Below are 50722 nucleotides of genomic sequence, written 5' to 3' on the forward strand. Positions count from 1 at the left end.
ACAACCATGCTGAATACACTAAAGCCTTTAATGAAACTGAGCCTTCTGGGGATCAGTTTTATCGTATTGCCGCTAGCAGCCGGTCTGCCCGACCGATTGCAGCAACCATCACCCCAGACCAATGCCGCTTTTTCAGTGATGTTGACCGACATAGCCCGTGCGGATGATCGTTTGGTTGCGGTCGGAGATCTGGGTGTGGTGATCTATTCTGATGATCAGGGTCAACAATGGCAGCAATCCAGTGTCCCCGTGACCACGCTGCTGACCTCGGTACATTTTACCTCCGCACAACGTGGCTGGGCTACGGGTCATGATGGCGTACTACTGCGAAGTGATGATGCGGGAGCAAGCTGGACCTTGCAGCTTGATGGTGATCAGATCAATCAGTTAAAAGTGGCCAGTTTGCATGCGCAGCTGGATGCTCTGGCAGAAACACCCTCGGAAGACCCATATGTCGAAGAGGATTTGCAGTTCGCGCTTGACGATGCAGAGTTTGCTTTGGAAGAGGGGCCTGCAAATCCCTTGCTGAATGTCTGGTTTGAGAATGCTGAAACCGGATTTCTTCTGGGAGCCTACGGGACTGCACTGAAAACCACAGATGCGGGCGAGAGCTGGCAGCTTATCAGCGAACGACTGCCTAATCCTGATCAGATGCACTTAAATGCGATCACACAGCTTAATGGGGCACTGGTTATTGCCGGAGAAGCCGGTTTGCTGATGCGTTCGGACGATCAGGGGGATAGTTGGTATGCACTCCCTTCCCCTTATCAGGGATCTTTTTTTGATCTGGTTTCACATCGTGATGAGTTGTTTGCGCTCGGCCTTCGCGGTCACTTGTTTGTCAGTGCAGATGGGGGCTTTGACTGGGAGGCTGTACCGGTAGACACCACGGTTAGCTTTATGGGCGGGTTTAGTGATAGTCAGCAACTGGCGATTGTCGGACTAGGCGGCACGTTGTTAAGTGGTGAACAATATGCCGATCTGGCAGAGTTAAATACGCGGGTCAGGCGCCATTTCAATGCTGTTGTCGCCATACCTGCTGGGTGGGTTCTTGCCGGTGAGCAAGGTATTTACACGTATCTGCCACAGGGAGACGGCCAATGAAGCGTTTGGCACAGACTTTGTTATTGCCTATTCGTCGTTCTGAACAGTGGGTGGAAGCGCTGTTGTTTCATCACCGGCTTTGGGTATTGTCGTTATTTGTACTGGTGACACTGGTGCTGGGCTGGCAGGCGGTGCAGATCCGTCCGGATGCCAGTTTTGTGAAAATGATTCCTACCAGTCATCCCTATGTTGAGAATTACCTGACTTATCAAAATGACCTGTCCGGATTAGGGAACAGTGTCCGCGTCGCCGTGGCAACCCAGAGTGAGGATATCTTTAATGCCGAGTATCAGGATGTGCTGCGTCGCGTGACCGATGAGTTGTTCTTTATTCCTGGGGTGGATCGTTCAGCCCTGCAGTCTATCTGGACGCCGAATGTGCGTTGGACTGAAGTGACGGAGCGGGGCTTTGTTGGGGGGCCGGTTATACCGCCGGATTACGATGGCAGTGCCGAGAGTTTGGATCAGTTGCGCATTAATACATTGCGCTCCGGTCAGGTTGGCCGGTTGGTAGCGAATGATTTCCGCTCGGCCATCATTGAAGTACCGCTGCTGGATTTTGATCCGGAGACAGGCGAAAGTCTGGATTACAATGCCTTTTCTCAACGTCTGGAAACGCTGGTCAGGGATGCCTATCAGACAGATGATATCAGTATACATATTACCGGCTTCGCTAAAATCATTGGGGATCTGATCGAAGGTGCCAAGCAGGTGGCGCTGTTCTTTGCACTGGCGATTGTGATTACCCTGGTGTTGCTGTATCTCTATTCGCGCAGCATAAACGGTACCTTGATTCCGTTGGCCTGCTCGTTGATTGCTGTTATCTGGCAGTTGGGTCTGTTGAATGCACTGGGTTATGGCATAGATCCCTATTCCATGCTGGTGCCTTTCCTGGTGTTTGCTATCGCCGTGAGCCACGGGGTGCAAATTGTTAACAGTATCCGCCTTGAAAGCCTTAGTAACCCGGATAAATGGCATGCCGCACGAGGTGCGTTTCGCTTACTTTACATTCCTGGACTCACAGCATTAGTGTCGGACGGCATAGGCTTCTTTACCCTGATGGTCATCGATATTCAGGTTATACAGGAGCTGGCTGTGGCCGCTTCTCTGGGGGTGGCGGTAATCATTCTGACCAATCTGTTGTTGCTACCCTTGCTGATGTCCTATCTTGGGGTGGGAGAACGGGCCATACGCCATGCGCAGATGCAGTCAGATCAGGGGGGTGAGCATTGGCGCCTGCTGACCTGGTTTGCCACCCGTAAGGGAGCCTCCACCGCATTGATTGTTGCGCTGATGTTGGTGGTTGTTGGTGCCTACACCGCGCGGAATTTGCAGATAGGCGACCTGGATAAGGGTGCGCCGGAGTTACGGGCTGATTCACGTTACAATGTTGATAATGACTTTGTCACCACCAACTACTCCACATCCAGCGATGTGTTTGTGGTGATGGCGGTGACACAACCTGAGCAGTGCAGTCATTTCAATACGCTGTCATCAGTGGAGCGTTTTCAGCATCATATGCAATCGGTGCCGGGCGTGCAGTCGAGTATTTCTCTGGCTGATCTGTCCAAGCGCATCACCGCCGGTTTGAATGAGGGTAATCCTAAATGGCGTGCTGTGAGTCGCAATCAGTTTGTTATTAATGCCTCACTGGCTTATGTACCAGGTGGCTTGATGAATGCTAACTGCTCCTTACTGCCGGTGATTTTGTTTCTGGATGACCATAAGGCTGATACCTTGAGTCGTGTTAGCCAAGAGGTAGAGTTGTTTGCTGCAGATTACAATTCAGACAGGCTGCGTTTTGAACTGGCGGCTGGTAACAGTGGTTTTGAAGCGGCCACCAATCAGGTGATTGCCCGTGCGCAGTACGAAATGTTGGCCTGGGTTTATGGTGTTGTCAGTTTGCTGTGTCTGCTGACTTTCCGCTCATTCAAGACGGTGCTGTGTATTATTCTGCCGCTGGCGCTCACCTCTTTGTTGTGTCAGGCGCTGATGGCCGTTATGGGTATCGGCGTGAAGGTGGCCACCTTGCCAGTGATTGCACTGGGTGTCGGCATAGGTGTGGATTATGGCATTTATATCTATTCGCGCCTGAGTAACTACCTTGAGCAGGGCATGAAGCTTACCGATGCCTATTTTGAAACCCTAAGAACAACTGGAAAGCCGGTGGCCTTTACCGGGTTAACCCTGGCTATCGGGGTGGTGCTTTGGGTCTTCTCACCGATCAAGTTTCAGGCCGATATGGGCATTCTGCTGACCTTTATGTTCCTGTGGAACATGCTGGGGGCACTGATCCTGCTACCTGCGCTAACGGCTTTCCTGAAACCGCATCCGGAGCTGACCTCTTCACCGGATTTGTTTGATGAAAATGCAAAATAGACAGCTTAACCAGTTGGTGGCCTTTGTCGTTAAAAATGCGGCTGACATTCGTTGTTAGCCGCATTTTTTGTGGGTTAAAGCATCTAATCGTAATAGCGCTGTAATCTGTCAGAGCGCTTTTGTCAGTAATATTGGTAACTTTTGTTATTGGTAGATTGACCCACTTCGTCCATTCTGTACATAACTTAAGTACAATAACGATAAAACGAGGTTTGCGTTATGGCCGAATATAAAGCTCCCCTGCGCGATATGCAGTTCATGCTCAACGACGTGCTGGAGTTGGAACAGCATTACCAGAGTTTGCCTGGCTGTGAAGACGCGACGCCGGATATGGTTTCAGCGATTCTTGAAGAAGGCGCCAAATTTGCTGAGCGCGTGTTGTCACCGATTAACCAGGTGGGTGATCAGCAGGGTTGTCAGTTTAACGAGGGTGAGGTTAAAACACCGGATGGCTTCGCTGAAGCCTACAACGCCTTTGTGGAGGGCGGTTGGCCTTCACTGGCCCATGACCCAGAATGGGGTGGTCAGGGATTGCCGGAATCTCTGGGTATTTTTATCAATGAAATGGTCGGCAGTGCCAATTGGTCCTGGAGTATGTATCCAGGATTAAGCATGGTGCTATGAATACCTCGAAGCCCATGGCACTCAGGAACAGAAGCAGATCTATCTGACCAAGCTGGTGTCAGGTGAGTGGACTGGCACCATGTGTTTGACTGAAGCACACTGTGGTACTGATCTGGGTATGCTGCGTACCAAAGCTGAACCCGCTGATGATGGTAGCTACCGGATTAGTGGCACCAAAATCTTCATCTCGGCAGGTGAGCATGACCTGACCGGTAATATTGTTCATATCGTACTGGCGCGTCTGCCGGATGCGCCTGCGGGTACCAAGGGTATCTCGCTGTTCATTGTGCCAAAATTTATTCCTGATGCTGAGGCGGTATCGGTGAGCGTAATGCAGTTAGCTGTGGCTCTATAGAACATAAGATGGGTATTCACGCAACGCCACCTGTGTGATGAATTTTGATAGTGCTACAGGTTATCTTATCGGTCCGCCGAACAAGGGCCTGAATTGCATGTTCACCTTTATGAATACAGCACGCATCGGTACAGCCTTGCAGGGCTTGTCACATACAGAGTGGGGCTTTCAAAACTCGCTCGCCTATGCGCGTGACCGTTTGCAGATGCGTGCCTTGAGTGGACCGAAAAATCCGGATAAAGCCGCTGATCCAATTATTGTTCACCCGGCAGTACGCAGCATGCTGCTGACCCAGAAAGCCTTTGCAGAGGGTGGTCGTGCACTGATCTATTTTGCTGCTCAGCAGGTGGATCGTTCCAAATTGGCAAAAACAGCAGAAGAAAAACAGGAAGCTGAAGATCTGTTGTCACTGCTGACACCTATCGCCAAAGCGTTTCTGACTGAAACTGGTCTGGAATCAGCCAGCCACGGGGTGCAAGTGTTCGGTGGGCATGGTTACATTGCCGAGTGGGGCATGGAACAGAACCTGCGTGATGCCCGTATCGCAACCATCTACGAAGGGACTACACAGGTTCAAGCGCTGGACTTGCTGGGCCGTAAGGTATTGATGTCACAAGGTGAATTGCTTAAGCGCTTCACTAAAATCATCCACAAATTCTGTCAGTCTCAAGCCGATAGTGAGCCGATGCAGCCTTATGTCAGTGCTTTGACCCGTCTGAATAAGGAGTGGGGTGATGTAACCCTGCAAATTGGCATGAAAGCAATGAAAAACCGCGAAGAGGTAGGGGCTGCATCAGTAGAATATCTGATGTACTCCGGTTATATCACTCTGGCTTGGCTGTGGGCGCGCCAAGCGGAAGTAGCACTGCGCAAATTGGCAGAAAATCCAAGCGATGCCGATTTCTATCATGCGAAGCTAAAAACGGCGCGGTTCTACTTCGAACGCCTGTTACCACGTACGCGCACACTGGTCGAAGTGATGCTTTCAGGTGCTGACAATCTGATGGAACTTGACTCAGAGCATTTTGCCTTCTGAGGTAGCGGGTGAAAAATGAAAGCCCTATTGCGAACTAAGGCCGGACAGCGCGTGCTGTCCACGGCACTACGCTTAAATGCTAAGCGTTATAAATCCAAGCCCCTAACAGGAGAGGCCACGACTATGGCAGATTTACATGCAGTTTTCTCGTCAATGCAGCAACGTTTTAGCAGCAGTGCAGCGGGTGATTTAAGTGCTGTGTTTCAGTATCAGATTAGTGATGGTGAAGCCTGGAACGTTACCGTGGATAATGGCACCTGCAAAGTGGAACAGGGTGAACACAGTGATCCCACTGTAACACTGACCATGGATAGCCAGACATTGGAAGAGGTCATGTCTGGCGAGACAGATGGCATGCAGGCCTTCATGACCGGCCGTATCCAGGCTGACGGGGATATTATGCTGGCTACGCGCCTGACTTCGATTTTTCCGCCAGGTTAATCTGTGCTGGACCTGCCTGCAGAGTTTGCGTACAGGTCCAACTGCTATAATGCAGCAATGTATTTTTGAATTTATAAAAATAAAATCAGGTCCTATTATGGATAACCACCGTGGAAGTTATATTCCTGAATCCCTCAATCACTATGGTTACAGCAATATAGTTGATGTCTTTGAGCGCACCTGCAAAGACTATGCAGCCAAGCCAGCATTTACAAGTTTTGGCCGAACATTAAACTATGCCGAGCTGCATCAGTTGGCAGATGCCTTTGCTGTTTACCTGCAGCGTGAAACTGATCTGAAACCGGGTGACAGAATCGCAATTCAGCTACCTAACCTGATTCAATATCCGGTGGTGTTATTTGGGGCTTTGAAGGCCGGACTGGTGATTGTGAACACTAACCCACTGTATACCCCACGTGAAATGGCGCATCAATTTAACGATTCAGGTGCCCGTGCGTTAGTGATTCACAAAAGTATGGCGCACAATGCTGAAAAAATTCTGGCTGATACCGGTATTGAGCAAGTATTTCTAACGCAAGTAGGTGATCTACATGGATTTGTTAAGCGCCACCTTCTCAATGCGGCGGTCAAATATCTTAAAAAGATGGAGCCCGAGTTTTATCTTCCCGGAGCGCTGCATCTGCGCGAAGTGTTGCTGAAATATGTCGGGCAGCAGCCTGAACCTGTCAGCCTTAAACCATCAGACACGGCCGTATTGCAGTATACCGGTGGAACGACAGGGCTTTCCAAAGGTGCCGTGCTTAGTCACGCTAACCTGATCTCGAATATGCTGCAGGGAGTAGATGTGCTTGATGAGGCACCCGCAGGCTGTGTTGAGACCACCATAGCACCTTTGCCCTTGTATCATATCTATGCCTTTACCATTTCGTTGGTGGTGATGGGCTATGGTGGGCATAGTGTGCTGATTGCCAACCCACGTGATATTGATGGTTTTGTCAAAGAGTTGAAAAAATGGCGGATGACGGCCTTTATGGGACTGAACACGCTGTTTATTGGTATGTGTAATCATCCGGACTTTCGAAATATCGACTTCAGCCAGTTTACCCTGACTATTTCAGGTGGCTGTGCTTTAACGCATAAAGCGGCAGATCTGTGGAAAGAGGTGACCGGCTGCGAAATCATGGAAGGTTATGGTTTAACAGAAACCTCGCCTGTGGTGTCAATCAATCGACCAGGTGCGATTCGAATAGGCACCATTGGTGTACCTGTAGCCGCTACTGATGTTGCTATTCTTGACCCAGAGGGCGAACCCGTTCCGGAAGGCATGCCAGGCGAACTTTGCGTTAAAGGTCCGCAGGTGATGGTGGGCTATTGGCAGCGTGAACGCGAAACTCAGGCCTGTTTCACCGATGATGGCTACTTCATGACTGGTGATGTGGCCGTGCGTGAACCAGGCGGCTATCTGCGCATAGTGGATCGGGCCAAGGATATGATTCTGGTATCGGGCTTTAATGTCTACCCCAATGAGATTGAAGATGTATTCTGCTCACACCCGGCCATTCTGGAGTGTGCGGCTATAGGTGTTGCGGATGAACACAGTGGCGAAGCCGTTAAGCTGATTGCCGTAGCCAGAGATGAAATACCGGATATTAAAGAACTGAAAGACTGGAGCAAAGAGCGTCTGACTCGGTATAAAATACCCAAATATATCGAATTCGTTGCCGACCTGCCCAAAACCAATGTGGGCAAGGTACTCAGGCGTAAGCTTAAAGAGCAGCAGGTCACTGACAAAGTGGCTTGATTTCTGCTCTAAGATTTCAGGAGAAATACCGCATGCCGTTACCCAAACCCGCTCGCCGTAAGCTTCATCATCGTCGTCAGATAGTGTGTGAAGGCTATGAGCGGGAAGATGGTCTCTGGGATATTGAAGCCCGGATGACCGATAAAAAGTCTCAGACACTGGACAATCCTGAGCGTGGTGGTTTTGTTGCCGCTGGTGAATATTTTCATGATATCCGTATGCGTCTGACCATGGACCGCAATCTGAAAATTCACCAGGTAGAGGCGAGTATGGATGCGACCCCCTTTCAGATGTGCCCTGGTATTGTTGCAGTATATAAACGACTGGAAGGAACACGGATAGGTTCAGGTTGGCATCGCAAAGCACTGGAGCTGACAGGGGGCGCGCAAGGCTGTACTCACCTGAATGAGTTGCTCAAACCTCTGACTACCACAGCAATTCAGACGCTTTGGCCCAGTGGTGATGAGGACATGGTTAAACTGGGTGCCAATGGATTATTAAATACCTGCCATACCTGGGCACAAAATTCACCGGCAGTAGAGCAATACCTGCCGGAACTCTACTTAGCTGAGCCGCCAAACGGCTAGTGCTCAGCGTTTAACACGGAGAATAACAATATGAGTATCCCCGAATCGTTTCAGGCAGATTACGCTTGCCTTTAATTTCTGCACCGATGTTTCTTGTATCGGGTCCAGAGCTGGTTATTGAGGCCTGTAAAGCTGGCATCGTTGGTACCTTTCCCGCATTGAATGAGCGCAGCAGTGAAGGCTTCGAGTCCTGGCTGGTGCAGATACGTGAAGCGCTGGACAGTTTTGAAACTGAAACGGGCAAAAAAGCCGCTCCTTTTGGCGTTAACCTGATCGTACATCACACCAATCCACGGGTACAGGCCGATCTGGAACTCTGTATCAAGCATAAAGTCCCCTTGATTATAACCTCCCTGGGGGCTGTGAAGGATCTCGTGGACGCGGTACACGCTTATGGAGGCTGGTGTTTCATGATGTGATTAATATACGTCATGCCAAAAAAGCCGCCGCTGCGGGCGTCGATGGCTTAATCGCTGTGTGTAATGGTGCCGGTGGCCATGCAGGCACGTTAAACCCCTTTGCGTTGTTGGCTGAAATTCGACAGTTCTATCAGGGTACCCTGATTCTGTCTGGCTCCATGTCGACGGGGCAGGATGTTGCCAGTGCGCAGATGATGGGTGCTGATTTAGCCTATATGGGCACGCGCTTTATCAATACCCAGGAGAGTCGCGCGAACCCTGAATACAAGCAGATGATTGTTGAATCCAGTGCAGCCGATATCACTTATACACCCAAGGTGTCCGGTATCTGGGCTAACTTCCTGAAACCGAGTCTGGAAAAAGCCGGGCTGGATCCAGACAGTGGTGAAAAGAAAAAAGTGGATCTAGGCGAGGAATTACAGGCACCGGAAGGTGGAGCCAGTGCCTGGAAAAGTATCTGGTCAGCCGGGCAGGGGGTGGGTTCGATTGCCGATGCGCCGCCAGTAGCCCAACTGGTTGAGCGGCTGCAGGATGAGTATCGGGGAGCCACTGATCACTTTGCGCAGCTCTCTGGTGCTTATCTGGAGAAGCAATAATGACCGACTCAGTGCTACTGACAGTGCAGCAGGGTGTTTTGCATCTGACGCTAAACCGTCCGGATAAGAAAAATGCTCTGACTGGGGCCATGTATCAAGCCTTAACCGATGCACTCAATGAGGCCGCCAAGGATGATAGTGTGCGTGTGGTGGTGTTGAGTGGCAGTGGTAGCGATTTCTCGGCCGGTAACGATATTCACGACTTTGTCGCCGCCATCAATGATCCACAGAAAGTTCGTATTCCCCTGGGTTTTCTGCAATGCATTTCGACTTTCCCAAAACCGATAGTAGCGGCCGTTTCCGGTGTAGCTATCGGTATTGGAACCTCCATGCTGTTACATTGTGATCTGGTCTATGCCGATGCCAGCGCACGTTTTCAGCTACCCTTTACCCGCATGGGGCTGGTACCGGAAGGTGGCACCAGTTTGTTGTTACCATCCAGCCTGGGGCATCGCAAAGCCTTTGAGTTATTGGTGCTGGGTGAGGTATTTGGTGCTGAACAAGCGGTTGAAACAGGGCTGGTGAATCAGTGTGTAGAACAGGGTTCGGTGATCGATTTTGCCATGGATAAAGCGCTTGCGCTTGCTGCTATGGGAGCCGAGGCCGTGCAGCAGAGTAAAGCCATGCTGAAGCAGCATGACGATAATCGCTTACAGTCGGTGCTGGTCTCTGAAGTAGATGCTTTTGCCGCGCGACTAAACTCGAATGAGGCACGTGCGGCATTTATGGCATTTATGCAGAAGCCGAAAAAATAATAGAGCTTTTCTCGGAGTGATCGCTTTTGTCATTTAACAGGGTGGATTTTGTTATTGTTAAAAGCGGCACTCTGACGCATATTGTTACCCTTGAAAAAAATAACAATCAGAGGCGTAATAATGAAAATACTCGTCGCCGTAAAGCGCGTGATCGATTACAACGTCAAGGTTCGCGTTAAAGCTGACCGCAGCGATGTTGATCTCGCCAATGTCAAAATGGCGTTAAACCCCTTCTGTGAAATAGCGGTTGAGCAAGCGGTTCGTCTGAAAGAACAAGGTATCGCCACAGAAATTCTGGTGGTATCTATCGGTAGCAAGCCCTGTGAAGAGCAACTCAGAACCGCGCTGGCACTGGGGCTGATCGTGCCCTACGTATTGATACCGAAGCAACTCCTGATGCCCTGTCAGTTGCACGTTTGCTGGCCAAGGTGGCTGAAGCTGAACAGCCTGACCTGATTTTACTGGGTAAACAGTCCATCGATTCAGATAACAATCAGACTGGTCAGATGTTGGCCGCTTTGCTGGATCGGCCTCAGGCCACTTTCGCTTCGGAAGTGAAAGTAGACGGTAATAGTCTGCTGGTTACGCGTGAAGTGGATGGCGGATTGCAAACCCTTGAGGTCACTTTACCTGCGGTGGTAACCACCGATTTACGCCTGAATGAACCGCGTTATGCTCCCTGCCAAACATTATGAAAGCCAAGAAAAAACCGCTGGAGGTCAAAACAGCTGAAGAACTGGGTGTAACTGTCGCCTCTAACATCACCCTGGTATCAGTGGAACCACCGGCACAGCGTAGCGCCGGTATAAAAGTGGCTTCTGTTGCTGAATTGGTAGAAAAGTTACGTAATGAAGCCAAGGTGATCGCATGAGTATTTTAATTCTGGCCGAACATGATAATCAGGCACTCAAGCCGGTCACCCTGAATGTGTTGGCCGCTGCCCAGGCAATCGGTACTGACATTACCCTGTTAGTAGCGGGTCACAACTGCGCTGGTGTTGCTGAGCAGGCAGCCAAAATCTCAGCTGTTACTAAAGTACTCTGTGCTGATGCACCAGCGTATGAACATCAATTGGCTGAAAATGTCAGTCAACTGCTATTGGATCAGGCAGAGGGTTACAGCCATATTCTGGCCGCCTCGACCACGACAGGGAAAAATGTTCTGCCGCGGGTTGCTGCACGCTTGGGTGTCAACCAACTGACCGATGTGATGGCTGTTGAGTCACCACAACGCTTTAAGCGTGCTATTTATGCCGGTAATGCCATAGCCACCGTTGAAACAACTGATGCCGTTGTGGTGATGACAGTGCGTGGCACGGCTTTTGATCCGGTCGCGGCTGAAGGCGGTAGTGCCTCGGTTCAGACGCTGGACAAGGTATTTGAAAGCGCCGATGTCAGCTTCAGTCATGAAGCGCTGGCAGAATCTGACCGTCCCGAGTTAACTGCCGCCAGTATCGTGGTATCGGGTGGTCGTGGTTTGGGTAATGGCGAAAATTTTAACCTGTTGTACCAGGTGGCTGACAAACTGGGTGCAGCCGTGGGTGCTTCGCGTGCTGCCGTCGATGCGGGCTATGTGCCGAATGATATGCAGGTGGGGCAGACCGGCAAGATGGTAGCACCTGATCTGTATATCGCCGTGGGTATTTCCGGTGCGATTCAGCATCTGGCGGGTATGAAAGATTCCAAAGTGATCGTTGCGATCAACAAAGACGAAGAGGCACCGATTTTTCAGGTGGCTGATTATGGACTGGTCGCCGATCTGTTCGACGCGGTTCCCGAACTGGAAGCAAGTCTCTAATACAGGAGAGCAGGAATGATTTATCAAGGTAAAGCGATTACAGCACGCCAGATTGATGGCGGCTTCGTTGAGGTAGTGTTTGATTTGCAGGGCGACAGCGTCAATAAATTCAATCAATTGACACTGAATGAACTGCGTGAAGCTGTCGCTGCTATTGGCACGTTAGCAGACGTTAAGGGTGTTCTATTCAGTAGTGCCAAAGACTGCTTTATTGTCGGCGCTGATATCACTGAGTTCAGCCAGATGTTTGATCAGTCGGAAGAGAGCATTGTGAATCATTTGCTGTCACTGCATGAAATTTTCAACGCTATTGAAGATCTGCCCTGTCCGACAGTAACGGCCATTAATGGCATTGCACTGGGTGGTGGTTTTGAACTGTGTCTGTCAACCGACTTCCGGGTCATGGGTGACAAGGCCAAAGTGGGTTTGCCTGAAGTGAAACTGGGCATCTATCCGGGTTGGGGTGGCACGGTACGCCTGCCACGTCTGATCGGTGTGGATAATGCCAATGAGTGGATCTGTGGCGGCGCGGAAAAACGTGCTGCGGACGCACTGAAAGACGGTGCGGTTGATGCGGTTGTAGCTACCGATATGGTGCGTGATGCGGCACTGGATCTGTTAACCCAGGCTGCAGACGGTGTGTTTGATTATCAGGCACGGCGTAGCGAAAAAACCACGGCGATCAAGCTGAATCAGGTTGAACAGATGATGGCGTTCGAGTCGGCCAAGGGCTTTATCGGCGCCAAAGCTGGTCCACATTATCCAGCACCTATGGCGGCACTGAATTCAATTCAGAAAAGCGCCAATATGACCCGTGATAAAGCTATTCAGGTGGAGGCGAAAGGCTTTGCCAAGCTGGCAACTAACAGCGTTACCAAGGCGTTGGTGGGTCTGTTCCTGAAAGATCAGTATGTTAAAAAAGTCAGCAAAGCCTTTGAGAAAGATACCACGCCGGTGAAGCTGGCAGCGGTGCTGGGTGCCGGTATTATGGGCGGTGGTGTAGCCTATCAGTCGGCCTCCAAAGGTGTGCCGATTCTGATGAAGGATATCAACGACAAAGCCCTGCAACTGGGTCTGGATGAAGCCACTAAGCTGCTGAATGGCCAGGTTAAACGTGGCCGTATGGATGTGCAGAAGATGGCCAAAGTGCTGACACAGATTACCCCGACCCTGAGTTATGGTGATTTTGGTCGTGTCGATCTGGTGGTTGAAGCTGTGGTTGAGAATGCCAAAATCAAAGGTGCGGTGTTGGCTGAAGTTGAGCAGCAGGTCAGTGATGACACTATCATCACCTCCAACACCTCGACCATTTCGATTACGGCATTGGCCAAATCGCTTAAGCGCCCGGAAAACTTCTGTGGGATGCATTTCTTCAACCCGGTACACCGTATGCCGCTGGTAGAAGTCATTCGTGGTGAACAAAGCTCTGAAGCAGCGATTGCGCGTACTGTGGCCTATGCCAAAGCCATGGGTAAAACTCCCATCGTGGTGAATGACTGCCCAGGGTTCCTGGTTAACCGGGTACTCTTCCCTTACTTTGCCGGTTTTAGTCTGCTGCTGCGTGATGGCGCCGATTTTGCTCGCGTAGATAAAGTTATGGAAAAATTCGGCTGGCCTATGGGACCGGCTTATTTGCTGGATGTGGTCGGTATAGATACCGGACATCATGCCGATGCCGTCATGGCCGAAGGCTTCCCGGATCGCATGGGGCATGAGGGCGAAAACGCCATAGATCGCATGTATAAACTGGAGCGCTACGGTCAGAAAAATGACAAGGGCTTTTACCGTTATGAGCTGGATCGCCGTGGCAAGCAGGTCAAGCTGGTTGACGAAGAAGCTCCGGCTTTGCTGGATGGCATTGTCGGCACAGCACATGATTTCAGCGATGAAGAGATCATTGCCCGGATGATGATACCTCTGTGTATAGAAACTGTGCGCTGTCTGGAAGATGGCATAGTGGCTACGCCTGCTGAAGCCGATATGGGGCTGATTTATGGCATCGGCTTCCCGCCGTTCCGTGGCGGTGCCTTGCACTACCTGGATCAGATGGGATTGCAGGCCTTCCTTGATATGGCCGCACCTTATGCGGACTTGGGTCCGCTGTACCAGCCAACCGCACGTATGCAGCAGATGGCTGCCAACGGCGAAACCTATTTCGGCGAATAACGGAGGAATTCTGATGACTTTACAACCTAATGACGCGGTAATCGTGGATGCCATACGTACCCCGATGGGCCGTTCCAAAGGTGGCTCCTTCCGTAATGTACGTGCTGAAGCGCTGTCCGCTGCGGTGATGCAGGGTATTCTTAAACGCAATCCGGCGCTGAACCCCGCTGATATTGATGACATTATCTGGGGCTGCGTGAACCAGACTCTGGAGCAGGGCTTTAATATTGGTCGTAACGCCGCGGTGATTGCTGGTCTGCCGCATACTATAGCGGCACAAACCGTCAATCGCTTGTGCGGCTCTTCGATGTCGGCGATGCATACCGCTGCCGCGTCGATCCTGTCAGGACAGGGTGATATTTACCTGGTCGGCGGTGTGGAACACATGGGGCATGTCGATATGGCTCATGGTGTGGATATCAATCCGCAGGCATCCAAATACGCGGCCAAGGCGGCCATGCTGATGGGTGTAACCGCAGAAATGCTGGGCAAAATGAACGGTATCACCCGTGAAATGCAGGATGAAATGGGGGCGCGCTCACACCGTCTGGCCTATGAAGCCCGCTTGCAGGGCCGTTTTGATAACGAGATCTTGCCTGTTGAAGGGCATGATGAAAAGGGCTTTAAATCCCTGCTGACCTATGATGAGGTCATCCGTCCGGAAACAACAGTGGAAACCTTGGGGCAGCTCAAGCCAGTCTTTGTACCGAAAGTGGGTACAGTCACGGCAGGGACTTCATCGGCCTATTCAGACGGTGCATCTGCTATGTTGATCATGTCAGCGGCAAAAGCCCAGGAATTAGGTCTGAAGCCACGAGCGCGTATTGTCAGCATGGGTGTGGCTGGCTGTGATCCGTCTATTATGGGCTTTGGTCCGGTACCTGCCACCCAGAAAGCGCTGAAAAAAGCAGGCTTGAAAATCGAAGATATCGATTATGTCGAGCTGAATGAAGCCTTTGCTGCGCAAGGTTTGTCGGTACTGAAAAACCTGAAGCTACTGGACAAGATGGAGGACAAGGTGAACCTGAATGGTGGTGCGATTGCTCTGGGTCACCCGCTGGGCTGCTCAGGTACCCGTATCAGCACTACTTTGCTAAACATACTGGAAGACAAGGGCGGCAGACTCGGTCTGGCAACCATGTGTATCGGTATGGGGCAGGGTATTTCAACCATTATCGAACGCCTGGATTAAACCTGTCACCTTGTAGGAGCCCGCTCTGCGGGCGAAAAGCATCGCTCACAGAGTGAGCTCCTACAATGACTCTTCCCACCTATGTAGGAGCCCGCTCTGCGGGCGAAAGAAATCGCTCGGAGACCGAGCTCCTACAGCCCATCTATCAATAATCCGCATCTTCCGACCAGAGCGCTTTATGGAAGCGTACTACCTGGTTACGGCCACCCTCTTTGGCTGCATAGAGTGACACATCCGCAAACTTGAGTACCTGCCAGAAAGCCTGGGCATCATTAGGAAAGTCGGCCAGACCTGCCGAGATGGTTTTGCTAAGGCTGGTGCCGCCCACTTTGAATTTATGGCTTTCCACGGCAGTTCGGATTTTTTCAGCGACAGGCAGTGCCTGTTCAGCATTGGTCTCAAGCAGCACGATCAGGAACTCCTCTCCACCATAGCGTATGACCAGATCAGACTCTCTGACATTGGCCTGCAGAATGACGGCCAGTTCCCGCAATACCTGATCACCGGCATCATGACCATAGGTGTCATTGACCGGTTTGAAGTAGTCCAGATCCATCATCAGCAGGGTCATGGGGACAGCGCGGCGTTTGCACTGGCTGATCAGCGTTTCGGCATACTCTTCCAGGAAGCGGCGGTTGTGCAGCCCGGTCATGGCATCTTTCAGACTGGATTCACGCAGGCTGGCCATAAGGCGCTTTGCCTGAAGAACCGGTGCCGCTTCCCGCAGGTAAGCCTCTAGCAAAGGCCGCTGATTACGCACCTTGTGCGCATCTTCGGAGCCGAATACCAGCTGTACCACGCTACCAACGCTACCACTTTCAATAACGGGCAGGCAGATATAACGCTTGTCTGCAACGGCGGCATCACTGCTGAAGGAACGACAGAGTTGCACATTTTCAGAGCCATCAATCAGATGGCCGGTACGTACTGCGCGGCAGCCGACACAGTGATCATGAATAGCCGCATCACACCAGTGAATCGGTGCTTCGGGCACACTGTCGATCATCACCGGATGAATCATTTTTTTATTCTGATCCACTTCATAAATCGAGAAGGTATGGATGTTGAATTCCTGCTCCAGCACTTCGCTGATACGCAGGAATACTTCACCATCGGTTTCGTCTTCTTCGATGGCCTGCTTGAAGCGTGAAACACGCACCAGGCCGGAAACGGTATCGGCCGTTTCTGATAGCAGGTTGCCACCTTTAGAGTCTGGCTGTGACTGCACAAGCTGAACTACATTTTCACGAATTAGGCTGAGTTTGTTGGTAATTCCTTCCGACAGGGCATTAAATTGTGTGGCGATTTTGCCGATTTCGTCATTGGTACGGCTCTCGATACGGTGGCTGAAGTCGCCGTCAATGGCGCTGTCTACTGCTGTTTCAATTTCGTTTGCTGTGGTCACCAGAGGTTGTAGCATGCGCCGCAGAAAAAGGATGGATATAACCGCAAACAGGGCCACGGCCATTACCAGAAAAGCGACAGTCATGATTGCGGCTGATTTCATATGCTCAATCGAAGCGGTTAGTGTTACCGCACCCAGAACTGTGTTTTCTTGCACGTTATGGCAGAGCAAACAGTTTACGTCACCATCAGAGGTGGCTATATAGGGGATAGTGGCTCGAAATTCGGGCTGAAAATGCCACCAATGAGGGTAAAAACCGGCTGGCCACTGCTGAGTACGCTGATATCGGTAGCATCAGTGGCCAACTCTCCCAGATGACCATCGCCATACTGTTGTTTAACCTGTGGACCACGTATGACACGAGCTTCATCCAGTCCGTTTACATCAGCAATGCGGTGCAGTAATGAGTCACGCTTGTCGATAGTCCCGTTCAGCATCGCTTCAGTAAGCGCAACCCGGATTACCTCGGCGGCCGTTCGTGTATGCTCTGTAGCGGCACGAATGGAAAAGTCCCGGAAAGAGGCCAGGCTTGCAATAGTGATTACCAGAGTCAGTAGCAGCATGACACTGGAAAGAGCAAAGATGATTTTGGTCTGAAGCTTATGCATGTGGAAGTAGCCAGCATCTTAGGTTAAAAATAAGTAATCTGGAAAAAGCTGACACAAATATTTTCCACATTACCCGCTTATTCCCTGACTATGAACCAAGTTGTCAGGATATATCAATAGTAAATATAGGTATTTGTTTTGAAACTACTACTAAAGTTGATTTTTATCAGCAATTTAGTCATTACATGTATTTTGAATGTCATGTTTTTTGCAGTTTTATTTCTCCCTGTGCAGGCCTTGGCAGAAGTCTGTCCACCTACAGCGCCGACAACAAGTCATCGGGTAGCACGAGTGATTGATGCCGATACAGTTGAACTCAGTCAGGGTGAGCGTGTTCGGTTGTTGGGTATTGATGCACCGGAATTGGGCTACTCGGGCCAGACGGATGAGCCTTTTGCGCGAGAGGGCAAGCAGGCGCTGGAGGCTATATTGAGACGCTCTGACTACCGTATACGACTGATGCCTGGTCAGGAATCACGCGACCGTTATGGCCGACAGCTGGCTTATCTGTTTTTGCCTGACCAAACCAATATCCAGAGACTGTTGATACAAGACGGATGGGTTATGCAGGTTTTCGTCGCCCCCAATCTGGAGTTTGCAGACTGCCTTAGACCGGTAGAAGTGGTAGCAAAGACACAGCGAAAAGGTATCTGGAGCTTGGCTGAGTACCAGTCAGGAATAGCGTCTGTAGCTGTCCCTGATTCTACTCGGGGTGCGACCCTAGTGCATGGCAGGGTGGTCAGGGTGGGGCAAGGCAAAGAGAATCTTTGGCTTAACCTGCAAGGTGGGGTGGCAATACAGGTGCCGCGTCGCTATCTGGAGAACTTTTCTCCGCGCCTGGATGAGCTGACCGGTCAGGTTGTTCGTGCGCGTGGTTGGTTGGTTCGTGAAGACAGTCGCTATCACCAATGGCGTATGCGTATTGACGATGGTCGGGCATTGGATCTACTCAATTGATAAGAAAAAGGCCCTGATTAGGGCCTTTAACAACAACTGCTAAATGCTGCTTTTAAACATTATGCTTTGCGGTTACGCAGATAGCAGATCGGATGGAATACCAGCCAGGCATAGATGCCCAGGCCGATTGAGGCGCCAATCAGATTCATCCAGTCAACCCAGGTATTGATATAGCTGATGGTTGATTGCGTATGGATAGGCAAGAAATACAGTGAGGCGATGGCAATAATCGGGGGTAATACTTTCGAGCCAATACCACCTGTGGCACTAAAATGGTAACCCTTCATGCGCGCAATGATCTGCGGAACCAGAAACATTACAAGCATCAGTGCGATCAGCCACAGCCAAGGCAGGGCGGAGTACCACAAAACAGTTAAAATGCCGGTCAGTGTCATGTTGTTCTCCTTAAATTTTGCCTTCAAGCATGGCGTAGTAAGCTGGGCGCAGCATGCGCTCTTTCATTACCCAAACAGTCCAGGACTCTTCTTTGGGGTCAATGAATGAGAAAGACGGCAGCAGTTCACTGTCCCAGCCAAACTCAACCAGCATGGCTTTACCAATGCTGGTGATCAGTGGGCAGGATGTATAGCCGTTATGGCGTGCAGGTAAGGGCTGATCCTGTATATAGGCCAGGAAGTTTTGTTCCAGCACATTCGCATGCATCTTCACGCTGGCCGCTGTTTTGTTGCTGGGCATACCCATGACATCGCCTATACCCCAGACATTAGGGTAGTTGGGGTTCTGCAGGGTTTCGCGATCCACTTCCATCCAGTCACGAAACGGCGAATCATCAGCAAATTTCAATGGGCTGTTGAGTAGTGAGTCAGGTGCCGTCATAGGGGGAACAACATGGATAAACTCATAATCTTTGGTTTGGTCTTCAGCATCACGCACGGAGTAAGTCGCTTTCTTGGCATCGGCATCGATACCGGTCAGCGTCCAGAAATCATTGCGTGTCACGCCCTGTTCAGTAAAGCGCTGTTTAACAAAATCATTGTAAAAAGGCACACTAAACAATCCACCGGATGGTGTCATAAACTCAACGTTAAAGTTATCACGCTTACCTGAGTCTTCCAGACGCGACAGGGTGGTAAAGGTCATTTTCAGCGGTGCACCGGCACATTTTAGGGCAGTAGGTGGCAGGTTAAATAACCCGGTTCCACTTCCCTTGGCAATCCATTTGCTGATTTCTTCCCGGGTGGCATCTGCCTCCTCAACGCCTGCATATACGCTACCGATACCTTTGCCCTGACCTATCAAACCGGTATCCATGCCCTCAATGCGCTCGTAGCGCAATTGCAGGCCACAAGCAACGATCAAGTAATCATAGCTGATGGTTTCACCATTGCTGACACTCACCTGATTGCTGTCTGGATTATACTCAGTCACCATGCCGCGCACCCAGTTAACACTGGAGGGTAGCCACTCTCCGGTTTTTGTCAGGGCTTTGCTTTTATTCCATACACCCGAAGCAACCAGTGTCCATCCTGGCTGGTAATGATGCTCTTCGCGTGAATCTATAATAGTAATGCGTGCGCCCTGCAGACTTCTTGCAAGACGGTTCGCAATCGAAATACCACCAGCGCCCGCGCCACTGATAACGATATGGGCGTTGCTTTGAACTGAGTTAGCACTGGCATTACCAGCGACACTCAGGGCGGGGCCTGCAATAGCAGCACCAAGACCCAGTTTTAACAGGTCGCGGCGGCGTTCATTAGCCGTAGAGGGTTTATTTTGGGACATACTGAGCTCCGGATTAATTCTTGTAGTCATCGGTGTAGGCGCGTGTAGCTGGTCAGCCATTTTCTGATCAATATGAATTATAGTTAATGATCAGCTAAAGTAAATATAACTAATGTATAATGTGCTTATTCTTAATATGAATAAGTGGATTGGTAGCTATTCAAACCGGTGTTTTCACTCATTACTGGTCATGGCTTGAAAACTATCGTTATACTAGGGGTACCATCAGGCTGGCGGCGAACTGGACTCAAGCACGCGTGAACCCAAGAAGAATTACCTACTCAGACAAGCATGTTCTACTGATAGAAAGTAGTGGCAATATGCGCGCTACGATCGTGCAGATGTTGCGGCAGTTGGGTGTCGTCAACATTAAGCCAGTGACTGTTAGTGAAAGAGTGCTGGAGTTGATACAGCAAGAAAACTTCGACATTATTTTGCTCGGACATAATGCCAGCGATAAAATCACCGGTATTCAATTGCTGGAAGAAGCCCGCTATCGCAATTTCATGCGTCCAACCAGTGGTTGGATTTTCATGACCAGTGACTCGTCTCAACAGGTTATTTTGCATGCCATCGATAGTAATCCTGATTACTTGCTGACGAAGCCTTTTACGGTAGAAGAGCTTAAAAACCGTATAGATGCATTAATCGTGCGCAAGCAAGTATTACTGCATGTCGATCAAGCTGTTGAGCAAGGCGATCTGGAGGCCGCTGTACAAGCTTGTGATGCTATTTCTGTGATCGATCCCAGTTACGATTTTACCCAGCGCTATAAAGGCCGCTTATTGTTGTCTTTGAATAAAGCATCTGAAGCCTTGGCCATATTGCAGGAGCGTTTTTGGCAGACGGCTGATAAAGATACCGGGTTGCTGATAGCGCAAGCTTTGCTGGCATTGAAGCAACCAGAAGAGGCAATTCAGCAGTTGCAGGAGTTAATTGAGAGTCATCCTTTGTTGGTTCCCGCGCTGGACTTGTTGGCACAAGCCTACGAGATGCATGGCGATATGGAGTTGGCCAGAGATGCTCTGCAAGAAGCCAGTCGCAAGTCTCCATTAGGTATCCCCCGGCAGATGGAGCTCGGTCGTATTGCCACTCAGACAAAAGCACTGGGTTTGGCTGAAGGCGCCTATAAGCGCTCTATCGTGCTGGGACGCTCCAGCTGTTATCGCTCTCCTGAACCGTATTTGCGCTTAGCTAATATACGTAGGCTGGAGATGCAGGATGCCAGTGAAGAGCGCCGCATTGAGCTGCATAATGACCTGGATGCTATTTTGAACCATGCCGAGTTTTCGTTTCCCAAAGATGAGCAGTTGAGAGTTAAAATGCTGCTGGTTAAGTCGCAGGTCTATGCCGATTTGGGTAAGCAGGTTAAGTCAGATGGCCTCAGACGAGAAGCCGAAAAGCGCAATGCGCAATTATCAGCCCTATCGATATACAGCGCGAAGCACTGGTATTGTCTGGCGACTCGGTACCGGTGCTGGAGGACACAGCTGTCCAGACACAAACGAAAACGCGCTTGCCTTATGATGAAACACTTAGTGATAAAATGAACAGGATGGCGATACGTCACTATATGGCGGGTAAATATGGTCAGGCGATGCGTTGCCTGAATATGGCGATTGAATATAATCCCCATAGTGGCGCCGCCATGCTGAACCTGGCACAACTGTATCTTGAAGTGGCACGAGATCAGTCTGATCGGCGTGATGAGCGCCTGACTATGGTAAAGCGGTTTATCAAACTGAGCCTTCGTGCTCAACTCAGTGAAATGGCAAAAATTCGTCAGCATGAACTGTTTTCTTATCTTAAACTGCCCTTGGATGAAATTCCCAAAGGTTCATTGGGAGTGTTATTGCGTTAAGGTCCAAACCCTTCCACAATGCAGATGTTACTGAAAGGATAAAAAAAACTATGCCAGTTCGTAATATCAGCAAATTTCGTGCAGAAAAAGTGACGCTCGCCTATTTCTTGTTTGCAATGCTGTGGATTTTGACCTCAGACTATCTGCTGGGTTTGTTGGTATCTGATGCGTCACTGATGGTCTCTCTTAGCACCTATAAAGGCATTCTTTTCGTTGCCACTACATCAATTCTGCTCTATCTGGTACTGCGAATCTGGGTGCGTGGCTCAGTCGATGAAGCGCAAGGTGCGCAAGACTCTAAAGGCTTGGTATTTGTATTCAGTGGCATGGCTTTGCTGGTGCCATTAGTCGCCTTGAGTCTGTTTCGCATTGCGGCACCTCAGGCCCTGGATACGGCCGCTGTGAATGTGCAGATGATCGCAGAAATGAAGTCAGAACAGGTTGATGAATGGTTATCTGAACGAGCGGCAGAAGCCGGCAAAGTTGGTGATAACAGAGCGTTGGCTGGTTGGGTAGAGGCCTGGTTGTTGGAAGAAGACGCCACAGCGGCCGGACACCTGTCAGACTATTTGCAAAACATGCACTGGTATCAACAATTCGATGGCATTTCTCTGCAAGCCGTACACAGCGATTCAGCACTTTATAGCGGTGAGTTACTATCTGCCCCGTCGAATATAGATGCCTATAAGCAGCAGGCCATCCAAACAGCTGAACCAGTCTTTACCGGGCTGATCGAGTCAGACTATGGCTTCAGTATTTCATGGGTTGTACCGGTACTTCAGTCGGGTGAGTCAGAAAGGGTACTCGCTGTGCTGGTTATGAGCTTAGATGCTGAGTCGCACTTGTTTCCCAAACTGGCTAACTGGCCGATAGAGAGCCATACGGCTGAATTGTTTTTGATACAGACATTGTCAGATGAACGTATACAGCTGTTAAGTCCAGTGCGCCATACCGAGATTCCCTTACTATCGGTGGTTGATGATTTTACCCGGGTGCCTGTAACCCAGAGGGGTACAGAAACATCTACTTATCATGAAGACCGGGTCATTGCGGCATATAGTCCCGTGCTTTATGGCTGGACACTGGTCGCACAGCAGCATCGACACGAAGTTTTGTCTCCTGTTTACATGCTGGCAGCCTGGCTGGGCCTGCTGTCACTAGCCACTATGATCAGCGTTGCCTTTGCGTTGCGCCTGGTCTGGCAGCAAAATCGTCGACTGCAGCAGGCCGCTTATAAAATGCAGGCAGCAGAGAAGGATAAGCTGTTACTGAAATTCTTTGAGTTGCCCTTTGTGGGTATGGCCATTACGGATCCGGAAACAGGGCGTTGGATGCGTTTTAACCCCGAACTTTGTCGTCTGCTGGGCTATAACGAGCAGGAGTTAAAGGAGTTGACTTGGCAAGCGGTCACTCATCCGGATGACATTGCGGCGGATCAACAGGCGTTTGCGCGAATGCAGTCTGGCATCATTGATAGCTATACGTTAGAGAAACAGTTCATACGCAAATCCGGGGTAGCCTTCACTGCACTGATGAATGTGTGCTCTGTCAGGGCGGAAGATGGGCAGTTGCAACATTCTATTGCCACTATTCAGGATATTTCTGAGCAGAAACGTTATGAAGCCGATATTCTGCATCAGCGTGACCTCTACAACACGCTGTCAGAAACAAATCAGGCTATTATCCGCTGTACCCACCTGTCTGAACTGTTTGCCGAAGTCTGCCGGATTGCAGTCGTATACGGCAAAATGAACTATGCCTGGATCGGAGAAATCAGTCCTGACGGTGGTCGTTTACTGCAAGCGTTTGGTCAGCAACCAACGCATCTGGAAGGCGTTTTGACGCGTGATTTTCAGCCCCTGCCTGAGAGTGGGCCTTTGCGTCAGGTGTTCGAAACAGTGCGCCCCGTTATTCTGAATAATACAGATGACCAGACCGCGTTTGCCTGCTTTCCGGTAGAGGTGGATGGTAAAGTGATTGCGTACCTCAGTCTGTATGCTGACGATGCGGGATTTTTTAGTCGGGATATTATGGAAACCCTGTCTGAAATGGCTGGTGATATAGGCTATGCCGTTCGTTTTATTGAGCAGGAAGACGCACTGAAGGCCGCGGTACAGGTGGTGGAAGCCAGCCCGGTTGTATTGTTTCGCTGGGAAAATAAACCTGGATGGCCGGTTACCTATGTGTCTCAGAATGTGAGTCGATGGGGTTATACGGCCAGTCAGTTTCTGCAAGGCCGTGTTGATTTCAAGGAGATAGTGCACCCGGATGATCGTCTGTGGCTTGAAGATGAAGTGACCCGCTATATTTCTCAGCGACGTGAAGAATATGTGCAGGAGTACCGTATTTTTACGGCAGATGACCAGGTGTTATGGGTTGAAGACCATACGACCGTCATCTATGCGCCGGACTCTGCGGTACTGGTGATAGAAGGAGTAGTTACGGATATTACCTCACGTAAAACCATTCAGCAGCGTATTGAGTTTCTGGCGCGTCATGACTCACTCACCGGCTTGCCTAATCGTGTCGATGTGTTGGCCAGTATAGAAACTAGCGGTAATGAACATACGGCGCTATTAATGTTGGATTTGGATCGTTTCAAGGACGTCAATGACAGTTTTGGCCACAGCACTGGCGATCAGTTGTTGTGTCAGGTCGCGGAGTTGTTGCGTAAGGTTTCACCCAGAGATGCTTTGTTGGCACGCTTTGGTGGTGATGAATTTGGCTTGCTGATTGATCGTGACCGTGCAGCATTGCGGGATTTGGCAGAAACGTTGATTGAAGCTTTGCGTACCTCGATTCAGTTGCCACAGGGTATGGAAATACGCATTGGCGCCTGTGTGGGTATTGCTTGCCTGGTAGACGCTGATAACAATGCTGAAGAGCTGATGCGACAGGCTGATGCCGCACTATACAAAGCCAAAGAAGCCGGGCGCGAACAACTGCGCTTCTACTCCAATGAATTGACGCAAGCGGCCATGGCCCGTCTGGATATTGAAGCACGCCTGCGAAGTGCTATGAGCGAAGGTCAATTGGAGGTTTATTACCAGCCGCAGATTGATATTGAGTCTGGTCAGCTGATGGGAGCCGAGGCATTACTGCGATGGAAGGATCCGCAGCAGGGTTATGTTTCGCCGATGGTGTTTATTCCGGTAGCCGAGCAAAGTGGTTTGATTCATCCTATTGGTGAGTGGGTGATGGAAGAGGTTTGCAAGGCCGGAAAAGATTGGCTGGACAAAGGTTATCCGCCGCTGACGCTGGCTGTAAACCTGTCGTCTTATCAGCTTCGCCATGGCGATGTGGTGCATATGATCAAAATGTTGCTGGATAAGTATGACTTTCCTGCCAGTGGGCTAGAGGTTGAACTCACTGAAAGTGCGCTGATGCGCCGTGAAGATGAAGCAGAACAGGTATTTGATGCCTTGAAATCCATGGGGGTTTCGTTGGCAATCGATGATTTTGGTACGGGTTACTCGTCACTGGCCTATTTGAAAACCTTTCCTTTGGATGTCCTTAAGATAGACAAAAGCTTTATTGATGATCTGGAAATCAACGCGGGTGACAGGGAAATAGCCGCTGCTGTTATTGTTATGGGTCATACACTGGGTCTGAAAATACTTGCTGAAGGGGTCGAGAATGTAGCCCAGTTGGCATTGCTGCGTGATCTGGGATGTGATTATTATCAAGGGTATCTAAAAAGCCCCGCCGTTTCAGCGTTGGAGTTTGAGACTTTGTTCCTGGCGCACTGATAGGACTTATCGGGGGCTTTTCATGCTGAGTCTAGCTGACGGCAAGACTGGCAAGATGGTTGTCCCAGTGTACTGAAAAATCGGTGGATTGTTTGATAAGCTGCCGTTGCCGGGTTTGTGCATTCAACCGGTATAGACGCCCCAGTCCATTGCTGACCAGAAACTCAGCCGGTTGCTGGGTTTTTGCCAGTCCGCAGCCATCCTGTACCCTGAGTGCAGTTATAAATGTACCGGCTTGCATATCCCAAAGGGTAATCAGATTACCCTTGGGTGCCGAGACGGCCGCATAGTGTCCTGATGCATCAAAGCAGGCACTGCCGCCATATTGCTGTAACTGGCTGTGCACATCATCTGGAAGTGCCAGCGGTTGTATCGCTTGTCCAGGTCGATGGCTGGCAATTAATGGCACCCGGTCCGCCGGATGGCCTTCGTATTGCATCGCCATAATTACCTGGCCTGAGGCAGACAGGTCAATATGTCGAATACCGGACTGATGAAATTCGCCGGCTAAGCGCACCTGCTCCAGGCATTCACCAGAGTGCATGTCGACATAGGCGAGTGAGGGATCCATGCTGTCAATATTCAGGTTGACCCGTCCATCAGTCTGAATACCACCATTGGCAATAATCAGGGTGTGTTGATCTGTGCCGATACGTAGCTCATGTGGACCTATGCCATAGGTGGATAGACGTGCAGCGATGTTGAAGTTCTGATGAATGTCACGCACCACTATCTCACCAAACTCCCTGTGCATGGATTGCTCGGTGGTCAGTAACCATTGGCCATCTGCGCTAATCTGCGCATGACCGCAAAGTTGTGAGTCAGCATCACACTGGATGCGCTTGATGAGTGTTTTTTGCTGGTAGTCTATAACGTCCAGAAATTGGCCTGGACGCCGGGCAACAGCAAAAAGCCAGGGAAGTTCAGGGTGTGTGGTTATCTGGTGCGCTCGCTCTGGCAAGGGGTGACGCATCAGTTCACCCGCCTGCAAATTGAAGAGATGCAGATAGTATTGACCATCCTGGCCCTGGCTGGCTGAGGCATATAATGGCTCAGTGGTTGCGAACGCCTGACCTGAAAAGCTGGCCAGCATGACCGGTGTAGCGGTCAGCCAGCCCAAAAAATGCCGTCGTTTAATCGCCATCTCGACTATTAAACCCCAGTTGAATGTTGAGTAGATACATGGCTGTATTCAGGTCTGTTTGTAGCTGTTTCAATCCATCAGCTACATCCAGTAACTGCTGATATTGCATTTCAGACAGGTTGTTTTGCTCAACCTCATCAATGCTGTTCAGTTGTTCTTTGACAGCGATAAACTGTTGCTCCAGTGTCTCAGCAAGTGCCGGTTCATCGCTCTTTAGCAGAAGCGCTTTGACACTGATGGGTGCAGTGCCGCTGTAGAGCGTATGCAGTGCAGCCAGATTGGTGCGTAAATTCGTGATGGACTGATCGCTGCGCCAGGATTCACTGCGCTGCCAACGAGCACGATCATAGTGGTTGCCCAGTGGCGCCAATATTTTATTGTCACGTAGAGCCTCTGGGGATTCAGCCAGTGATTTCATCAACAGGGTGGCGGCATCGGCATGCAGATCGAAATAGTTATTCTCGCCTGCAGTGAGCATGCGCTCGCGCATGCTGGGCCATTCTGAATGAATATCAACTGCTGTTTGCTGAATATAAGCGGCAATACCCTGCGCCAGACGGCATTCCACACTCATGTCTGACAGGCTGTTGGGCACTGTGTCATTGAACAAGAGCCGCTCAAGTGCTGGAAAACCCTTGACGCTAATGGGCATGCGGCTGAAAAACTCAGCGTCAAACTCGACTGACGAATCAGCCAGTGCATCCCTTAGGTGTGAAGCGCCGCTGTTGCGCTTGTCGGGCCAGTACTGCAGGGAAAAATTACGCATCAACAGTGTTACCGGACCAAAGTTGATGTGTTTGATGCTTTGCCAGTCCTGCATGGCTTGGCGGTAACTGGCTTGCGTGACCTGTAATTGCTGAGCATCTGGCTGCAGACAAAGCTGTTCAGTGTCTGCAGCGAGTTGGGCGCTACTCTGTGCAAGCTGTTGGTAACCGGGAATGACCTGCTGATCAATAATCGCGCTATTGAGTTGCTGCCAATCCTGCTCAGTCGGAGCGGCTGCCATTGCCAGGTTGGCGGTGACTAGGCAACTGATCGCCAGTACCAGTGGTGCTGGCGCTTGAGTTGTTTGATAGCGGCTAGATTCATGGGTGTGCTCTTCAGTTTGGCTATTAAATGATATGGCTACAGGGATTCCAGAAAGGCGATCAACGCGTCTCGCTGAGGCTTGTCCAGCTGTGTAAAGCGATCCCGAGCAGCTTGTGCTTCACCGCCGTGCCAGAGAATGGCTTCAGTCAGGCTGCGGGCCCGGCCATCATGTAAAAAATGCGTATGGCCACTGGTTGCCTGTGTCAGGCCAATACCCCATAAAGGTGCTGTACGCCATTCGCGGCCGTTGGCATTAAACTCAGGTCGCTGGTCTGCTAATCCTTCCCCCATATCATGCAACAACAGATCGGTGTAAGGCCAGATTTTTTGGTTGGCTAACCTTCGGGAGCCGCGGCGGAGGTGACATAGGAGGGGCGGTGACAGGCACTGCATCCCAGTGCATAAAACTCAGCGCGACCCTCAGTCACAAGCGGATCCTGTATATTTGAGCGTGCGGGAACGGCGAGGTGTTGAATATAGAGTTCGAGTGCCGAGACTACCGCATCTGATGCTTCAACATTGTCCAAGTGAGGGCTGTTGCCATCAGGGGCTTGTCTGCAGAGTGTTTGCTGCGGGCTACAGCCGCCATATCCTTGTGGATACATGCGGGTGGAGATGCCTATATCCTCATGAAAGGCGGAATTGTTTTGCTGTTTAATTGTAGGATGTCCGGCCTTCCAGCCAAATCGGCCGAGTGCCGTCCTTTGAGCGTCAATATCCCACACGCGGTTGGCTTTTCCTGATATACCATCACTGTTCAGGTCATCAGCATCTTCCCAGACCAGAATATCCTCGTCGCTGATCGCTTCCAGTAAGCCCAGTCCGATCATCTGCGGCGCGATGCGTGGCGAAAGCTGGGTATCCGGATGCAGCGGGCCATAGTTTAAATCCGTGATGCTGTAGTTGGGTTGACGTAGTGTCAGGGTTTCACCATCCGCAAAGCGGAAAGGGATTTCGTCGTAGCTCAGGGTAAAGCGACCTTCAGCTGGAATACCCTGAATGGAAAAATCCTGCAGTTGAGTTCCATAGGTCGGTTCTGGAATAACCCCGGATTGTCCTGAATCCAACGCGTGCCTATCCTGGTTATTTTGTGCCGGAATACTCAGGCGCAATAGCATCGACACCGCATTATAGTCAGCTTGACTGGTATCGGGTGTATGTCCACGACCATTATTGGTATGGCAGCGCAGGCAGGAACGTGAATTGAACAGGGGACCCAGGCCATCACTGGCCTGGGTAGAGGCCGGAGATGAGACCCAGATTTTCTTGAACAGGCTTCTGCCCAGCGTAAACATCATCTGTTTATCATCAGACAACAGGGCAGAAGGGTGAGAAAAGGCTTTGTTGTTACGGGCTACCTGCACCGTGGCTTCGCTAGCGGGTAGCAACTCGGAGGGCTGATAGTCAGGCGTGTTACCGACTGCCATACCCGAGTGGCTGGCAGCCAGTAGCAGACTGAATCCCAATGTATTCAATCTTTGTTGAGACATGCGTGATAATCAGCCGTTAATAACCAGGTCAGGGTTGTCCAGGCTGTCAGAACCTTCCAGTTCGATAGCTTCCAGCTCAAGCGCGCTGATCGCTTTCTCAATAGAACGGGTCTGGGTTGTCAGCTTGTCTACCAGTTGCTGTACCAATGCATTGCCTTCAGTATTACCGGCACCAATCAATACATCGAACGTGTTGCCTTGGGCGGCTGCATCAACAATCGCCTGGGCGGCGGCTTGCGTTTCGGTGAGTTCAGATGAAAGCTGCAACTCCACTTCAGGCGCGCTGGCTTTCAGCATGTCAGCCAGGGAAGCACCTTGAACAACTGAGCCATCGACACGGGTATATTGCCCCTGGAAAACGTTGTTGATTCCCATGACATCGTAGAAGTGAGAGTTGTGGGTGTTGTCTGAAAAACAATCATGCTCTTCTTCCGGGTCATGCAGCATCAGGCCAAGTTTTGTACGTTCGCCAGCCAGTTCACCGTAGGACAAGCTACCCATCCCGGTCAGAATCGTTGCCAGAGCACCTTTTTCGCCTTTCTCAACCAGTTCAACGCGGGCTTCGCCACCTTCTTTCCAGTTGTCAGCCATCTCTTCCAGATCGGTAATCAGCAGATCAGTTGCCACTGACAAGTACTGACGACGGCGATCACAGTTGCCACCGGTGCAGTTGTCCAGGCTGAAGTCAGTAGCTGGTCGTTCACCCGCACCTGGCTCAGTGCCATACAGATCCTGACCCCAGAGTAAAAACTCGATCGCGTGGTAACCTGTTGCTACATTCGCTTCAATTGCGTCGATTTCATGCAGCGTCTCTGAAAGTAGTTCAGCCGTAATCTCTGTCGCATCAATGGTGTCATTGCCCAGTTGAATGGAGGTATTGGCAATCACGTTAGCGGTGTAGAGCGCATTCTCATCAGACATATCGCCATAGCTGCCGCCGTCGACATAATCGATCAGGCCTTCATCAAGAGGCCAGGCGTTTACACGACCTTCCCAGTCATCCACGATGGCGTTGCCGAAACGAAACACTTCAGTCTGTTGATAGGGTACACGGGAGGCGATCCAGGCTTCACGAGCTTCCTGCAGAGTCTCTTCGCTGGGGTTGGCGAGCAGGCTGTCTATTTTACTTTTGAGTGTTTGTGCTGTGGTGACAGAATCGCTGTAACCCGCTTCTGCTATGTCAGCATAGGTTTTCAGAACAGCAGCAGGGTCAGCTGCCATCACCGGGTGGCTGGCTCCAGCTATAGCGAGTCCGACATAGAGCATGGTGAGTGTACGTTTCATAACTATCTCCCTGGTTGGATGTTCAAAATATCCTATATGATAATCATTACTGTTACAATTAACTATGTTGTTAAGTTTTGTGGATATATGACCTATGTCATGTTTTGTTACTTAATGCGGGTATATAGTGATTTGCAAATGGGTACTTTCAGGGTACTGCTGGAATCGGTGGGGGACAGATGAAAAAAACGCGAGTTGTGAGTCTTTCTGGAATAGCGTTATTACTGACAGCCAGTCATCTGTTTATGCTGTCGGCAATAGCAAATGAATCGGTGGTGGCAGGGGGCTTATCCAAAAAAGAACAGTTGGGACAGTCGCTGTTTTTTGATCCTGGCTTGTCGTTGAATCGCAGTCAGTCCTGTGCAACCTGCCATGCCCCGGACAAGGGGTTTTCAGATCACCGTGGGGAGGGTGTCGCTGCGGCCGTTTCCCTGGGTGATGATGGCAAGTCCCTGGGCGACAGGAATGCGCCCGCGATTGGCTACGCGGCTTTTATACCGCCTTTTCATCGTACCCCGGAGGGTGTCTTTGTGGGAGGGCAATTCTGGGATGGTCGCGCGTCTACATTAACTGATCAGGCCGAAGGGCCGCCACTGAACCCTATTGAAATGGCTCTGCCAGACAAGCAGACCCTGGTGTCACGCTTAGAGCAAAATCCTGGTTATCAACAGCTTTTTGCTGAAGTTTACGGAAATGATATTTTTAATAATGCTGATGTGGCTTACACGGCTGCTGCTGATGCGATTGCCAGCTTTGAGCAGACAGCGTTGTTCGCACCTTTTGATTCAAAATATGACCGCTATCTACGCGGTGAATATAGTCTGACGCCAGAAGAGGACCTGGGGATGACCTTGTTCTTCTCCCAGCAGTTTACCAATTGCAATCTGTGTCATCAGTTGCAGGCCTTGCCAGGTAGTGAGCAGGAAACCTTCAGTAATTATGAGTTTCATAATATTGGTGTTCCCGAGAACACGGCATTACGTGCCTTAAATTCAGTCACTCAGCTGGATGAAGGTCTGTTTGCGCATCCGGAGGTGACTGATTCGCTGCAACGGGGTAAATTCAAAACACCAACGCTACGCAATGTGGCGGTAACAGCGCCCTATATGCACAATGGTGTCTTTAACGATCTGCGCACGGTGATATTGTTTTACAACAAATACAACAGCCGTAAAGCATCCATGCAGATGAATCCGGAAACCGGTGAGCCTTGGAAAGAGCCTGAAATAGCGGAAAATCTGTCTCTGGAGGAGTTGGAAACCGGACCGGCACTGGATGATCAGCGCGTGGATGCTCTGGTGGCGTTTTTGAAAACACTGACAGATCAGCGCTATGAGCATTTATTGGCCTCCCCGCAGGGACTCGAACCCCGATCTGACCCTTAGGAGGGGTCCGTTCTATCCGGTTGAACTACAGGGAGAAGGCGCGGGTATTGTACTGAGTATTGGCTTGCCTGACCAGTATGTAGCGGCTCAGGCTTTGCCAATACTGCGTTGTGCAGCGTAATTGCCTTTGCCACCAGCGGGATCATAAAGCACATTGGAGCTTTGCTGTCCCTGTAGCAGGGCTAGTAACTGGTCAACATTTTGCTTGCTGCGGGTTAAAATCTGTTCATTACGTTTGCTGGCTTCACGTACGTCGCTGAGCTGCTGTTTGAGTTGTTGCCAGTCAGATAAAACAGCATCGCGTAGTGATGCTGGTAGTTCATCGGAAAAGCTTTCAAAGCCGGTTTCGGAAGGCGAATACCCAGCTAAGGTCAGGGTCTGGTTGCGCTCGCGAATGTTGGTCTCAATCTTGAGTAGTAAATCATGCTTATTGCGTGTGGTTTGCTTTAGTCCTTCAAGATCGCGTTGCTCAAGCACACTGTGCTCCTGCACTAGCACCTCCTGTAGAGAACTAAAAAGCAAACAACCCTGACGAGTCAGGGTTGCGAATTGTGCATGAAGATCTAATGACATAGGTTTGATCAACTAAAGAGTTTTTCGAACTGTAATAGTTTATCGGCAATACGCTCATTGCTGATGTTGTAACTGCCGTCTGCGATGGCTGCTTTGATTTCAGCAACTTTTCCGGCATCAAAATCTGAACTGTCATCAGCCTGCAGTTTGGCAGATTGCAAAGCCTGGGCTGCATCGCTAAGACGAACAGTATCCCCTTTGGCAGCGGGCGTTGTGTTGCCGGCATTGCCTTTGTCTTCGGGCTTGGCAGACGCTTGCTCTGTCTGTTTGCCGCGGGCGGCTGTCGTCTGGTTTGAGGACAGGCCGTTCAGTTCAATAGCCATCCTGAATCACCTCGTAATCTGGTTATGCTGTAGTTATCGGTCTGCCGTAGAATATCTTTAGTGTTTTTTAAGTTTTTTTTGCAGCTGCACAGCATAAGCTCATTTAGTATAGCAAAAGCAGGCGGTTAATGTACCTGGACGACGCCAGGTGCTGTGATGACGCCGTGTACCTCAATGCCTGTGCGCTCATTTGTGACGCGAATCTGCTGATTTATCATGCCGTCTTCCATGGCGATACCTGAGGTTCTTATAACCAGAGAGCCGCGCCGGGATTCCAGTACCACCTTGTCGCCTCGGGATACGGCTACAGCTTGTTCAATCATGCGTGACGTGATGACCTCGTTGCGACCCATGGGGCGTCTGACCTGCTTACCGACTACGTCCTGTTCGCGAGTGAAATAATCGCCATTCATACGTATCACATCCTGCTCGACTATACGTATGTCAGAAGGTGCTATGCGACTGTTGCGGGCCAGGGGGCGGCTTGTCACTATCACATCGATAAGCTGGCTGACCTGTGCAGTCACAAACAGGCTCCAGAAAACGGGTGTGTGGCAGGTTACTTTTGCTGTGACACGTTGCCCACTGCTAAATGGCAAGCTAATCTCAAGAGGTGCTTGGCAACGAGACAATTCCAGTGTGGGATTTACAGGATTAATTGTGGCTTCAATCCGGCTTTCTGGTAATCGTGTGTTAAACTCATTGATGAGGGTGTCATGAACCTGTTGTTCGATATCTTCAGGCAGCATTCTGGCGTTAACGGTCGTTGCCGCCAAAAAAATAGCCAAAAACAATGCAACTAGTGTTAAATTAACAGTATTCACGCGTATCCTGTTCCATCGGGAAAGATGCAACTCTGTTTAAGTCGGCTTGAGGTTTATTGAATCATGTCAGGTATATTGGATAGTGTAAACCTTCGGACACAGATGGTCGGTCAGAACCGTCTTGAGCTTCTGTTGTTCGGTCTTGAAACCTCGCAGCGTTATGGTATTAACGTGTTCAAAGTGCGTGAGGTTTTGCAGTGCCCAGAGCTCACCGAAGTACCTCGAAAAACGTCTGTTATCAAAGGCATGGCGCATATTCGTGGTGAAACAATACCCGTGCTGGATTTGTCGGAAGCGATTGGTCGGCCACCGGTTCCGGCAGAGGAAGAGCGCAGCTGCTTTCTCATCGTTGCTGAGTATAACAAGCGCACCCTGGCATTTCTGGTCAGAAAGGTGGATCGAATCCTGAATACCAACTGGGATCAGATTATGGCGCCACCCGCCGAAATTGGCTCAGATAACTATCTGACCGCTGTGTTTGAGTTCGAAGGCAAGCTTATCGAAATTATCGACGTCGAGCAGATTTTGGCTGATATCTATCCGGCATCAACGAATATTAGTGGTGATATTGCTACGCAGGAAGTTAAAACTAAAGCGGAAGAATATCGCATCATGATCTGTGATGACTCACAGGTTGCCCGCAATCAGATGATTCGTAGTCTCGAAGAGTTGGGACTTAAAGTAACAGTGGCCAATAATGGTCGGCAGGCCTGGCAGGTATTGAAAGACCTGGCTGATCGCGATGTGGATGTCCCTGACTACTTTTTGATGCTGATCTCTGATATTGAAATGCCGGAAATGGATGGTTATACCCTGACGTCCATGATACGCAGTGATACGCGTATGGATAAACTGCATGTGATTCTACATACGTCGCTTAGTGGTGGCTTCAATGTCTCTATGGTGAAAAAGGTTGGAGCAGATGGTTTCCTGGCCAAATTTAACCCGGATGACCTGGCTTCAGTGGTCGTTAAGCGTATCAACGCTGTCAATAAATACTGACACCTGATAGGTAGAATTGAGTGAAAAGCGGATTTAGCATTACCACTGAAGAGTTCAGGGGGTTCAGTCAGTTTCTGGAAAAAAGCTGTGGCATTTTGCTGGCAGAACACAAGCAATATCTGGTGCAAAGTCGCCTCAGCCGAATCATGCAAAAAGAAGGCTATAGCAGCCTTTCTGAACTGATTCGTCGCCTCAATCAACCGGGTAACTCAACCATTAAAGAGCAGGTCATTGATGCGATGACTACCAATGAAACTCTGTGGTTTCGTGATATTCATCCCTATGAAATATTAAAAAACAAACTCTTGCCCGAGTTAAGTGAAGGAAGTGGCTTTAAAAAGTTGCGCATCTGGTCGGCGGCCTGCTCAACCGGCCAGGAGCCTTACTCCATCAGCATGGTGATTGATGAGTTTCGTCAGACCAAAGCCAATGCTTTCTCTGGTGGCCAGGAAATTGTCGCCACCGATATAGCCTCTACGGTACTGGATCAGGCACGCAAAGGTGAATATGAGATGTTGGCATTGGGGCGTGGGTTATCACAGGAGCGTTTGACGCGCTTTTTTACCAAGTCATCCGAAGGTAGCTGGCAGATCAAGAACGAAATACGTAATCGTGTAAGGTTTCAGAGTCTTAATCTGCTGGGGCAGTACTCAGTTCTGGGGCAGTTTGACATTGTATTTTGTCGCAACGTACTGATCTATTTCTCATCCGATGTAAAGAACGAAATTTTGCGTAAAATCCACAAGCAACTCAAGCCTGGCGGTTACCTTATTTTGGGTGCCTCCGAATCCTTATCGGGCTTGCCGGATCTCTATAAAATGATTCATTGCCGCCCCGGTATTATCTATCAGGCGATCTGATTTGCCGCTTGGGTGGCAGCCCCTTGCCGCTTTTCATTTGTTAGCCACATTCTGATCTTTTCAAAGCCCGCTATAGCGGGCTTTTGTATTTATGGCACATGTTTTGCTTTATGTAAGGACAAAGTGGTTTCTTTAAGTTAGGTGGCAAACATGGCAATAAGTTTTGATTCAGCGCTGGGAATACATGCCGATGCCTTAACGCTGCGTGCGCGGCGTGCTGAGGTGATCGCAAATAATATTGCCAATGCCGATACCCCTAACTTTAAAGCCAGAGATATAGATTTTCGTGCGGTGTTAAGTGGCGCGATGGATGGGCAGCAATCGCCATTGAAAATGGCGGTCACTCAGAATGGACATAAACAGCAGTTGGCTGATCCTGATTTTGCGGCTGATCTGATGTTCCGCAACCCACTGCAACCCGCTGTCGATGGCAATACGGTTGAAGTGCAGGAAGAGATGGCACGTTATACCGATAATGCCCTGCGTTATCAGGCTAGTTTCGAATTTTTGAACAGCAAGTTTTCCGGTCTACGTAAAGCGGTTAAGGGTGAATAAGTATGTCACTGTCTAATGTATTCAGTATTTCCGGCTCGGCTATGAGTGCCCAGACTATTCGTCTGAATACCACTGCCAGTAATATGGCCAATGCGCAGAGTGTCAGCTCCAGTGAAGGTGAAACCTACCGAGCCAGGCATCCGGTATTCTCACTTAAAGCAGCTGAAGCGAGTCAGTTGCACGCATCTGATTCCGGGCTGGTTCCAGGGCAGGGCGTGCAGGTGTTGGGTATTGTAGAGAGCCAGGCTCAGCCACGCATGACCTATGAGCCTGACCATCCACTGTCAGATGAACAAGGTTATGTGTATTACCCGAATGTGAATGTGGTGGAAGAGATGGCAGATATGATCTCGGCATCGCGTTCTTTCCAGATTAATGCCGATGTAATGAATACGGCCAAGCAGATGCTACAGCAAACCCTGAGACTGGGTCAGCAATAAGCAGAATTTAAGAGGGAATCGTCATGAGCACGATTAACAACAACCCGAACAACAACATCTTTGATCAGATCAATCAAGCCAACCGGCAGAGCTCAACCAGCAAAGCTGAAGGCAACGATGATAGTCAGATGTTTATGAAGCTGATGATTGCGCAATTGCAAAATCAGGACCCTACAAGTCCGGCTGATTCCGGCGAATTTATGCAACAGATCTCCAGTATGACCATGGTTGAAAGTATGGCGGAAATGTCCAGTACCTTTACAACCATGAGCAATAGCTTGCTGAGCAGTCAAAGTGCGTTGCAGGCCTCATCAATGGTTGGTCAGCGGGTGTTCATTAATACGGATATAGCACAAATGACGCAGCAGGGTGGTGCTTTGCCGGGTACGGTTAATCTGGAAAGTAATACCACCGATTTGCGCGTATCTATCTATGATCAGGGCGGTGCCTTGGTGGATCAAGTTAATATGGGGCAGACCCGGGCCGGTGAGCGCAGTTTTGTCTGGAATGCATCTGAGGAGGTCCCTCCAGGAAATTATCAGATGATAGCTGAAGCCTACGATGGCGAAAAGTACAAACAGGTTGATACCTGGTTACCCTTTACAGTGAACAGTGTGTCGCTGGGGCAAAATGGTATCGGTATGAAAGTGAATACAGCAATTGGCAGCATCGACTTCAGCGATGTTAAACAGCTAGGGTAAGTGAGGATAACGTCATGTCATTCAATACAGCAATTACCGGTCTGAAATCAGCTTCCACTATGCTGGATGTGACTGGTAATAATATAGCCAACGTGGGTACTACTGGCTTCAAATCCTCACGGACCGAGTTTGCCGATATTTATGCGACTTCAGTCGTGGGAGCTGGCTCCAGTAATACACCTGGGTCGGGTGTTACCGTATCCGGTATTTCACAGGATTTCAGTGCTGGCACTATCGAATTTACTAACAATAATCTGGATTTGGCCATAAATGGCTCGGGTTTCTTTCAACTGAGCGATGGTCAGGGCAGCACTACCTATAGCCGTGCCGGTGCGTTTGAGTTGAATAAAGAAGGCCAGATTATTTCAAAATCGGGTAAGTTTTTACAAGGTTATGGATTAGATGCCAATGGCAACCGTTTGCCAATTGGTAACTTAGAGGTCTCACAAAAAGAAAGTCCACCGAAAGCAACAGAAGCGATTGATCTGTCGTTTAATATAGATGCACGTGCTGACTCATCTAGTCTGCTACCGGTTTATAATAAGGATGAGCCAGGCTCCTTTACCTATACTACGACGGTCCGGAGCTTTGATAGCCTGGGTAATGAACAAACCTTAAAATTTAACTTTGCCGAGCAGCGGCCAGTTAGAAATGTCTATCAGTTTGACTTAGCTGGTTTTGCTGGTGATCCTGTTGTCTCATCTGTAGCGATAGATCCTGCTGACTTGCCAGTTGATCCGAATGCTTTACCTGCATGGGCTATAGAGCTAGCCGGTAAAGATCCAAGGATTGATCTTAGTTCTATCGAAATCGATGCTGGAAATGATACGCTGAACTTTGAGCTTAAGGCATGGGCAACTGATCTGGGTGAAGTGGTGGTTACTGATGGCACAGCTCCGTTGTTGCGCACACAAACCAACCTTGCAAACCCCTATCGGGATGCCAATGAAGCTCGTACCTATATGCTGAATGTTGCTGGTGGTGACGGCCAGATAAATATAGGCGGAGTGTCTGTGACTGTTGATCCTGCTCAAAGCTCAGAGCAGGTTGCGGATTCAATAGTAGCTCGTCAAGCGCAGATATTGAATAATAATCCAGACATAGAATCTATTCAAAAGGTAACTGATGGCGGTAACTTTGGCGTGCAAATACGCTTTAAGGCTGATGCTGGTAATATTCCAGACAACCGTTATGTACCAGAAGTGGTAGTGAATGCGGGTACGATTGATTTTGGTGATGATACCAGCGGCACTATTCAACCCGATGACGTTATTCAAGGCGATAATGATTACCGTGGTAACTACCGGATGTATGGTTACCTTAATGGTGAAGAATTGCTTGATATGGGTAAGCAGGTTGACTGGGGTAATCCTGGGGGTGGTCAAGAAGTCTTGGGTGGAGGTGGAGAAACAGAACCAGGCCCTATTCTTTTAGGTTTTAACCCCACTAATGGTTTGTTGAACTCTATAAACGGCCAGACATTTCCACCAGGGAGTGCTGCTCCATCCCTTATTATTAGTGGAGCCGATCCTGCAAATGAATTGACAACGATTGATCTGGATTTGGCTAATTCTACACAATTTGCATCCGCATCAATTGTAAAAAATCAGCAGCAGGATGGTTATACCAAGGGGGATCTGATCGGTGTGACTTTTGCACCTACTGGTGAAATGATTGCTTCATTCAGTAATGGTCAAAACCAGGAGTTGGGCGTAGTGGCCTTTGCCACTTTTGAAAACCAGGATGGTTTGCAGCCGTCGGGTGATACTGAGTGGATTGCAACCCTGGCTTCAGGGAATGCTATTCTGAACCCACCAGGAACCGGTTTGAACGGAACGCTGCGTTCGGCCGCACTGGAGCAGTCTAACGTGGATCTGTCGACCGAGCTGGTGAACCTGATTCAGGCGCAACGTAACTTCCAGGCAAGCTCTAAAACCCTGGAAACGGCTAATAACATTACTCAGACTATTCTGAATATTTAATCTTAGAGTAGGAGCTCACTCTGTGAGCGATACTTTAATCGCTCGGAGACCGAGCTCCTACATCCGACTCCATAGCCTTGCAGGAGCCTGGTCGGCGGGCGAATATAATTTCGCTCGCGGAGCGAGCTCCTACAGGGTATGTATTTTCTATTTGTGGGAGCCGGTCTCCGGGCGAATAATCTAATAATCATGATCATCGCCCAGAGACTGGGCTCCTACAATAACATCCCCCTTGTAAACACCTCCTTGAAAATCACACCTGGCACATAACTTGCTTTATACCCTGTAGTCCCGATAAAAGCGGCAAGTATCAACCGCCGCACAGAGGAGAGGTAATGGATAAAGTATTGTATGTGGCCATGACCGGCGCGCGCGAAAATATGAATGCGCAGCAGATCCGGGCTAATAATCTGGCCAATGTCACCACCACCGGCTTTAAGCAGGACTTCGAGCAGGCACGTTCTATGCGGGTGATGGGAGATGGCTATGCCTCACGAGTCTATTCCATGGCTGAATCCCCCGGTACTAATCGTGCTTCAGGCACGTTGCAGCAAACCGGGCGGGATCTGGATATTGCCGTGATAGGCGGTGCATGGCTTGCTGTGCAAGCACCGGATGGTACTGAAGGTTATACCCGTGCGGGCGAGCTGCAAATCAATGCCGCAAACGAGTTGGTTACTGGCAGCGGCTTGCCGGTTATAGGTGTAGGTGGTGCGCCCATTGTTATACCACCAGCAGAAAAAATTGAGATTGCTAATGATGGTGCTATCAGTATCCGGCCGATTGGTGATGATGCGGTAGCGTTGGCACTGGTGGATGTGATCAAGGTTGTTGAGCTGGATCCTGCTACCTCGTTTAAAGGTACAGAAGGCTTAATGCGCACTAATGACCAGCAGCCATTACCCCCGGCTCAGAATACGCAAATACGATCAGGCTATTTGGAAACCAGTAACGTCAATGCGGTTGAAGAGCTAACAGCCATCATCACCCTGTCACGCCAGTATGAAATTCAGGTGAAGATGATGAAGAACGCCGAAGAGAATTCCAGTGCTGCAGCCCGCGTGTTGCAGCTGAGCTGATAACAGGAGAATAAGATCATGCATGGTGCATTACATGTCGCAAAAACCGGCCTCAGCGCACAGGATACCAATTTACGGGTAATCTCGAATAACCTGGCTAACGTCAGTACCGTCGGGTTCAAAAAAGACCGTGCGGTGTTTGAAGATCTGCTCTATCAAATCCGCCGTCAACCTGGCGCACAGAATGCCGATGATGCGCAGCTACCTTCAGGGCTGCAGCTGGGCCACGGTGTACGTACCGTCAGTACGCAGAAAATGTTTGATACCGGTGATCTGCAGATTACCGATCGTACCTTTGATGTGGCAATTAACGGGCGTGGCTTTTTTCAGGTATTGCAACCCAATGGTGATACCGCCTATACCCGTAACGGTCAATTTCATCTAAACGGTGACGGACAAATCGTAACAGCTGAAGGCTATCAGTTAGAGCCCGAGATAGCCTTGCCGGGTGAAGTGGTGAACTTTAGTGTCGGTGTGGATGGCACAGTGACCGCGGTGATTGCTGGTGATCCTAATCCACAGGTGTTGGGTCAGATTGAGCTGGCAGACTTTGTGAATCCGGAAGGTCTGCAGGCCGTAGGTCAGAATCTGTTTATCGAAACCGCCGCCAGTGGACCAGCAAATGTGCTGAATCCTGGTGAAGAAGGCGTGGGTATTCTTAAGCAGGGGATGCTGGAGGGTTCTAACGTCAATGCGGTGGAAGAATTGGTGAATATGATTACTACGCAGCGCGCTTATGAAATCAATTCCAAAGTCATATCTACAGCCGATCAGATGCTGTCCTTTGCTACACAGCAGCTTTAATGAGTCGGGCATAAGAGGTTAGGGTGATGAAGCGTTTACTGAAACTCTCGATAATAACCGCAGGCGTACTGCTTTTGGCTGGTTGTGTAAATAAAGCGCCCAAGCCGGATAATCCCTACTATGCACCGGTGCAGATGCCCAGCTTTGAAACGCCCAAACCCATTAATGGCGCGATTTATCATGCCTCATCCAGCCGTGATATTTATAGCGATGGTCGAGCGCATCGGGTAGGTGATATTATTACTATCAACCTATCTGAAAGTACCCAGTCGTCGAAGCAATCCAAAACCAGTATTGATAAGAGCAGTGATCTGAATTTGCCGGTGCCAAATATTATGGGGCAACCCTTAACGCTTGGTGGGCGAGAACTTTCGGCTGGGTTTAGTAGTAAAAACGGCTTTGAAGGTGATTCATCTTCCAATATGCGTAATCAGTTGAGCGGCAATATAACCGTCACCGTACAGGAGATTTATCCTAACGGTGTGATGTTGGTGCGTGGAGAAAAATGGCTGACCCTGAATCAGGGTGATGAATATATTCGCGTGAGTGGTCTGGTAAGACCTCAGGATATCAATGCCGATAATTCGCTGGATTCAACCCGTCTGGCGGATGCGCGTATTACTTACAGTGGCACAGGTGCTACGGCCGATGCCAATGTGATGGGTTGGCTGGGCCGTTTCTTTATCAGTGCCCTGATGCCCTTCTAAGAGGATAATAACATGAAGAAAATTATACTATTTACGATTATCCTGCTATTCAGCGTTGAGTCAGCGTTGGCGAATATGAATACATCCCGCCTGAAAGACCTGGTCAATGTGTCCGGGGTGCGGAATAACCAACTGGTGGGCTATGGTCTGGTGGTCGGTCTGGATGGAACCGGCGATAGTCGCGCCAATTTTACCTCACAGACGTTTCGTAATCTGTTGAATAATATGGGTGTCGCCATGCCGGCAAACGTCAATCCGCAGTCAAAAAACATTGCGGCCGTGGCGATTCATGCTGATTTACCGCCTTTTGCTAAGCCAGGTCAGACCATTGATATTACCGTCTCTACAATAGGTGATGCGGGAAGCCTGCGTGGTGGTTCATTATTGATGGCACCGATGAAAGGTGCTGATGGCCAGGTCTATGCCATGGCACAGGGTAGCCTCATCGTAGCAGGCTTTGGTGCCGATGGTCGTGATGGCTCACGTATCTCGGTGAATGTACCCAGTGTCGGGCGTATACCCAATGGCGCTACCGTGGAGCGTGAAGTAGTCAGTGGCTTCAATCAGGGTGATAGTCTGACACTGAACCTGAAAACACCGGACTTCACTACCGCGCGAACCATTTCTGATCAAATCAATGGATTGCTTGGTCCTCAAGTGGCCGCTGCCATGGATTCAACCTCCATACGAGTGCGTGCGCCGCGTGATCCTTCACAACGGGTAACCTTTTTGTCTGTATTGGAAAATCTGCAAATCGAGACAGCCGAAGAAACCGCCAAAGTGATTATTAACTCGCGCACCGGCACCATTGTTATCGGTCAGCATGTACGTGTATCACCCGTAGCGATTACCCACGGTGGCCTGACAGTATCGATTACAGAAGAGTTTGATGTGGACCAGCCGGATGCGTTGGCAGGTGGCCGCACAGTGGTGACACCGCGTACCGGTATCGAAATCGATGAAGGTTCCGGGCGTATGTTTGAGTTTGCCCCTGGTGCCTCCTTGCAGGATATTGTCGAAGCAGTGAATAATGTCGGTGCCGCCCCCGGTGACTTAATGGCAATCCTGGAAGCTCTGAAACAGGCCGGTGCGCTCAGAGCTGAATTAGTGGTGATCTGACATGGTTAATAACAACTCTGCCGTAGCGTCTCAGAATCCGCAGTTCTATACCGAACTGAATCAGCTCAATGATCTGCGCAGACAAGCCAAAACAGACGAGCAGGGTGCCCTTAAAGAAGTCGCGCAGCAGTTTGAGCAGATCTTCATGAACATGATGCTGAAAAGCATGCGTGATGCTAATGCCGCCTTTGGCGAAGATAACCCGTTCAACAGTAATAACACTCGCTTCTTCCAGGATATGTATGATCAGCAGATGACGCTGGATCTGGCACAAAAAAGTACCCTGGGGCTGGCTGATGTCATGGTGCGTCAGCTTAGTCAGCATGCGAATATACCCGCAGACCGCGATAAAGATGAGCAGAATCAGCCTCTCAGTGAAGCTGAGATGCTGTTGAATCGGGCAATGAATTCCACTGCCGGTATAGCGGCTTCCGCCGTATTAGGCCAGGCACATACCCAGCAAACACCATCGCAGCGATCAGCGGCCGTGAAGGATGCTGATGAAGCCAACCGCGTTAGTGCGGTGCAGCCTGAAAATCTACCTACACGCTTTGAGTCGCCACGTGAGTTTGTAGATGCCCTGCTACCACTGGCTGAAGAGATGGCTGCCGAGCTGGGTGTGGATCCAAAGGTGCTGTTAGCACAGGCTGCACTGGAAACTGGCTGGGGGCGCTTTGTTATCGATGGGAGTAACAACCTGTTTAATATCAAAGCTGATAGCCGTTGGGGAGGTGAGCGTGTTTCTGTTTCGACGCTGGAGTACCGCGATGGTGTTGCAGCCAAAGAAATGGCCGCCTTCCGTTCCTATGATTCTTATGCCGACAGCTTCCGTGATTATGTAAGTTTTCTGCGTACTAATCCGCGCTATCAGCAGGCATTGGAAAATACCGCGGATCCTTCAGCTTACCTGCGTGAGTTACAAGCTGCCGGCTATGCAACCGATCCGGCCTATGCGCAGAAAATTGAGCAGATTTTCAGTGGAAATATTCTCGCGCAAGCGGGTCGGGATACTCAAGAAGGCTGAGCTTCAGCCGATATAGAATGCAGTAACGTGCTGTAACTACTTACAGCAGGGAGTCATATATGTCATCGCTATTATCGCTTGGAGTTCAAGGCGTTCGTGCCAGTCAAGCCGGTTTGAATGTTACGGGTAATAACATATCCAATGTTAACACCCCTGGCTATACACGTCAGATACCCCAGTTTCAGAGTCTGGAAGGGGGGGGGGTCAAGCAGGAATACTCACAGCGCATCGTCAATCAGTTTATCAATACCAGAGTATGGGCGGACAGTTCACGTTTCTGAGACTGCCAAGCATTCGAAGGACTGGCAAACCAACTTGATAATACCCTGGCCAGCGAAAGCAGCAGTTTGGCAATCAAATTAGATGATTACTTTGGCGCACTTCAGGCCGCTAACGATGATCCGACGTCTGTTACCAGCCGTGAGTTGCTGGTGGCTGAGAGTGAAGCCACAACACGACGGTTCAGGGACCTTTATGGGCGCATAGATGAACAAAACCAGACCGTTAATACCCGCATTCGTGAGCTGACCGAAGAGATCAATACCCAATCTAAAAATATAGCAGAACTCAATGATCGTATTCGTATCGCACAGGCGGGTGGAAAGGAGTCCTTTGAGTTGCTGGATCAGCGTGACCAGGCCATAAAGGATCTATCTGAATTAATTGATATCCAGGTGATTGATCAAGCGACAGGTGAAAGCACAGTCTTTACCGCTAACGGACAGCCATTGGTTGTGGGCCAGTCAGCCAATATGATGGTTGCGACACCTGGGAAACTGGACGGCTCTCAGTTGGAAGTCAGTTTGTTGATTGCTGGCCGTGAAAATAATATTACCAATATTGTTAGCGGTGGAGAACTGGGTGGAGTACTGGAATACCGTAAGGAAATACTCAATAAAAGCCTGGATGAGTTAGGGCGTGTTGCACTGGTCTTTGCTGACACTATGAATAGTCAGCATGCACTTGGGATGGATCTGGATGGCAACATGGGACAGAAGCTGTTCCGTGATATTAACGATTCCGTTCTGATGAACTCTCGCTTTCAGTCCGAGTTCACCCAGGGGAGTGTGCGCATCACTGATACCAGTCTGTTACAGGCCTCTGACTATGATTTGGTATTCACTTCTGAGACTGATTTTCGACTCACTCGCTTGTCAGATGGCAAGACCTGGACACAAAGTGCGTTTGATACTACGCCAGCTTCGGCAAGTGATGTGAATGGTGAAATGCAGCTCTGGTTTGACCCGGCTGCTGGCGACATGGCTTTGCAAATCGATGGTATGCGCATCAATGCCGATAAAAACAGCCCCTTCTCTATCAATGAACGTTTTCTGATGCAACCAACACGTACCGCGGCCGATGATGTACGTGTCGATATCAGTAATGGTCGGCAATTGGCACTGGCTTCTCCTGTGAGTATTGCTCAGGATCCGGATAACCTGGGAACAGGTAGTGCGTTGGTACGGGTTTCAGAAGTGGTACCCGCACAAACCAGCCCGCTGGATGCGCTGGGAAATCTATTACCCGATGGTGATCATTCTATCGAGGTGATCAAAACAGCCACGGGTTACGATGTTAATTTACTGGATGCTGGTGGCACCCCGGTTTTGCCGTCTGATTTGACTGTCACAGCAGATCCTGCCAACCCTAATCAGCTGATTATCCGCAATAATGATGCAAACCTGCCTGGAGAAATTCGTGTAGATGTTAGTGGTGTACCTCAGGATGGAGATAGCTTCACTATTAACTACAATTTTGATGTTGATAGTGTAACCGGTGATATTTCCAATATTGGTGTGTCAGATAACCGCAATGGTATTTTGCTGGCGGATCTGACCAAGCAAAAAACTTCACTGGAAGGTACGTATCAGGAAACTTATGGCCGTTTGGTCGAGCGCGTGGGTATCACCACAAAGATTGCACAAATGGACGCGAAAGCCTCTCAGGCTGTGCTGCAGAACACCATCAACCAGCGTGAAGAGATCAGTGGTGTTAACCTGGATGAAGAGGCCGTCAAATTGATCCAGTTCCAACAAGCCTATCAGCGGCCGCGCAGTTAATCAGTGCATCGCAGCGAACATTTGAAGCGCTGATCAATGCCGTATAAGGGAGACAAATCATGAGACTCTCAACACAACAGTTTTTCATGCAAAACCTGAGTAATGTGCAGCAAAGCAATGCTCAGATTTTTAAGTACCAGCAGCAGATGTCAACAGGGAAAAAGCTGTCGAAGCCATCTGATGATCCGCTGGCGGCTACGCAGATCAATAAGTTTGAGCGGGCTATCGCCAGAAATGAGGTGTTTTCACGTAATGTTGATGTCTCTGAGCGGCGCCTGAAACAGGAAGAGACAACTCTGACTTTGATTACTGAATCGACTCTGCGTATAAAGGATCTGGCAATACAGGCGAATAATGGCAGCTTGTCCCCTGCTGATCAGCGTATTATTGCCGAAGAGCTAAAGCAGTTAATGGGCCAGCTTGCTGGGGCGGTCAATACCCAGGATGCACAGGGTGAATACCTGTTCTCTGGATTTAAGGGTCAAACACAGCCTTACCAGCTTAATGCGAGTGATGATTATGTTTATCGGGGCGACAGTGGTCAGCGCTTCCTCGATGTAGGTGAAAACACCAGCGTTGCAGCAACGGACCCGGGTGGTAGTATTTTCGGAACCGGGGACGATAATTTACTTAATGCCGTAAAAGAAATGGCTGCCATTCTTGATGATCCTAACACTGATATGAATGCATTTAATGCCGAGGTAGACAGGGTTGATCAGTTTTTTGAGCAAACGATTACAACCCGGTCACAAATTGGTGCACGCTTAAAAGTGCTGGAAGATCAACGGGAGCAGCTTGCCGACATTAAGTTGTTTACCAAGAATACCTTATCCAGCTTCCAGGATACTGACTATTATGAAGCAACCAGCAAATTGATGCTGGAACAGAATGCGCTGCAAGCCACCTATGCGACCTTTGGCAAGATACAGCAACTGACATTATTTAACTTCGTTAGCTGAGTTGTAGCCTATGAAAGAGGAAGATTTACAGCGTTTAGCAAGCATACAGTCTGAGCAGTTTGCTGCTTTGGCCGAGCAGCGTATTGATGATCTGCAGGCGTTGGAAGCTGAGAAAACAGCTTTACTGCAAGCTTTAAAGGATGTTAAGTCATTGAGGGCATCAGAGCGTGAGCAACTTGAGTCTATACTTAAACAGCAACATCATCTTGAAACTCTGTGTGCGGATATTCGTGATGAACTCAGTGAGCGCATGAAATCACAGCTACAGAAAGATAAAGCAGTTAAGGCTTACGAGGAAACTGGCTTTTAGCAGCCAGGTTTTCAGATAATACCGGCAAAGTGTGACAACTTTTGCTAAAGTTATAGTGAACATAGCCGATAACTGTGATTAGAGTCTATGAATAATTCATGCCGGAGCTGGATAGAGGCCCCGTGTTAGAGGGAGTTTATCATGTCAATCGATACCAGTATTAACACCGGTAGCCTGGATCGTTCAGCTAACCAGAGTCAGGCTGCAGACATAGGGCTGCGGAACCAGCGTCAGGCTGGGCAAATTGAAGCTCGTGCGGTTGAGCCTGCTCGACAGTCAGGTGAGTCTCGTCGTATGGATCCCGAGCGAGAAGCGCAAGCCGTTCAGGAAGCCGCTGATCAGATTGGTGAGTTCCTGAATGTTATTAATAGTGACCTGAATATTTCAGTCGATCGCGATGTCAATCAAACCGTAGTCAAAGTCATCAATCGCACAAATGATGAAGTGATCAGGCAGATTCCATCTGAAGAGGTGCTTGCGCTGATGCGGCGTATGAGTGAGATCGCAAATCAAACATCAACCGGTAATGCATCTGGTATGTTGCTGTCAGATCAGGCATGAACTGGCTACACAAACTCTAAAGGAGGTTTACAATGTCAGGTATTTCATTTACAGGTGTAGGGTCTGGTATTGACACTAAAACCATTGTAAACGCTCTAGTGTCAGCAGAAATTGATCCGCAGCGCGCTCAGCTCTCTACACGTAAAACGACACTGGATGCTCAACTATCCAGTTTTGGACGTGTTAAAAGTGCGCTGAATGAATTCCAGTCAGTTCTTGATAATCTTAAGTCGCCTGAAAAATTCCAGGTTCGTTCAACCGCTGTGGGTGATGAAAGCCGCTTTACCGCCACATCGCAATCAAGTGCACAGCCAGGTGAATACCAGATATCTGTAGAGAATTTGGCCAAATCACAGCGATTGATGACAGCCAATGGTGCATTTGCTGACAGCAGTGCCGAGGTTGGTAGTGGAACACTGACGATCAGTACTGGCGGTGCCTATGATCCAGGCCTGGAAAATGGCTTCACAGTGGATATTGATCCATCCGCAGCAACATTGGATGATATCCGTAAAGCCATTAATAATGCCGAAGGCAATGATAGTGTAACAGCCAGCATTGTTAATGTAGATGATGGTGTTGGTGGGACCCAGGCCCGTTTGATTCTTACAGCGAAAGAAACAGGCATTGCTAATGAATTAACCATTGCCGTTTCACCAGATAGTGATCCAGGCTTGTCAGCCTTGGCATCCGGTAACCTTGAAGTGTCCAGAGCAGCGGAAGATGCAGTCATCAAGGTTAATGGTTTGACAGCTACCCGATCAACTAATGAAATAAGTGATGTCATTCAGGGTGTTACCCTGAATTTGAAATCTGAAGAAATTGGTGAAGAAGTCAACCTGACTATCGGAACTGACAATGCAGCCGTTGAAAAAAACGTGCAAAGCTTTGTTGATGCGTATAACAAGCTTCAGGGAGTGCTTAGGGATATCGCTGGTAAAGATAACAGTGGCCTTCGCGGTGATTCTACTCTGCGCATGTTGAGCACCCAGATTAGATCATTGACAGCGACAGAAGTTGATGGTGCAAAACCTGAATCTATGATTTTGGCCCAAGTGGGTGTCAGTATAGATAAAGATGGTAAAATGAGTCTGAATAAAGAGGCACTAAATGAGCGTCTGAATCAGGACTTCGCCAGTGTTTCGACGCTGTTCAGCAGTGAATCTGGCATAGCTTCACGACTGAGTGATTATGTGAAGCCCTACACGCAAGCGGGTGGTCTATTAGAGAATCGTACCAAAGGGGTGAACTCCAGGTTGGAAAACTTGACTGATCGTGAGTTACGCCTGGATATGCGTGAGGAAAACCTCTTTAACCGTTTATCGCGTCAGTATAATGCCATGGACAGTATGGTGGCACAAATGAATAGTAATGGTGCTTTTTTGACGGCACAACTAAGTGCACTACAGTACTGATATGATTTGAGCTGGGTGTCGCAGGGGAGGCCTTAGGGTCTCCTTTTTTATTAGTGAGTTATTAAACGTGCATCAGCTCATAATGCTGCTTAGATTATCGAAATGAGATTAATGAAATGAATAAAGGTATAGGGCAATACAAGAAAATTGGTGTAGAAACCGCCTTGGTTAATGCAACGCCACACCGTTTGATTCAGATGCTATATGAGGGTGCATTAACGAACCTGGCTAATGCAAAAGGGGCTATAACCAATAATCAGATTGGTTTGTTGTCTGAGAGCATTAAAAAAACCTCCAATATACTAGTGGGACTTGAAGAGGGGTTAGACCTGGAGAGAGGCGGCGATATAGCAGCAAATCTCCAAGCGCTCTACAGTTACATGCAAGCTGAGCTTTTGGCTGCCCAGGCTAGTAAAAGTGAAGCAAAAATAGAGGCGTTAATCAGTATTATTGTTGATCTGAAACTGGGCTGGGATGCCATAGAGCCAGGTAAACAAAGTGGGAATGAAGAAAAAGCAGACGAAAGTTAAAAAAACTGCTCAAGCGATTACGAATGTGGCCGATAACTTAATCACAAGAGACAAATTCTACGCAAATTAAAGCGTAACTGAGGAGATAAGACCATGTCTAATGTAGTCGCAACAAACCTGTTCTCATTGAACGCACAGCGTAACCTGGCAAACAACTCTATGGGCATGAACACTGCAATGGAGCGTCTGTCTTCCGGTTTGCGTGTAAATAGTGCTAAAGACGATTCAGCTGGCTTGGCCATCGCAGAACGTATGAATGCACAAGTACGAGGTATGAATGTAGCAATTCGAAATGCTGCAGATGGTATCTCTTTGGCTCAAACATCAGAAGGTGCTCTGCAACAAGTATCTGATACTTTACAAAGAATGCGAGAGCTGGCCGTACAGTCTGCTAACGCGACCAATACATCAAGTGATAGAACAAACTTACAGGCAGAATTTACTCAAATGGGTGATGAAGCTTTAAGGATAGTTCAGTCTACAGAGTTTAATGGATTAGCTATTCTTGCTGGAGATGCTGGAGCTCAGGAATTCCAGGTTGGCGCTAACAATGATGCAACAAACAGAATTACTGTAACCACAAGTGATCAAGAAACTACGATTACAGCTGTTCAAGCGGGTGATATTGAAAGCCAAACTAATGCTCAAGCAGCAATCGATTTAATTGACACTGCTATAGATCTTGTTACAACAGAGAGAGCAGAGCTAGGTGCCGCTCAGAATCGATTTGAAGCAACAATCATGAACCTTCGAAATGCTTCTGAAAACCAAGCTGCAGCAAAAAGTAGGATCATGGATGCTGATTTTGCCATGGAAACAGCAGCACTAACTAAAGCACAGGTATTGCAACAGTCAGGTATTGCGATTTTGGCTCAAGCAAACCAGGCACCACAGGCTGTATTGGGTCTGTTACGGTAAAATGTTCGATGCAAAAAAAACCTGGTTATCCAGGGTTTTTTTTTGCACA

47 protein-coding genes, 1 tRNA gene and 3 pseudogenes are annotated in these 50722 nt (G+C 49.4%); 37 read left to right on the forward strand and 14 right to left on the reverse strand.

Annotated elements, in window-relative coordinates; all coding sequences use genetic code 11:
- The 13 genes and pseudogenes from LH51_RS13850 to fadA form a co-directional block, all read left to right on the forward strand.
- A partial coding sequence (locus LH51_RS13850) for a WD40/YVTN/BNR-like repeat-containing protein (protein WP_052063794.1) occupies nt 1-1104 on the forward strand: 1104 nt, incomplete at its 5' end.
- Nucleotides 1101-3482 (forward strand): efflux RND transporter permease subunit, encoded by a 2382-nt coding sequence (locus LH51_RS13855; protein ID WP_052063795.1) that lies wholly within the window; start codon nt 1101-1103, stop codon nt 3480-3482. The genes LH51_RS13850 and LH51_RS13855, both read left to right, overlap by 4 nt.
- Before the next feature lie 219 nt (nt 3483-3701).
- Nucleotides 3702-5497 (forward strand): annotated as a pseudogene (locus LH51_RS13860) (acyl-CoA dehydrogenase C-terminal domain-containing protein).
- A 123-nt stretch (nt 5498-5620) separates the two neighbouring features.
- Complete coding sequence (locus LH51_RS13865; RefSeq protein WP_036523116.1) at nt 5621-5938, forward strand: SCP2 sterol-binding domain-containing protein; 318 nt, start codon at nt 5621-5623, stop codon at nt 5936-5938.
- 97 nt (nt 5939-6035) lie between these two features.
- Complete coding sequence (locus LH51_RS13870) at nt 6036-7700, forward strand: AMP-binding protein (RefSeq protein WP_036523200.1); 1665 nt, start codon at nt 6036-6038, stop codon at nt 7698-7700.
- Nucleotides 7701-7732: 32 nt separating this feature from the next.
- Nucleotides 7733-8287, forward strand: a complete 555-nt coding sequence (locus tag LH51_RS13875; RefSeq protein ID WP_036523119.1) for a DUF2889 domain-containing protein — start codon at nt 7733-7735, stop codon at nt 8285-8287.
- 65 nt (nt 8288-8352) lie between these two features.
- Nucleotides 8353-8706 carry an NAD(P)H-dependent flavin oxidoreductase gene (locus tag LH51_RS24400; RefSeq protein ID WP_327125192.1) on the forward strand — a complete coding sequence of 118 codons (354 nt, stop codon included), beginning with the start codon at nt 8353-8355 and terminating at the stop codon, nt 8704-8706.
- Complete coding sequence (locus tag LH51_RS24405; protein ID WP_327125193.1) at nt 8703-9302, forward strand: NAD(P)H-dependent flavin oxidoreductase; 600 nt, start codon at nt 8703-8705, stop codon at nt 9300-9302. Before LH51_RS24400 ends, LH51_RS24405 begins: the two co-directional genes overlap by 4 nt.
- Nucleotides 9302-10057, forward strand: coding sequence for an enoyl-CoA hydratase (locus tag LH51_RS13885; protein ID WP_036523122.1), 756 nt, complete (start codon nt 9302-9304; stop codon nt 10055-10057). Before LH51_RS24405 ends, LH51_RS13885 begins: the two co-directional genes overlap by 1 nt.
- Before the next feature lie 120 nt (nt 10058-10177).
- Nucleotides 10178-10928 (forward strand): annotated as a pseudogene (locus tag LH51_RS13890) (electron transfer flavoprotein subunit beta/FixA family protein).
- Entirely contained in the window at nt 10925-11854 is a 930-nt protein-coding gene (locus LH51_RS13895) for an electron transfer flavoprotein subunit alpha/FixB family protein (RefSeq protein WP_036523125.1), read from the forward strand. The pseudogene LH51_RS13890 and the gene LH51_RS13895 overlap by 4 nt, the downstream one beginning before the upstream one ends.
- 15 nt (nt 11855-11869) lie before the next feature.
- Nucleotides 11870-14020, forward strand: a complete 2151-nt coding sequence (gene fadB, locus LH51_RS13900; RefSeq protein WP_036523128.1) for a fatty acid oxidation complex subunit alpha FadB — start codon at nt 11870-11872, stop codon at nt 14018-14020.
- Between the two features lie 13 nt (nt 14021-14033).
- Nucleotides 14034-15212 (forward strand): acetyl-CoA C-acyltransferase FadA, encoded by a 1179-nt coding sequence (gene fadA, locus LH51_RS13905; protein ID WP_036523131.1) that lies wholly within the window; start codon nt 14034-14036, stop codon nt 15210-15212.
- 145 nt (nt 15213-15357) lie between these two features.
- Here fadA and LH51_RS13910 read toward each other — a convergent pair whose 3' ends face one another.
- A complete protein-coding gene (locus LH51_RS13910) occupies nt 15358-16773 on the reverse strand; it encodes a diguanylate cyclase (protein WP_052063796.1) in 1416 nt (471 codons plus the stop codon).
- A gap of 41 nt (nt 16774-16814) precedes the next feature.
- On the reverse strand, nt 16815-17225 hold the full coding sequence (locus LH51_RS19425) for a hypothetical protein (protein ID WP_052063797.1): 411 nt from the start codon (nt 17223-17225) through the stop codon (nt 16815-16817).
- 237 nt (nt 17226-17462) lie between these two features.
- Here LH51_RS19425 and LH51_RS13915 point away from each other — a divergent pair, with 237 nt between their 5' ends.
- On the forward strand, nt 17463-18182 hold the full coding sequence (locus LH51_RS13915) for a thermonuclease family protein (RefSeq protein WP_160173738.1): 720 nt from the start codon (nt 17463-17465) through the stop codon (nt 18180-18182).
- Between the two features lie 59 nt (nt 18183-18241).
- Here LH51_RS13915 and LH51_RS13920 read toward each other — a convergent pair whose 3' ends face one another.
- Together LH51_RS13920 and LH51_RS13925 are read right to left on the reverse strand one after the other, a co-directional pair.
- Nucleotides 18242-18577 carry a hypothetical protein gene (locus tag LH51_RS13920; RefSeq protein ID WP_036523133.1) on the reverse strand — a complete coding sequence of 112 codons (336 nt, stop codon included), beginning with the start codon at nt 18575-18577 and terminating at the stop codon, nt 18242-18244.
- Between the two features lie 10 nt (nt 18578-18587).
- Entirely contained in the window at nt 18588-19925 is a 1338-nt protein-coding gene (locus LH51_RS13925) for an NAD(P)/FAD-dependent oxidoreductase (RefSeq protein ID WP_036523135.1), read from the reverse strand.
- 257 nt (nt 19926-20182) lie between these two features.
- On the opposite strand from LH51_RS13925, the gene LH51_RS13930 reads away from it, so the two are divergent.
- Genes LH51_RS13930 through LH51_RS19430 form a run of 3 tightly spaced genes read left to right on the forward strand, consistent with a single transcriptional unit; the run spans nt 20183 to nt 25535 of the window.
- Complete coding sequence (locus LH51_RS13930; protein WP_235263754.1) at nt 20183-21475, forward strand: response regulator; 1293 nt, start codon at nt 20183-20185, stop codon at nt 21473-21475.
- Nucleotides 21472-21786, forward strand: coding sequence for a tetratricopeptide repeat protein (locus LH51_RS22920; RefSeq protein WP_235263755.1), 315 nt, complete (start codon nt 21472-21474; stop codon nt 21784-21786). The genes LH51_RS13930 and LH51_RS22920 overlap by 4 nt, the downstream gene beginning before the upstream one ends.
- 50 nt (nt 21787-21836) lie before the next feature.
- Complete coding sequence (locus tag LH51_RS19430; protein WP_052063799.1) at nt 21837-25535, forward strand: sensor domain-containing protein; 3699 nt, start codon at nt 21837-21839, stop codon at nt 25533-25535.
- Nucleotides 25536-25566: 31 nt separating this feature from the next.
- Here the strand turns inward: LH51_RS19430 and LH51_RS13940 are convergent, their stop codons facing one another.
- The 5 genes from LH51_RS13940 to LH51_RS13955 all read right to left on the reverse strand — a co-directional run bounded on the left by LH51_RS13940 (nt 25567) and on the right by LH51_RS13955 (nt 30542).
- Nucleotides 25567-26679, reverse strand: coding sequence for a DUF1513 domain-containing protein (locus LH51_RS13940; RefSeq protein WP_036523138.1), 1113 nt, complete (start codon nt 26677-26679; stop codon nt 25567-25569).
- A complete protein-coding gene (locus LH51_RS13945; RefSeq protein ID WP_052063800.1) occupies nt 26669-27685 on the reverse strand; it encodes an imelysin family protein in 1017 nt (338 codons plus the stop codon). Before LH51_RS13945 ends, LH51_RS13940 begins: the two co-directional genes overlap by 11 nt.
- Before the next feature lie 119 nt (nt 27686-27804).
- Nucleotides 27805-28059, reverse strand: a complete 255-nt coding sequence (locus LH51_RS24410; RefSeq protein WP_442934844.1) for a di-heme oxidoredictase family protein — start codon at nt 28057-28059, stop codon at nt 27805-27807.
- Between the two features lie 44 nt (nt 28060-28103).
- Nucleotides 28104-29258: a di-heme oxidoreductase family protein gene (locus LH51_RS13950; protein WP_327125202.1), complete on the reverse strand. Its 1155-nt coding sequence runs from the start codon at nt 29256-29258 to the stop codon at nt 28104-28106.
- Between the two features lie 9 nt (nt 29259-29267).
- Nucleotides 29268-30542, reverse strand: coding sequence for an imelysin family protein (locus LH51_RS13955; RefSeq protein WP_036523143.1), 1275 nt, complete (start codon nt 30540-30542; stop codon nt 29268-29270).
- Nucleotides 30543-30787: 245 nt separating this feature from the next.
- Between LH51_RS13955 and LH51_RS22925 the strand changes: the two are divergent.
- Nucleotides 30788-31300, forward strand: a pseudogene (locus tag LH51_RS22925) (cytochrome-c peroxidase); the annotation flags it as partial.
- 45 nt (nt 31301-31345) lie between these two features.
- Here LH51_RS22925 and LH51_RS22930 read toward each other — a convergent pair.
- The 5 genes from LH51_RS22930 to flgA form a co-directional block, all read right to left on the reverse strand.
- Entirely contained in the window at nt 31346-31492 is a 147-nt protein-coding gene (locus LH51_RS22930) for a hypothetical protein (RefSeq protein WP_235263756.1), read from the reverse strand.
- Between the two features lie 394 nt (nt 31493-31886).
- A tRNA-Arg gene (locus LH51_RS13960) sits at nt 31887-31962 on the reverse strand.
- A 52-nt stretch (nt 31963-32014) separates the two neighbouring features.
- The gene (gene flgN / locus LH51_RS13965) at nt 32015-32500 is read right to left on the reverse strand and encodes a flagellar protein FlgN (RefSeq protein WP_081960829.1); all 486 of its coding nucleotides are present in this window, start codon (nt 32498-32500) and stop codon (nt 32015-32017) included.
- A gap of 8 nt (nt 32501-32508) precedes the next feature.
- Nucleotides 32509-32823 (reverse strand): flagellar biosynthesis anti-sigma factor FlgM, encoded by a 315-nt coding sequence (gene flgM, locus LH51_RS13970; RefSeq protein WP_052063801.1) that lies wholly within the window; start codon nt 32821-32823, stop codon nt 32509-32511.
- A gap of 125 nt (nt 32824-32948) precedes the next feature.
- Nucleotides 32949-33647 (reverse strand): flagellar basal body P-ring formation chaperone FlgA, encoded by a 699-nt coding sequence (flgA, locus tag LH51_RS13975; RefSeq protein WP_052063802.1) that lies wholly within the window; start codon nt 33645-33647, stop codon nt 32949-32951.
- 63 nt (nt 33648-33710) lie between these two features.
- Between flgA and LH51_RS13980 the strand changes: the two genes are divergently transcribed.
- The 19 genes from LH51_RS13980 to LH51_RS14070 all read left to right on the forward strand — a co-directional run bounded on the left by LH51_RS13980 (nt 33711) and on the right by LH51_RS14070 (nt 50673).
- Nucleotides 33711-34649, forward strand: coding sequence for a chemotaxis protein CheV (locus LH51_RS13980; protein ID WP_036523148.1), 939 nt, complete (start codon nt 33711-33713; stop codon nt 34647-34649).
- 20 nt (nt 34650-34669) lie between these two features.
- Nucleotides 34670-35509 (forward strand): CheR family methyltransferase, encoded by an 840-nt coding sequence (locus LH51_RS13985; protein ID WP_081960831.1) that lies wholly within the window; start codon nt 34670-34672, stop codon nt 35507-35509.
- Between the two features lie 150 nt (nt 35510-35659).
- A complete protein-coding gene (gene flgB / locus LH51_RS13990; RefSeq protein WP_036523151.1) occupies nt 35660-36064 on the forward strand; it encodes a flagellar basal body rod protein FlgB in 405 nt (134 codons plus the stop codon).
- 2 nt (nt 36065-36066) lie between these two features.
- Nucleotides 36067-36504, forward strand: a complete 438-nt coding sequence (gene flgC / locus LH51_RS13995) for a flagellar basal body rod protein FlgC (RefSeq protein ID WP_036523155.1) — start codon at nt 36067-36069, stop codon at nt 36502-36504.
- Between the two features lie 23 nt (nt 36505-36527).
- On the forward strand, nt 36528-37205 hold the full coding sequence (locus LH51_RS14000) for a flagellar hook assembly protein FlgD (RefSeq protein ID WP_036523158.1): 678 nt from the start codon (nt 36528-36530) through the stop codon (nt 37203-37205).
- 14 nt (nt 37206-37219) lie between these two features.
- A complete protein-coding gene (locus tag LH51_RS14005; protein WP_036523160.1) occupies nt 37220-39187 on the forward strand; it encodes a flagellar hook-basal body complex protein in 1968 nt (655 codons plus the stop codon).
- 335 nt (nt 39188-39522) lie between these two features.
- Entirely contained in the window at nt 39523-40266 is a 744-nt protein-coding gene (flgF, locus tag LH51_RS14010) for a flagellar basal-body rod protein FlgF (protein ID WP_036523163.1), read from the forward strand.
- Between the two features lie 18 nt (nt 40267-40284).
- Nucleotides 40285-41070 (forward strand): flagellar basal-body rod protein FlgG, encoded by a 786-nt coding sequence (flgG, locus tag LH51_RS14015; protein WP_036523166.1) that lies wholly within the window; start codon nt 40285-40287, stop codon nt 41068-41070.
- A gap of 26 nt (nt 41071-41096) precedes the next feature.
- A complete protein-coding gene (gene flgH, locus LH51_RS14020; RefSeq protein ID WP_036523169.1) occupies nt 41097-41777 on the forward strand; it encodes a flagellar basal body L-ring protein FlgH in 681 nt (226 codons plus the stop codon).
- A gap of 12 nt (nt 41778-41789) precedes the next feature.
- Nucleotides 41790-42896, forward strand: a complete 1107-nt coding sequence (locus LH51_RS14025) for a flagellar basal body P-ring protein FlgI (protein ID WP_036523172.1) — start codon at nt 41790-41792, stop codon at nt 42894-42896.
- A 1-nt stretch (nt 42897) separates the two neighbouring features.
- Nucleotides 42898-43920: a flagellar assembly peptidoglycan hydrolase FlgJ gene (flgJ, locus tag LH51_RS14030; protein WP_036523175.1), complete on the forward strand. Its 1023-nt coding sequence runs from the start codon at nt 42898-42900 to the stop codon at nt 43918-43920.
- A 59-nt stretch (nt 43921-43979) separates the two neighbouring features.
- Nucleotides 43980-44201, forward strand: a complete 222-nt coding sequence (locus LH51_RS14035) for a flagellar basal body protein (RefSeq protein WP_036523178.1) — start codon at nt 43980-43982, stop codon at nt 44199-44201.
- A gap of 21 nt (nt 44202-44222) precedes the next feature.
- Nucleotides 44223-45980 (forward strand): FlgK family flagellar hook-associated protein, encoded by a 1758-nt coding sequence (locus LH51_RS14040; RefSeq protein WP_442934845.1) that lies wholly within the window; start codon nt 44223-44225, stop codon nt 45978-45980.
- 59 nt (nt 45981-46039) lie between these two features.
- Entirely contained in the window at nt 46040-46939 is a 900-nt protein-coding gene (gene flgL / locus LH51_RS14045) for a flagellar hook-associated protein FlgL (RefSeq protein WP_036523184.1), read from the forward strand.
- Between the two features lie 10 nt (nt 46940-46949).
- On the forward strand, nt 46950-47249 hold the full coding sequence (locus LH51_RS14050; protein ID WP_036523187.1) for a hypothetical protein: 300 nt from the start codon (nt 46950-46952) through the stop codon (nt 47247-47249).
- Nucleotides 47250-47390: 141 nt separating this feature from the next.
- A complete protein-coding gene (locus LH51_RS14055) occupies nt 47391-47810 on the forward strand; it encodes a flagellar protein FlaG (RefSeq protein ID WP_052063803.1) in 420 nt (139 codons plus the stop codon).
- Nucleotides 47811-47842: 32 nt separating this feature from the next.
- Nucleotides 47843-49225 (forward strand): flagellar filament capping protein FliD, encoded by a 1383-nt coding sequence (gene fliD / locus LH51_RS14060; RefSeq protein WP_036523189.1) that lies wholly within the window; start codon nt 47843-47845, stop codon nt 49223-49225.
- Between the two features lie 116 nt (nt 49226-49341).
- Nucleotides 49342-49755 (forward strand): flagellar export chaperone FliS, encoded by a 414-nt coding sequence (gene fliS, locus LH51_RS14065; protein ID WP_052063804.1) that lies wholly within the window; start codon nt 49342-49344, stop codon nt 49753-49755.
- Between the two features lie 93 nt (nt 49756-49848).
- A complete protein-coding gene (locus LH51_RS14070; protein ID WP_036523192.1) occupies nt 49849-50673 on the forward strand; it encodes a flagellin N-terminal helical domain-containing protein in 825 nt (274 codons plus the stop codon).
- The last annotated feature ends 49 nt before the right edge of the window (nt 50674-50722 follow it).

Origin of the sequence: Nitrincola sp. A-D6, from assembly GCF_000764495.1 — a bacterium.
In the GTDB taxonomy this organism is placed as follows: domain Bacteria; phylum Pseudomonadota; class Gammaproteobacteria; order Pseudomonadales; family Balneatricaceae; genus Nitrincola.

Bases quoted from the DNA above. Each gene is read 5' to 3' on its own strand.
- flgJ (WP_036523175.1), top strand. From the start codon at position 42,898: ATGGTTAATAACAACTCTGCCGTAGCGTCTCAGAATCCGCAGTTCTAT.
- flgH (WP_036523169.1), top strand. From the start codon at position 41,097: ATGAAGCGTTTACTGAAACTCTCGATAATAACCGCAGGCGTACTGCTT.
- flgB (WP_036523151.1), top strand. From the start codon at position 35,660: ATGGCAATAAGTTTTGATTCAGCGCTGGGAATACATGCCGATGCCTTA.
- flgN (WP_081960829.1), bottom strand. From the start codon at position 32,500: ATGTCATTAGATCTTCATGCACAATTCGCAACCCTGACTCGTCAGGGT.
- LH51_RS14070 (WP_036523192.1), top strand. From the start codon at position 49,849: ATGTCTAATGTAGTCGCAACAAACCTGTTCTCATTGAACGCACAGCGT.
- LH51_RS14050 (WP_036523187.1), top strand. From the start codon at position 46,950: ATGAAAGAGGAAGATTTACAGCGTTTAGCAAGCATACAGTCTGAGCAG.
- flgC (WP_036523155.1), top strand. From the start codon at position 36,067: ATGTCACTGTCTAATGTATTCAGTATTTCCGGCTCGGCTATGAGTGCC.
- flgL (WP_036523184.1), top strand. From the start codon at position 46,040: ATGAGACTCTCAACACAACAGTTTTTCATGCAAAACCTGAGTAATGTG.
- LH51_RS14005 (WP_036523160.1), top strand. From the start codon at position 37,220: ATGTCATTCAATACAGCAATTACCGGTCTGAAATCAGCTTCCACTATG.
- LH51_RS14035 (WP_036523178.1), top strand. From the start codon at position 43,980: ATGTCATCGCTATTATCGCTTGGAGTTCAAGGCGTTCGTGCCAGTCAA.
- LH51_RS22930 (WP_235263756.1), bottom strand. From the start codon at position 31,492: ATGAAACTCATAATTACTGAAGGTTTCCTGCTCACTACCTGGCAAGGC.
- LH51_RS13875 (WP_036523119.1), top strand. From the start codon at position 7,733: ATGCCGTTACCCAAACCCGCTCGCCGTAAGCTTCATCATCGTCGTCAG.
- LH51_RS13885 (WP_036523122.1), top strand. From the start codon at position 9,302: ATGACCGACTCAGTGCTACTGACAGTGCAGCAGGGTGTTTTGCATCTG.
- LH51_RS13945 (WP_052063800.1), bottom strand. From the start codon at position 27,685: ATGGCAGCCGCTCCGACTGAGCAGGATTGGCAGCAACTCAATAGCGCG.
- LH51_RS14000 (WP_036523158.1), top strand. From the start codon at position 36,528: ATGAGCACGATTAACAACAACCCGAACAACAACATCTTTGATCAGATC.
- LH51_RS13865 (WP_036523116.1), top strand. From the start codon at position 5,621: ATGGCAGATTTACATGCAGTTTTCTCGTCAATGCAGCAACGTTTTAGC.
- fliD (WP_036523189.1), top strand. From the start codon at position 47,843: ATGTCAGGTATTTCATTTACAGGTGTAGGGTCTGGTATTGACACTAAA.
- LH51_RS22920 (WP_235263755.1), top strand. From the start codon at position 21,472: ATGAACAGGATGGCGATACGTCACTATATGGCGGGTAAATATGGTCAG.
- LH51_RS14025 (WP_036523172.1), top strand. From the start codon at position 41,790: ATGAAGAAAATTATACTATTTACGATTATCCTGCTATTCAGCGTTGAG.
- LH51_RS24410 (WP_442934844.1), bottom strand. From the start codon at position 28,059: ATGGGGGAAGGATTAGCAGACCAGCGACCTGAGTTTAATGCCAACGGC.
- LH51_RS13870 (WP_036523200.1), top strand. From the start codon at position 6,036: ATGGATAACCACCGTGGAAGTTATATTCCTGAATCCCTCAATCACTAT.
- fliS (WP_052063804.1), top strand. From the start codon at position 49,342: ATGAATAAAGGTATAGGGCAATACAAGAAAATTGGTGTAGAAACCGCC.
- flgM (WP_052063801.1), bottom strand. From the start codon at position 32,823: ATGGCTATTGAACTGAACGGCCTGTCCTCAAACCAGACGACAGCCGCC.
- flgF (WP_036523163.1), top strand. From the start codon at position 39,523: ATGGATAAAGTATTGTATGTGGCCATGACCGGCGCGCGCGAAAATATG.
- flgG (WP_036523166.1), top strand. From the start codon at position 40,285: ATGCATGGTGCATTACATGTCGCAAAAACCGGCCTCAGCGCACAGGAT.
- LH51_RS14055 (WP_052063803.1), top strand. From the start codon at position 47,391: ATGTCAATCGATACCAGTATTAACACCGGTAGCCTGGATCGTTCAGCT.
- LH51_RS13920 (WP_036523133.1), bottom strand. From the start codon at position 18,577: ATGACACTGACCGGCATTTTAACTGTTTTGTGGTACTCCGCCCTGCCT.
- LH51_RS19430 (WP_052063799.1), top strand. From the start codon at position 21,837: ATGCCAGTTCGTAATATCAGCAAATTTCGTGCAGAAAAAGTGACGCTC.
- LH51_RS13955 (WP_036523143.1), bottom strand. From the start codon at position 30,542: ATGAAACGTACACTCACCATGCTCTATGTCGGACTCGCTATAGCTGGA.
- LH51_RS13950 (WP_327125202.1), bottom strand. From the start codon at position 29,258: ATGTCTCAACAAAGATTGAATACATTGGGATTCAGTCTGCTACTGGCT.
- LH51_RS13855 (WP_052063795.1), top strand. From the start codon at position 1,101: ATGAAGCGTTTGGCACAGACTTTGTTATTGCCTATTCGTCGTTCTGAA.
- LH51_RS13980 (WP_036523148.1), top strand. From the start codon at position 33,711: ATGTCAGGTATATTGGATAGTGTAAACCTTCGGACACAGATGGTCGGT.
- fadA (WP_036523131.1), top strand. From the start codon at position 14,034: ATGACTTTACAACCTAATGACGCGGTAATCGTGGATGCCATACGTACC.
- LH51_RS13940 (WP_036523138.1), bottom strand. From the start codon at position 26,679: ATGGCGATTAAACGACGGCATTTTTTGGGCTGGCTGACCGCTACACCG.
- LH51_RS13895 (WP_036523125.1), top strand. From the start codon at position 10,925: ATGAGTATTTTAATTCTGGCCGAACATGATAATCAGGCACTCAAGCCG.
- fadB (WP_036523128.1), top strand. From the start codon at position 11,870: ATGATTTATCAAGGTAAAGCGATTACAGCACGCCAGATTGATGGCGGC.
- LH51_RS19425 (WP_052063797.1), bottom strand. From the start codon at position 17,225: ATGCATAAGCTTCAGACCAAAATCATCTTTGCTCTTTCCAGTGTCATG.
- LH51_RS13925 (WP_036523135.1), bottom strand. From the start codon at position 19,925: ATGTCCCAAAATAAACCCTCTACGGCTAATGAACGCCGCCGCGACCTG.